The following is a 57,090-nucleotide window of genomic DNA, read 5'->3' as shown; positions in this document are numbered from 1 at the left end:
AAGAAGGGCGCGGAATTGAACATCGTCGGTGCCACCTCCGGCGACACCGGCAGCGCCGCTGAATACGCCATGCGCGGCAAGAAGGGCATCCGTGTCTTCATGCTGTCGCCGCACAAGAAGATGAGCGCCTTCCAGACCGCGCAGATGTTCAGCCTGCAGGACCCGAACATCTTCAACCTGGCCGTCGAAGGCGTCTTCGATGATTGCCAGGACATCGTCAAGGCCATCTCCAACGACCTGGAATACAAGGCCGCCAAGAAGATCGGTACCGTCAACTCGATCAACTGGGCGCGCGTGGTGGCGCAGGTGGTGTACTACTTCCGTGGCTATCTGGCAGCCACGACCAGCAACGAGCAGAAGGTGTCCTTCACCGTGCCCTCGGGCAACTTCGGCAATATCTGCGCTGGCCACATCGCCCGCATGATGGGCCTGCCCATCGACAAGCTGGTGGTGGCCACCAACGAGAACGACGTGCTGGATGAATTCTTCCGCACCGGCCACTACCGTGTACGCAAGTCCGCCGAGACCTACCACACCAGCAGCCCCAGCATGGACATCAGCAAGGCCTCCAACTTCGAGCGCTTCGTCTACGACCTGCTGGGCCGTGACAGCGCACGGGTCAAGGCCCTGTTCCACAAGGTCGAGACCGCAGGCGGCTTCGACCTGAGCGGCCAGGCCGGCAGCGACGGCAATGAATTCGCCAGCGTGCTCCAGTATGGCTTCGCTTCCGGCAAGTCCACCCACAGCGACCGCCTGGAGACCATTCGTTTCGCCGAAAAGGCCTATGGCATCACCGTCGACACCCATACCGCCGATGGTATCAAGGTAGCGCGCGAGCATCTGACGCCGGGCGTGACCATGATCGTGCTGGAGACGGCCTTGCCGGCCAAGTTCAATGAAACCATCCGCGAAGCCCTGGGCCGCGACGCCGACCGTCCGGCGGGCTTCGAGAACATCGAGGCGCTGCCGCAGCGCTTTGAGGTGATGCCGGCCGATGCCGCCCGGGTGAAGGACTACGTGGCCCAACACACCGGCCTGTAAGCCGCGCCTTACCCTCTCTACGCCGTCCGCGCCATTGGCCCGGACGGCGTTTTTCATGGAGCGCGTGCGTGCGGCGATTGCATTAGAATGTCGGGTCGCTGTATCGACCCGAAAACAACGCTTTACCCTTGTCCCGAACTTCGATCTTCTCCGTCAGGCCTGCCATGTCCTCCACGCCCACTCCTTCTGCAGCCCCCTCATCCGACAAGCCGGCTCGCCCGCCCATGCAAAGCGTCAGCCAGGCGCTCGACACCTTGCTGTCGGCCGCCGTGCCGGTCGTGGAGAGCGAGACCGTCGATACGCTGGAGGCGTGTGGACGCGTGCTGGCAGCGCCCGTGACGGCCTCCATCGACGTGCCCGGCATGGACAATTCGCAGATGGATGGCTACGCCGTGCGTGCAGCCGATTGCGCCTCGGGCCAGGCCCGTCTGCGCGTGTCGCAGCGCATTCCGGCGGGCCATGTGGGCCAGCCGCTGGAAGCGGGTACGGCGGCGCGCATCTTCACCGGCGCGATGATGCCGCAGGGCGCGGACGCCGTGGTCATGCAGGAAGCCTGCGAGACCGAGGGCGAGTACGTGGTGATCCGCCATGTCCCCGAGAGCGGTGAATGGGTGCGCATGATCGGTGAAGACATCCGCCAGGGCAGCACCATCCTCCCGGCCGGCACCCGCCTGCGCCCGCAGGAACTGGGCTTGGCCGCCTCCATCGGTCAGGCGCAGCTGCAGGTGCTGCGGCCGGTGCGTGTGGCGGTGTTCTTCACTGGCGATGAACTGACCATGCCCGGGCAGCCATTGAAGCCGGGCGGCATCTACAACTCCAATCGCTTCCTGCTGCGCGGCCTGTTGCAAAAACTGGGCTGCCAGGTGAGCGACTTCGGCATCGTGCCTGACAGCCTTGAGGCGACCCGCCAGACCCTGCGCGAGGCTGCGCGCGAGCACGACCTCATCATCACCAGCGGCGGCGTCTCGGTGGGGGAAGAAGACCATGTGAAGCCTGCTGTCGAAGCTGAAGGCCGTATCAACATGTGGCAGATCGCCATGAAGCCTGGCAAGCCGCTGGCCTTCGGCCAGGTGCGCCGCGGGCAAGGGGAGGGAGAGCAGGGAAGTGAAGCTTTCTTCCTGGGGTTGCCGGGCAATCCGGTGTCTTCTTTCGTGACCTTCCTGCTTTTCGTACGGCCCTTCATCCTGCGCTTGCAAGGCTTGCCGCGTGAGGCCGTGCTGCCTCGGCCGGTGGCCATGCGCGCCGACTTCGACTGGCCGCGTGCCGACCGCCGCCAGGAATTCCTGCGCGTGCGCCGCAATGTCCAAGGCGGGCTGGATCTCTTCCCCAGCCAGGGTTCGGCGGTGCTGACCTCGACCGCCTGGGCCGACGGCCTGATCGACAATCCGCCAGGGCAGACCATCAAGGCCGGCGATACGGTGCAGTTCCTGGCCTTCGATCATTTACTGAACTGAATCACAAGGAATCCTTTTCCATGAAAATCGAACTCCGTTTCTTCGCCAGCGTGCGCGAAGCCCTGCAGACCTCGCAAGAAATCATCGAGCTGCCCGCCACCGTCAAGACCGTCGGCGACGTGCGTGCCTTCCTCATCGGGCGGGGTGGCATCTGGGCCGAGGTGCTCGGACCGGAAAAGAACCTGCGCATGGCCTACGACCATGAAATGACCGAGGCCGATACCGAGATCGTCGATGGCGGCGAAGTGGCCTTCTTCCCGCCCGTGACCGGAGGCTGAGGTGAGCTCCCGCCGCGATCCCGTAGCCGGCACCATTGCGCACTACAGCAGCAACGCCGAGAGCTTCCGCGAAGGGACCTGGGATCATGACGTCAGCCAGAACATGGCGGCCCTGCTCGATGCCTTGCACGCCAGGGAGGGAGAGGCGGGGCAGGGGCCGTTCACGATCCTCGATGTCGGCTGTGGCCCGGGACGCGACCTGATCGAATTCACCCGGCGCGGCCACGTTGCGGTGGGCCTGGACGGTACCGCCGAATTCGTCGAGATGGCGCGGGCGGCCAGTGGCTGCGAAGTCTTGCACCAGGACTTCCTGCAGCTGGATCTCCCGCTGGCGCGTTTTGACGGCATTTTCGCCAATGCCTCGCTGTTCCATGTGCCGGCGGCCCATTTGCCGCGCGTGCTGGGGCAACTGCACGCCAGCCTGAAACCGGGCGGCATCCTCTTCAGTTCCAATCCGCGCGGCAATGACCTGGAAGGCTGGAGCGGTCCGCGTTATGGCGTCTGGCATAGCCTGGAAGGTTGGCGCCGCTACCTGCAGCCTGCAGGTTTCGTTGAATTGCGGCATTATTACCGCCCTGACGGTCTGCCGCGCGAGCAGCAGCCGTGGCTGGCCAGCGTCTGGCAGAAGACGGAAGACCCGCAGCCAGCGGGCTGAGAACGGATATTCGGCATACCGGATTCTTTGGGAGGAGACCAGGCCTGCGCCAAACAGGTCTGCGGAGGGGGTGCAAAAGACATCGTTCAATGAAGCGATGCGCATTCATCCACACCTGTAGAAGGATCTATCTTGATTTCGACGCATCTGGCCGCCTGGGCGGCCCAGGACACGCAATTGCTGCTGGTGACGCTGGCCGCACTGGTCACCATCGTGGTGCTGATCAGTTTCTTGTCCATCGCTCCATTCCTGTCCATCCTCATCGGCACTTTCGTGGCCGGCATCGGTGCCGGCCTGCCGCTGGAAGACATCGCCAAAGCCTTCAGCAAAGGGGCCGGCAGCCTGCTCGGCGAAGCCGGCATCATCATCGCGCTGGGCGCCATGCTGGGCGCGCTCATGGCCGAATCGGGCGCAGCCGACCGCATCGTCAACACGCTGCTGCGCTATGCGCGCGGCAGCATCATCCCCTGGATGATGGCGCTGGTGGCGCTGGTGGTCGGCCTGCCGCTGTTCTTTGAAGTGGGGCTGGTGATGATGGCCCCGATCATCTTCGTCATGGCGCGTCGTTCCGAACTGCCAATCATGCGCGTGGCCATTCCCGCGCTGGCCGGCATGACCACCTTGCACGCGCTGTTGCCGCCGCACCCGGGCCCGCTGATCGCCGTGTCCGCGCTGCATGCCGACCTGGGCACGACCATGCTGCTGGGCTTCCTCGTGGCCATTCCGGCGGTGATCATTGCCGGTCCGCTGTACGGCAACTTCATCGCGCCGCGCCTGAACCTGGCCGAACCGGACCAGATCGGCAAACTCTTCAGCGCACGTGAAGGCCAGTCGCAGCCCAGCTTCCTGGTGGCGCTGGTGACCATCCTGCTGCCGGTGGTGCTGATGCTGGGCCGCACCGTGGCGCGCATCTGGGTCACGCCCAAGACCGAGCTGTTTGAAATGCTCAATTTCTTCGGTGAACCCATCATTGCGCTGACCGTGACGGTGCTCTTTGCCGTGGTGGTGCTGGGCTGGGGCCAGGGCAGCAGCCGCTTTGAAGTCGGCGCCACGCTGCGCCGCGCCTTGCCGCCCATCGCCGGTCTCCTGCTGACCATCGGCGCGGGTGGCGGACTGAAGCAGACCCTGCTGTCGGCCGGTATCAGCGACACCATCACCAAGATCGCCGATGGCACCCACATGCCGCTGATCCTGCTGGCCTGGATCATCGCCGTGGCGCTGCGCCAGGCCACCGGTTCGGCCACTGTCGCAACGACTGCTACGGCCGGTATCGTAGCGCCCTTGGTGGCTGGCCTCTCTGCCACCCACAATTCGCTCATGGCGCTGGCCATTGGTGCCGGCTCGGTGTTCTTCTGCCACGTCAATGACGCCGGCTTCTGGATGGTCAAGGAATACTTCGGCCTGAACCTGAAGCAGACCCTGGCCACCTGGTCGGTGATCCAGACGATCGTCTCGGTGATCGGGCTGGGCATGACGCTGCTGCTATGGGGACTGCTGGTCTGATCCTGCTGCACTCGCGGGCGGGCTGGCGCTGGTAGAATCGCAGCCTGCATTCATTTCCTGTTGAACCATGCCCGTCCGCGTCCAGACTGCCGATTTCGATCTCTCCACTGAAGTGGCGCAGTTGCGCCTGGCCAATCCGCGCGTCGGCGCAGTCGTCAGTTTCGTGGGCACCGTGCGCGATCTCAATGAAGGTGCCGCGGTCTCGGCGATGGAGCTGGAACACTATCCGGCCATGACCGAGCGTGCCCTGGAGCAGATCGTGGAACAAGCCAAGGCACGTTGGCCCATCTTCGATGCACTGGTGATCCATCGCGTCGGTCCCATGCAGCCGCGCGAGCAGATCGTGCTGGTGGCGGTGACGTCACCCCATCGCGGTGAAGCCTTTGCCGCCTGCGAATTCATCATGGATTACCTCAAGACCCAGGCCCCGTTCTGGAAGAAAGAACAGACGCCGGACGGCGCACGCTGGGTCGACGCCCGCGAGAGCGACGACACGGCGCTGGCCAAGTGGGCGCAATAAAGCAGCATCGCCCGGGACGCTGATCCCGGCGACGCCATCAACGGCACACAGGGGGATTTTCGTCTTGCCATTCACTTTCCGCTTTCCCCGCATCCCGGGTTTGCCCACGACAGCCACGGCACCGTTCTGTCCTTCCGAAGTCGCCGGTACCGTCAACGTGCCGCGCGGCGCTTCGGTCTGGCAGAAGCTGCGTATTTACGTCGGCCCCGGGCTGCTGGTCTCGATCGGCTACATGGATCCGGGCAACTGGGCTACGTCCATCCAGGCGGGTTCGCAGTTCGGTTATCAGCTGCTGTTCGTGGTGATGCTTTCCAGCCTCTCCGCCATCGTGCTGCAATGCCTGTGCGCGCGGCTGGGCATCGCTACCGGCAAGGACCTGGCAGTGCATTCGCGCGAGCACTATCCGCCGGCCGTGGGCAAGGGCATGTGGGTGCTGGCCGAACTTTCCATCATCGCCTGCGACCTGGCCGAGGTGCTGGGCTGCGCGCTGGCCTTCAACCTGCTGTTGGGGGTGTCGCTGCCGATGGGCGTGCTGCTGACAGCGCTGGACACGCTCATCGTGCTGGGGTTGAAGGGAAGGGGATTCCGCCAGGTGGAGGCCATCATCCTGGGCCTGGTCATCACCATCGCTGCCTGCCTGCTGGCGCAGCTGGCCTTCGTCAAGGCGGACTGGCATGAGGTGATGCAGGGCTTTGTCCCCTCGCTGCAGGCCATCTCCAGCCGCGAGCCGCTGTACCTGGCCATTGGCATCATCGGTGCCACGGTGATGCCGCACAACCTGTACCTGCATTCCTCCATCGTCCAGACCCGCAGCGTGCAGCGCGATCCGGCGTCGCTGCTGGAGGCGGTGCGCTACACGCGGGTCGATACCACGGTGTCGCTGCTGATCGCCATGGTGATCAACGCCACCATCCTGATCCTGGCGGCCTCGGCCTTTCACAAGAGCGGCAATACGCAGGTGGCCGAGCTGGATCAGGCCTACCACCTGCTGGATCCGATCACCGGGTCGGCCATGGCGGCCATTCTGTTTGGCGTGGGCTTGTTCGCTTCCGGACAGAGTTCGACCTTCACCGGCACCATTGCCGGACAGGTCATCATGGAAGGTTTCCTCAAGCTGAAGATTCCCTGCTGGCAGCGCCGCGTCATCACCCGCGCGCTGGCCCTGGTGCCCGCGTTGATCGGCGTGCTCACCCTGGGACCGCATTCGGTAGGCAAGCTGCTGGTCGCCAGCCAGGTCGTGCTGTCGCTTCAGCTGCCCTTTGCCATGTATCCGCTGATCCGCCTCACCAGCCGCCGCGACCTGATGGGCGACCTGGTCAATCGCTGGTGGGTGAGCGCGTTGGCCTGGCTGCTTTTCGTGACCATTTCGGCAGCCAATGTGTGGTTGGTGTGGCAAGTGTTTGCGGAGTAGCAAAAAGCCATTTCCACATCAAACTATCACTATTAGCCAATTTTTTACGGCTAATAGTGATATTAAAGTGTGGAAATGAAGTTTTTTCGCTCAATTTCAATTGAGGCTGTCTTGCAGAATTCCCCCGCGCGGATTGACTGGGCTGCCATCAACCCGAAAGCGCTCTGAATGGACAAACGCTTCAAACCCCTGAGCGCCATCGAGCAGATGGAAGAGCGCCGCGCACTCTTCGATGACTTGGCCGCCGATCCCACCTTGCCGGTACCGGCCGTGGTTCGCAAGATTCGCACCACCTTGCGCCTGACCATCGCCGAATATGCCAAGGTGTGCGGCGTATCGGCCCGTACCCTGCAGGACATTGAACGCGGTCAATCCAGTCCCACCCTGGCCACGGCCGACAAGCTGCTCAAGCCGGTCGGCATGTGCGTCGGGGCCGTGATGCGCAAGCGCCCATGAAAAAAGGCGACCCGTCGCCAGGTCGCCTCATCGTTTCATCTCACTGCAACGTCATCAATTCTTCGCTACCGCCTGCTGCTTGCCGCTGCCCGGCTCCAGCACCACCGTGCAGGTCAGTCCCGAGGCCAGCAAGACGTTTTCCGGCACCTTGTCCAGGTGGATGCGTACCGGGATGCGCTGGGCCAGGCGGACCCAGTTGAAGGTCGGGTTGACGTCGGCCGTCAGTTCGCGGCTCTGCGGGTTGTCGCGGTCATAGATGCCGCGGGCGATGCTGTCCACATGACCTTCCATGGAAGCGCCGTTGATCAGCTGGATCTTGGCGCGGTCGCCGATGGACAAGAGCGGCAGCTTGGTCTCTTCGAAGTAGGCATAGACCCAGAAAGAGTGGCTGTCGATCACCGCGATCTTGGCTGCACCGGCCGCTGCATAATCGCCCCGGCGCACGCTCAGGTTGGTGATGTAGCCATCCACGGGCGAGTAGACCTTGGTGCGTTCCAGGTTCAGCTTGGCCGTATCCCGCTGCGACAACGCTGCCTGGTACTGCGCCTGCGCCCCTTGGAATTGGGCCTGCGCAGCTTCCAGCTGGGCTTGCGAGGCGGTGACCTGGCTGCCGGCATCTTCGCGTGCTTCCCGCGAAACCACCAGCGCATCCACGTCGGCACGGCGGCGGGCTTGCGCACGGCGCATGTTCAGGTCGGCGCGACGGGCTTCCACTTCGGACTTGCGCACATCCAGGTCGGCCTTGCGGGCCGTGACGGCAGCTTCTGCCTGCTGCAGCGCCAGGGTGTAGCGGGCCGGGTCGATTTCCATCAGCAGGTCGCCTTTCTTGACCAGCTGGTTGTCGCGCACCGGCAAGGCCACCACCTGGCCCGACACATCGGGGGCGATATTGACCACGTCGGCGCGTACGCGGCCGTCACGGGTCCAGGGGGAATGCATGTAGTGCTGCCACAGGCTCCAGGCCAGCAGGATGGCCAGCAAGAAAATGGCCGTGGTGATGAGAACGCGGAAGATCGATTTGACCGGCATGATGAACTACTCCTGATTGTTTCTTTATCTTTTCGAAAGGGATGGGCGCGCAAGGCAGTGTGCCGGGCTAGCGATACACCGCCAGCCCCAGCAAGGCCGCCAGGCAGACGAACAGGCTGACCCGGAACAAGGCGGGGTGCCAGGTCAGCTCGTAGAAGCCGAAGCGTACCAGCACGCGGTCGGCCAACATGGCCAGCACGGCGGCCACCACGGCCAGCAGCAGGACGGTCGGAATATAGGCGTCGAAGAAGGAAATCTCACGTGGCATGGCGGGCTCCCGTTGTGTTGTTCTGGCCCCCGGCGCGCATGGTGTGCAGCGGTGATTGCTCGTCCAGCAGGGCGGTACGGATGAAGTGCAGGTAACTCAAGGTGCGTTGCAGGCGATGGCGTTCGTTGCGCTCGCGGTAATGGGGGCCGATCGCGGTCTGGACCTCGGTGATGGTGGCATCGTTGGCCGCCAGCGCCGTGGCCAGGGTCTCAGGCGACGGCCGGGCAAAGAGCGCCGGGATGGCTTCGCGCAGCCGGTCCAGGGCGGCGTAGGCCGAGGGCGGCAAGAGATCCGGCGTTTCAGTACGGATGCCGTGCAATTCGCTGCGCAGTTCGATGATGGCGTGGCCCACCTCCAGCGTGGCAAACATCCAGCCCAGTGCCTTCTGGCGCAGCAGGGGACGGCTGCTGGTGAACATGGTGATCTGGTGCATCAGGTCGCGGGTGCCGCTCTCGAACTTCAAGGCCAGATGGGCCAGCTTGCCGAAGCAGGCATCGACCACCTGCTTGCGCAACTGCTTTTCGAGCACGCGCACGGTCCAGTCGGTGGTGGGCGGCAAGAGCAGCATGAAGGCGACCGCTGTCACGATGAGCGACACCACCAGCGCCACCGACTCGTTCAGGTAACCGGCCGCATTGAAGTGTGCAAAATTGTCCGGCACCGCCAGGAAGGGGAAGAAAATGCAGATCCCCAGGCCGTAACCTGCATAGGCGGGACGCGTGGTCAGGTAGACGGCCAGCATCAGCACCGGCATCAGCGCGCTGGCCAGCATCCAGTAGCCATCCAGGCGCGGCAGGATGTGGAAGGTGTAGACGTAGCCGGCGACCGCAGCAAAGAGCACGCCGATGGCCACCGTGCGGGTCGCCTTGGCCGGATCGGGCGCGGCCGAGGTGATGGCGCAGAAGGCGGCGGCATTGAGCACGGCCACGTCGCCGCTGGGCCAGCCGCTGACGATCCAGAAAGCGGCCAGGGCCAGCATCACGATGGCGGCGCGGGCACCGGCGATCAAGGCGGTGGTCATGCTGGTCTTGGGCGCATAGGAGTGCTCCCATTGCTCGCGCTCGTGATGGCGCTGGGTCAGCGAGGCATAGGTCAGCGTGTAGGCGTGCAGTTCCTCGATGACGCGATAAAGCAGTTCGGAGGCCGTATCGAAGTCCAGCATGGCGCTGTCGCTCTGGCACTGTTCGGACAGCGTATGGCGCGTGGCCCGCACGCGGCGCGGCAGCTCACGCTTGTAGGCATCCAGCTTCAGGGCGGCGTCGGCGGCGTCCAGCGCGCTCATGACCGGTTCGCCGCTGGCGCGGGTGAGCAAGGGTTGCACTTCGCGGTAGTAGGGGGAAATGGCCTCGATCACCACGCGGGCACTCGCGGCCGGGTTGGCATGCAGGCGGTTCATCAACTGGTGCAGCGCGTGCACGCGTGTCGACAAGGCCATGAACTCGCTGTTCATGCGCGAGAGGCGGCCACTGCGCAGGCGCACTTCGGGATCCTCGAAGATGGCCGAGCTGCGCATGGCTTCCAGGCCGATGATGTCGCCCACGAAGCGCGCATTGGTCGCTTCGAGCTGCTTGCGGTCGGCGGTGCCGCCCAGTGTCGCGCTGATCAGGTCGACGAAAGCGGTGAAGCGGCCGCGGATGATGCGCACCAGTCCGGGGGCGCTGGCCTGCGGGAACACCAATGCGCTGACCAGGCCCACGCAGACGATGCCAACCATGATCTCGCTGACCCGCGTCATCACCGAATCGAAGGTGACGGCAGGGTGCAGGGCCGAGGGCAGGCCGATCAGCGCCACCGTATAGCCCGAGAGCACGAAGCCATAGGAACGGAAGTTGCGGTTGTGGGCCGAGCCCACGGTACACAGCCCGATCCACAGGGCCGAGGCCAGCAGGAACAGTTCCGGGGTCTGGGCAAACAGGCCGACGAAGACCACCACGGCAGCCGAGCCAACCAGGGTACCGATGACCCGGTAAAAGCTCTTGGCCAGGATCATCCCGCTTTGTGGCTGCATGACGATGAACACCGTGATCAATGCCGAGCGTGGCGACTCCAGGTCCAGGCCATAACCGATGCCCAGCGCCAGCAAGCCGGCGAAGACCATCTTGAAGACATAGACCCAGGTCGGCGCATCGCTGCGCCACCAGTCGGTGGCAGCCTCGCGCAGCTGTGCCTTCAGGGAAAGGGCAGGGGTGTTCATTTTGCCGCCACCTTGGCCGGTGCTTCATCCTCGATGCCGCCGCCCAGTGCGGTCTGCAGGGCCGCAAAGGCGGCCAGGCGCTGTGCCTGCAATTGCTGCACGATCTGCTGCTGGCGCAGCCATTGGGTCTGCGCATGCAGGATGTTGAGATAGTCGGTCAGGCCACGCTGGTAGGCACGGGTGGCGATGTCGACGTTCTTCTGCGCAGCCTGCACCGATTCCTGCGCCTGCTTCTGCTGGCGTGCCACCGACTGCAGGGTCACAACCTGGTCGGCGATGCCTTTCAAGGCTTGCGAGAGCAGGGCATTGTAGTGCTCCACCTCGATGTCGTAGCCGGCACTGGCCGCACCCAGCTGGCCGCGCAGGCGTCCGCCCTCGAAGATGGGTAGCGAGATCGCCGGGCCGTAGGTGGTCTGCAGGTTGGGGGCAGAGAGGAACGAGAACAGCCCGCCACCGGCGGCGGCCGGGCCGATGCCGGCCAGCAGGTTGATGTTGGGGTAGAAGGCCGCCTTGGCCACCGAGATGCCCTTGGCGGCCGCCTCCACGCGCCAGCGGGCGGCGCTGATGTCAGGGCGGCGGCCCACCAGGTCGGCCGGCAGCGCGCTGGGCAGGCCCAGGGCGGTCTGCAATTGCATGGCCGGCCGCGTGATGCCGTCGGCGGCGCCGGGGCCGGCACCGAGCAGCGCGGCCAGCTGATTGCGGATCAGGGCAATGTTTTCCTGCAGGGCTTCAATCTGGCGGCGGGTCTCCGGCAAGGGAGATTCGGCCTGGGTGATTTCCAGCTGGGTACCGAGCCCGCCCTTGAAGCGGCGCTGCGCCAGGTCGAGGATTTTCTGTTCTTCCTTGAGCATGGCTTCGGTGTTGTCCAGCAGGCCGTACTGCAGCGCCAGCTGCACGTAGGTGCGTACCACATTGCCTTCCAGGTCGAGCTGGGCGGCGCGCGCGTCGGCGGCCACGGCATGCATTTCATCCTCGGCGCGCAGGGTGGCGTTCTTGTTGCGGTCCCACAGGTCGACGTTGTAGGAGAGACCCAGGGTCGCGGTGTTGTTCCAGGTCAGCTTGTCGCGGAAGGCCGCGCCGTAATAGACGTTGTCGGACCAGTCCTTGCGGCCCACCGACACATCCAGCTGGGCGCTGGGCAGTTCACCGGCATGGGCGACTACCGCCATCGACTGTGCCTGGCGCACGCGGGCAGCTGCCACGGCCATGCTGGGGTTGCCGGCCACGGCCCGGGTCACCAGCTGGTTCAGTTGCGCATCGCCATACGCTTGCCACCAGGCGCGCTGCGGCCAGCCGGCTTCGCTGGCGGCCTGGCGGATGGCCTGGCCGGCGTCGAGCACGGCCACGTCGCGCACCTGTGCCTGCGGCTGGATGCCGCCTTGGTCGGCGCAACCGGCCATTGTCAGCGAGAGCGCAACGACGGTCAGCGCGGGCAGCTTTGAAAAGGCGATACGTGTCATGGAATTACCCAAAAAATGTGCAAATATCAGAAGTAACGTATTCTATTTTGTAATTATTTCCAAAAAAATACGGTATTTCGCAAAGGTTTATATCAGATGTAGCAACAATCATTGCTTCGTTCTGGGTAACAATGCTGGCATGGCGCACTGCGCCTGTTGCAGGCGGTCCTGGTTGGTGGACGCCTGCACCTTGTTACAGAGATAGGAACAATAGGATGGATACCCTGCAAAACATGCGCGTCTTCGCGCGCGTCGTGGAAGCCGGCAGTTTCACCCAGGCAGCCCAGCAAATGAGCCTGACCACGGCGCACGTCTCGCGGGCCGTGGCTGATCTGGAGCGGCATCTGCGCACCCGGCTGATGAACCGTACCACGCGCCGCATCGCCCTGACCGAAGCGGGCGAGCGATATTTGCTGCGTTGCCAGCAGATCATGGCCTATGTCGATGAGGCCGAGGCCGAAGCCAGCGCCGCCTACGTCAAGCCCTCCGGCCGCCTGCGCATCCATGCCATGACCAGCCTGGGCCAGCGCTATGTCATCCCGTCCATTTCCGGCTACCACAAGCGCTATCCGGATGTGGCCGTCGAACTGACCCTGGCCCAGCGCATCCCGGACATGCTCGAAGAAGGCTATGACGTCTCCCTGGTGGTGGCGCGCGAGCTGCCGGACTCGGGCCTGATCTACCGCCAGCTCGGCAGTACCTTCAGCCTGCTGTGTGCCTCGCCGGCTTACCTGGACAAATACGGCGTGCCGCAGCAGCCCGCCGATCTGGACAATCACGCCTGCCTGCAACTGGTCAGTCCCATTTCACCGCTGGTGGAGTGGGTGTTGGAAGGGCCTGACGGCGAGGCGGTCGTCGCCGTCAGGAGCAATTTCCAGGTCAACGTGGCCGAGGCCATGCTCACCGCCATCCGCGAGGGCATGGGCATCGGCGTGCTGCCCATCTATTCGGCCGTGGATGCCTTGCGCGCCGGTACCATCGTGCGGGTGCTGCCGCAGCATCGCTTGCAGACCATGGGGGTCTATGCGCTGTATCCTTCGCGGCAGTACCTGGATGCCAAGATCAGCACCTGGGTGGACTGGATGCACGAAACAGTGGACCGGACCTTGCAGGAAGACCATCAGGCGCTGGCACGCCTGGGCAGCCTGCGTGAAGAAATGCAGGGCCTGGCCGCGCGCAGCGGGCCGCTGGCCTGATCAATCGGGGGGAACGTGATGGGATGGCTGGCGGTCGGGATGGGAGCAGCACTGGGTGCCTGGTTGCGCTGGCGCATCTCCGTGGTGTGGAATGTGGACGGGCACTTCGTACCGCTGGGTACCCTGGCGGCCAACTGGATCGGCGCCTATGTGATCGGCTTCATGGTGGCCTATTTCGAGCAGCATCCTGCGCTGGCACCGGAATGGCGGCTGTTTGCCGTGACTGGCGTGCTGGGCGGGCTGACCACCTTCTCGACCTTCTCCGCCGAGTCCATGATCCTGCTGCAACGGGGCGATTACCTGTGGGCCATCGGGCATTCGGGGCTGCATCTGCTGGGCTCCATCGTGCTCTGCGTTGCCGGGTTTGCAAGCTATCGTGCCTTGGCGGGATGACTATTTTTGCCGACATGATGCAGATCAAAACAGACGGCACGATCATTGCTTGAAAATCGTAGGCGCTGGCCCAACTTTCATCTCATTGAAAAATTGGAGCGAACCATGCGTCTCGACAAACTCACCACCAAATTGCAGGAAGCCCTGGCTGACGCGCAATCCCAAGCCGTCGGCCACGACAATCAATATATCGAACCCGTTCACCTCATCCTGGCCCTGCTGAACCAGGACGACGGCGGTGCGCGCTCGCTGCTGCAGCGCGCCGGCGTGAATGTGAACGGTCTTTCCACCGCCTTGCAGGCCGCCGTCAAGCGCCTGCCGCAGGTCTCCGGCAACGGCGGCGAGGTGCAGGTTGGCCGCGAGCTGGTGGCGCTGCTCAACCTGGCCGACAAGGAAGCACAAAAGCATGGCGACCAGTTCGTCGCCAGTGAAATGGTGCTGCTGGGCCTGGCCGACGACAAGTCCGATGCCGGTCGCGCCGCCCGTGAAAACGGACTCACCCGCAAGTCGCTGGAAGCAGCCATCAAAGCCGTGCGCGGCGGTGCTTCCGTGTCTTCCCAACAGGACGAAGGCCAGCGTGAAGCCCTCAAAAAGTACACCTTGGACCTGACCGAGCGCGCCCGCGCCGGCAAGCTCGATCCGGTGATCGGCCGCGACGATGAAATTCGCCGCGCCATCCAGGTGTTGCAACGGCGCAGCAAGAACAATCCGGTGCTCATCGGCGAACCCGGCGTGGGCAAGACCGCCATCGTGGAAGGCCTGGCCCAGCGCATCGTCAATGGTGAAGTGCCGGACAGCCTCAAGTCCAAGCGCGTGCTGTCGCTGGATATGGCGGCACTGCTGGCCGGTGCCAAGTATCGCGGGGAATTCGAGGAGCGGCTGAAGGCGGTCCTCAAGGAAATCGCCCAGGACGAAGGTCAGACCATCGTCTTCATCGATGAGCTGCACACCATGGTCGGTGCCGGCAAGGCCGAAGGCGCCATGGATGCCGGCAACATGTTGAAGCCGGCCCTGGCCCGCGGCGAACTGCACTGCGTGGGCGCCACCACCCTGGATGAATACCGCCAGTACATCGAAAAGGATGCGGCCCTTGAGCGCCGCTTCCAGAAGATCCTGGTCGACGAGCCCAGCGTGGAAGCCACCATCGCCATCCTGCGTGGTTTGCAGGAAAAATATGAAGTGCACCATGGCGTGGACATCACCGACCCGGCCATCGTGGCCGCTGCCGAGCTGTCGCACCGCTACATCACCGATCGCTTCCTGCCGGACAAGGCCATCGACCTGATCGACGAAGCCGCTTCCAAGATCAAGATCGAAATCGACTCCAAGCCGGAAGTCATGGACAAGCTCGACCGCCGCCTGATCCAGCTCAAGATCGAACGCGAAGCTGTCAAGCGCGAGAAGGACGAAGCCTCGCAGAAGCGCCTGCAGCTGATCGAGGAAGAAATCGAGAAGCTCGAGCGGGAATACGCCGACCTCGAAGAAATCTGGAAAGCCGAGAAATCGACTGCCCAGGGCGGCCAGCAGTTGAAGGAAGAAATCGAGAAGGTGCGCCTGCAGATGGAAGAGGCCACCCGCAAGAGCGACTGGCAGAAGGTGTCCGAGCTGAAGTACGGCAAGCTGGCCGAACTTGAAGCGGCACTGGAGGTGCAGAACAAGAAGGATGCCGCCGGCGTCAAGAGCGAGAAGCCCAAGCTGGTCCGCACCCAGGTAGGTGCCGAGGAAATTGCCGAGATCGTCGCGCGCGCCACCGGTATCCCGGTCTCGCGCATGATGCAGGGCGAGCGCGAAAAACTGCTGCACATGGAAGACGTGCTGCATGAACGCGTGGTCGGCCAGGACGAAGCCATCGTGGCGGTGTCCGACGCCATCCGCCGTTCGCGCGCCGGTCTGGGCGACCCCAGCAAGCCGTATGGCTCCTTCATGTTCCTGGGCCCCACGGGCGTGGGCAAGACCGAGCTGTGCAAGGCGCTGGCCTCCTACCTCTTCGATACCGAAGAAGCCATGATCCGCATCGACATGAGCGAGTTCATGGAGAAGCATTCGGTGGCCCGCCTGATCGGCGCCCCGCCGGGCTATGTCGGCTACGAAGAAGGTGGTTACCTGACCGAAGCCGTCCGGCGCAAGCCTTACAGCGTGATCCTGCTCGATGAAATCGAGAAGGCGCACCCGGATGTCTTCAACGTGCTGCTGCAGGTGCTGGACGATGGCCGCATGACCGATGGCCAGGGCCGTACCGTGGACTTCAAGAATACCGTGATCGTGATGACCTCCAACCTGGGTTCGCACAAGATCCAGAGCATGGAAGACAGCGATCCGGCACTGGTGAAGCTGGCGGTGATGGCCGAGGTGCGCACGCATTTCCGCCCGGAATTCATCAACCGGGTGGATGAAATCGTGGTCTTCCACGCGCTGGACGCCAAGAACATCGGCGCCATCGCCAAGATCCAGCTGCGTATCCTGGAACAACGCCTGGCCAAGCTCGATATCGGCCTGAACATCAGCGAAGCCGGCTTGCAGAAGATCGCCGAGGCTGGTTTCGATCCGGTCTATGGCGCTCGTCCTTTGAAGCGTGCCATCCAGCAGGAGATCGAAAATCCGCTCTCCAAGCAGATCCTGGCAGGCAAGTTCGGCCCCAAGGATGTGGTGCAGGTCGACGTGCAGAACGGGCAACTGGCCTTCAGCAAGGCCTGATCGGCCGGGCAGGTGAAGCGGCGGAACATGTGTTCATGTTCCGCCGCTTTTTTACGTCGTTTGTGGAAAGGAAGTGCAGGCCACGGCCCGTGTTGCGTTCATGCGTTCGCAAAAGTTGCAATATTATTAAAATAATTGACGAATTTTCACTAAACTGCGCCCGGCGTGGAGCCCGGTTCGTTTGGCGGCTGCGCTTTCTTTCGCCGCATTGCAAAAAACCTCCCCAAGAGAAGGGGAATGTGATATTTACTTCACCCAAGGGGGACGCGCCACAACCATAAAAGATCGGTGCGCCATCGACAAGGGGCGCAAGCCCGGCCAGCAATCGCCAGGTGGTACCGGATTGCCTGGCAGCAAGGGATTCATGGTTCATTCGGCGATAAAGGGTCAGGGTGTGACGCAAAGAAGCAGGGGTTCATGGCACGGCAGGGGGCGATTCTGAAGCAATCGTCCTTGCAACGGCTATTCATCTTGCCGTTCATTTTCCTGATGGTCTGTCTGGTGCTGACCATCGGCTGGTTTCTCTATCGGGCAGGCGATGACGCCACCGAGGTACTGGCGCGCAATGCCCTGACCGAAGTGATGGGGCGCGTGAGCCAGGCCATCACCCGGCAGACCATGGGCGCGCGCGAAACCTTGAATGTGGTGGCGCCACAGTCGGTGCCGCCGGCCGAGGCGGGCCAGGCACCGGCCAACCTGCCTTTCCCCAAGAGCCGCAAGGAACTCGAAGAGCGGCTGTGGCTGGCCAATTCGCTCTTCGATGAGCCCAGCTACGTCTACTTCGGCGGTGCCGACGGCAGCTTCCTGGGCATCAAGCAGGAGCAGCCCAGCGTCTTCATGTACAGCGTGCGTGAGCCGGGGCAGAAGAACTTCGTCTATTACCTGCGCGGGCCCGGTACCGAAATGAAACTGGTCGCCGAGCAGGACTACGAGCCGCGCAAGCGCCCCTGGTACGTGCAGGCGGTGCAGCAGGGCCGCGAGACCTGGTCGCCGGTGTATATCGATTACCGGGTCAAGAACATCGTCGGCATCAATCTCTCCAAGCCCATCTTCGATGCCGACGGCGCCCTGCTGGGCGTGGCCAACAGCAGTATCGGGCTGCAGCAGCTCACGACCTTGCTGCACCAGGTACCGCTGTCGGCCAACGGGGTGGCCTTCGTCACCGAGATGAAGGGCGACATGGTGGCCACTTCCCTGGATGAACCCATCTACCAGGCCGGCGAGCAGGGCGGCGAACCGCTACGGCTCAATGCCAGCCAGAGCAGGTCGCCTCTGGTGCAGCAGGCGTACGACGAAGTGCGGCGCTATCTCGGCGCGCACAGCCCCGAGCCCGACAAGCTGGTCCTGCTCGGTTCGCGCAGCCAGGGCAGCAAGATCGAAGTGGCGTTCCGCCTGCATCGCGATCCGGCCGGACTCGAATGGCTGGCCATCAGCACGGCGCCGCGCTCGGACTTCCTGGGCTCGGTCACCAGCGGCGTCTACCAGACGCTCATTTTGGGCTTGCTGGCGGTGTGCCTGACCTTCGTGATCGGTTTCCTGCTGCTGCGCTGGGTGCTGCGCGATATCCGCAAGCTGACCCTGGCGGCCAAGAGCATCGGCAACGGCAGTCCGTTCCCGACACTCAATATCGATCGCAACGATGAAATCGGCCAGCTGGCGCAAAGTTTCGTGGAAATGGAGCGCAACCTGCGCACCGACCGCCTCACCAATGTCCTGAACCGTGATTCGCTGATCGCGCAGATCGATTTCCGCCGCCGCAACAGTTCGCAGGCCGTACCGCTGCATTTCGCCTTGCTCTTCATCGACCTGGATCGCTTCAAGGCGGTCAATGACGAATACGGCCATGACGAGGGCGACAAGGTTCTGGTCGCCATTGCCGAGCGTTTGCAGCACAGCCTGCGCCACGACGATTCGGTGGCGCGCTTTGGTGGGGACGAATTCGTGGTCTACCTGCACGGTGTGACCGAGATGGAAGTGGCCCGCAGCATCGCCGACAAGATCCGCCATGCGGTCAACAAGCCCATCGAAGGGCGGGATGGCCAGCAGTACACGGTCGATGCCTCGGTGGGGGTGTCGCTCTATCCGGACGACGGGCTGGACGTGGAAACCTTGCTGCGGGTGGCCGATTCACGTATGTTCGACCAGAAGCGCCTGCATCGCATCCTGTCGGTGTGATTTGCCTTCAGCTGCCCCACCCACCATCGAACGCCCGGAGAACCCCATGACCCTTGCCAGCTTTGCCACCTGCGACCTGTGCGACGCCAATGAAGACAAGCTGGCCGCCGGCACGCTGCACGTGCTGCCGCCCATCTTCGCGTCCTTCGGCCGCAAGCAGGCCTTCGCCGGTCCGGCGCGCACGCTCAAGGTCTTCGAAGACAACGTGCTGGTGCGCAAAACCCTGGAAACGCCTGGCAATGGCGACGTACTGGTGGTCGATGGCGGCGGCAGCCTGCGCTGCGCCCTGGTCGGCGGCAACCTGGCACAACTGGCCCAGGACAACGGCTGGGCCGGCATCCTGGTCAATGGCTGCGTACGCGATGCAGCTGAACTCAATGCCTGCGAGGTCGGCATCCGGGCGCTGGCGACCCATCCCCAGCGCAGCTTCCGCAAGGGCGCGGGGGATGCGGATATCAAGGTCGGCATTGCCGGCGTGGCCGTGCATCCGGGCGACTGGATCTATGCCGACGTGGATGGGGTGCTGGTCTCGCGCACCGCGCTTTGAGCGTTTTCCTTCACCTTCGAGAGCAAGCTCCCAAGCCCGCCGCGTGCGGGCTTTTGTTTGGGCATCGAGAGCCGCTCAGTCTGCGGGCTTGCGCAGCACCCGGTCGATGGCCTCGGTCTGGCTGACAATTTCCTTCAAATCCTGGTTCAGCAGGCTGGTACGGCGGCGCAGGTTGTCCCAGCCGGACCAGGCGCTGGCCTCGGCCGGCACTGGTTCCGGCGTGACCGGGCCGATCAGTTCGATCTTGCCTGACAGGGCCTTGTCCTCAGCCGCCTCGGGCGACACCACCACGGCACCGCCCCGTTTTCTCGGCTTGGGTGCCAGCAGGCGCTGGGCTTCTGCCAGGTGCTGGCTGGCTTCCAGGTAGGTCTCCTCGATCAGCCTGGCCACCGCGCTTTGGGGCATGTTTTCCTGATGCCGCCGCAGCATCAGGCGCAAGGCGGCGATATGGGCGGCCACCAGGTAGTTCTGCACGATGAAGCGGTTCAGCTCACGGACCGCGCGCTGCTTGGTGGCTGGTTCATCCATCATGCGCACCAGCGCCGAGATGAGCGCGGCCAGGCTGTCCATGAAGCCCTTGCGGCAGACCCGGTAGAAGAAGTCATCCTTGACCTTGCCCTCCAGCAGGTCGCGGCTGGCGGTGAGATAGCGCTGGCTGGACTTGAGCACGTTGCGCAGCAGCTTGGGCAGGTCGCGGTACTCCCAGGCCGGCAGCACGTAGCTGAACACGGTGGCGATCACGACGCCGATGAGGGTATCGATGAGCCGCTCGCCGATCACGCCCTGGTGGCCGGCCGGTACCAGCAGGTTGAGCAGCATCAGGATCTGCACCGAGGCGGCAATGGCGGTGTAGCGGTACTTGATGTAGGTAAAGGCGGGGGCTGCCACGCTGGCCGCAAACAGCACCGCCAGCTGGCCCAGCGGGTTGTGCACGAAGCGCAGGATCAGCATGGTGATCAGGCAGCCGATCACGGTGCCGATCAGGCGGTCTGCCATGCGCTGCTTGGTGGCGCTGAAATTGGGCTTCAGGATGATGACGATGGTCAGCACGATCCAGTAGCCGTGCGCCATGTAGGGCAGCAGCCCGGCAATCCACAGGCCCGTGGTCACCGCCAGCGCCACCCGGATGGCAAAGCGGAAGATCGGCGACTGCCAGCGCAGGTTCACCAGCAGCATGTTGAACTTGAATTTCTGCTGGGTCAGGAAGGGCGTCATGTCCGAACCCGGCAGGATGGGCAGCGGATCGACCGGATTTTGCGTGGCCTGGTGCACCTGGCCGATGAACTCGATGATGTCGCGGATCTTGTTGTAGGTCACGCGCAGCAGGGTGAGCGCTTCCTGCGAGGCCTGGCGCGGACCGGGCTGGGCCAGTTCCTGCATCTCGAACTGCACCGCGCGCAGCTCGGCCTTGTAGTTCACGCTGGGTTCGGAAGCCTTCTTGCGGGTGATCGCGTAGGCGATCGATTCGATATCCTGTGCTGCCTTGGTGGCCAGGTCGCGCAGGAAGATCATCACGTCGGTCTCGCCGAAGTGCTGGCGCAGGAAGGCGTAATCGGCGTGGGTGGAGAGCACCTGTTCATACAGCTCCAGCATCGACAGGTGCACCTGCACCAGCAGGCCATCCTGCTTGGTATGCAGGTCTCGCAGGATCAGGTCGCGCGAGGCCTGCTGCTTGTCGGCCACCACGATCTGCTGGCGCACCAATTGGTTGAACTGGCTGGCCAGGTCATGCTTGACGTCATAGAAATCAGCCTTGATGCGCAGGTAGCGCGCCAGCTCGAAGAGCGCTTCGGCCAGCACCTGCTGCTTGATGCGGCGGCGCAGGAACCACGATACCGCCATCGAATAAGCCAGGTAGCCCAGCCCGCCGCCTAGGAACAGGCCGGCATGCAGGAAGGCATCGGCGATGGGGACCTGGTTTTCCATCGACAGCGTCATCACCATGAGTGCCGCGAACTGCAGCGGCATGGTCTTCTTGCCATAGACCACCATCATGCTGGCGAAGAAACTCACCACCACCATCATCGCGCTGACCAGCCACGGCACCGGCGCACAGAGGCTGATGACCAGCATGACCACCGTGCAGAGCAGCACCCCCGCCAGCATCTCGTTGAACTTGTGGCGCAGCGGGCTGGGCAGGTCCATCAGGCTGGTACAGAGCGCACCGAGGAAGACCGTCATCGTGGTCGGCATGTCAGCCACGTTGAACACCAGGAGGGTCAGGCCGACCACCCCGATCGCGATTCGCACACCCGTATAGAAATAATGACTGAAGAGGAAGGTGCGAATGTCCAGGGCGTAATGCATGTAGACGGGACGGCGTTGCATCGCCGCTTTGGAATGAGTTAGGCGCTTATTCTCTGCCTTCTTTTGCATTTAGACAACCGGACCGCATTACGAAGATAAAGGCAGTTCTGGCGGCAGAAAGATGACGGGAAAAGCGTGCTTCAGGGACTTCGGCGGGGCAGCTGCTGCTGTAGATGCCTTCACCAAAGATCGCTTTCTTATGAACGAAGTGCGTGCAAGAGGTTTCATTTCTTCGATTTTTTACGATACGAAATCGTCGTTTCGTATTGTGAAAAACGCCGGTGCGCTGCATCAAAAATCTTTTTCATTGTCCGGATTTTCGTTTCGTATCGCAAAATCATGAATGTAAGTGTCTGTTTTTATTGATATAAAAATTTTACAGATATCTTATATAAGACATTGTTGCTCTGCTTCGCCAGGCCTACTATGAAGTCATGGAATCAACGATTTCATCCGGTTTCAAGCCACTTCATATTGACCAACAAGGAGATCCACATGAGCACACGTGAACAGCAAATCCAGGCCCTGGAACGCGACTGGGCAGAGAACCCGCGCTGGAAGGGCATCAAGCGCAACTACAGCGCTGCCGACGTGGTCCGCCTGCGCGGCTCGCTGCAAATCGAGCACACCCTGGCCAAGCGCGGTGCCGACAAGCTCTGGAACCTGGTCCACAACGAACCCTTCGTCAACGCCCTGGGCGCACTGACCGGCAACCAGGCCATGCAGCAGGTGAAGGCCGGCCTGAAGGCCATCTACCTGTCCGGCTGGCAAGTGGCTGGCGATGCCAACCTGGCCGGTGAAATGTATCCCGACCAGTCGCTGTACCCGGCCAACTCGGTGCCGATGGTGGTCAAGCGTATCAACAACACCTTCGCCCGTGCCGACCAGATCCAGTGGTCCGAAGGCCGTGACGACATCGACTTCTTCGCGCCCATCGTGGCCGATGCCGAAGCCGGTTTCGGTGGTGTCCTGAATGCCTTCGAACTGATGAAGTCGATGATCGAAGCCGGTGCCGCCGGCGTGCACTTCGAAGACCAGCTGGCCTCGGTCAAGAAGTGCGGCCACATGGGTGGCAAGGTGCTGGTGCCGACCCGCGAAGCCTGTGAAAAGCTCAACGCCGCCCGGCTGGCTGCCGACGTCATGGGCACCAAGACCCTGGTGATCGCCCGTACCGATGCCGAAGCCGCCGACCTGCTGACTTCCGACGTGGATGCCAACGACAAGCCCTTCCTGTCGGGCGAGCGTACCGTGGAAGGCTTCTTCAAGACCCATCCGGGCATCGACCAGGCGATCTCGCGTGGCCTGGCCTATGCCGAGTATGCGGACATGGTCTGGTGCGAAACCGGCAAGCCGGACCTGGCTTTCGCCAAGACCTTCGCCGAAGCCATCCACGCCAAGTTCCCTGGCAAGCTGCTGGCCTACAACTGCTCGCCGTCCTTCAACTGGAAGAAGAACCTGGACGATGCCACCATCGCCAAGTTCCAGCGCGAACTGGGTGCCATGGGCTACAAGTTCCAGTTCATCACGCTGGCTGGTTTCCATGCGCTGAACTACTCGATGTTCAACCTGGCGCACGGCTATGCCCGCAACCAGATGTCGGCCTTCGTGGAGTTGCAGGAAGCCGAATTCGCCGCCGCCTCCAAGGGCTTCACGGCGGTCAAGCACCAGCGCGAAGTCGGCACCGGCTACTTCGACGCCGTGACCCAGGCCATCCAGCAAGGCCAGTCGTCGACCACGGCCCTGCACGGTTCGACCGAAGATGAACAATTCTTCGATGACAAGGCCAAGAAGGCCGCCTGACCCGAGGTGATGCCGAAGTTTGAGTGAATGTGTGTGATGTAACGCCGGCCCGCATCCTTGCGCGGGCCGGCGGGGAGATCCCCGAACTTGATGCCGCACTCCACAAGAGTGCGGTTTTTTTTCGTCCGCCGCCCTGAAATCAGGTGTCCAGGATCAGGGACGATGCAGGCGGCCGTCGCGCAGTTCGAATACCGTCTGCCCCAGCGCTTCCACATCGGCCGGGTCATGGGTAATGAGCAGCATCGGCACCTGAAGGCGCGTCTGCAGCTCGGCCAGCTCGGCGCGCATGCGCTGGCGCAGGGACAGGTCCAGTGCCGAGAAGGGTTCGTCCAGCAAGAGCATGTCGGGTTCGGCCACCAGTGCGCGCGCCAGCGCCACCCGCTGCCGCTGGCCGCCGGAAATCTGCGACGGGCGGCTGTGGGCGATGGTGTCCAGTTCAAAGGCTTGCAACCACTGGCGCACCGCCGGGTGCTCGGCCGGCCGGCGCAGGTTGACGCTGCCGCGTGCCAGGCCGAAGGCGATGTTCTGCGCCACCGTCAGATGCGGGAAGAGGGCGTAGTCCTGGAACAGGTAGGCGACGTTGCGCTCCTGCACGCGCACATCGATGCCTTGCGTGCTGTCGAAGAGCGTGCGGCCCTGGATGCGGATGTGGCCGCTGTCAGGGCGCATCAAACCGGCGATGGCCTTGAGGGTCAGGCTCTTGCCCGAACCCGAAGGGCCGTATAGCACGATGCGCTGGCTGTTTGAGGCCAGGGTGATGTCGAGCGAAAAGACGCGATCGGCGGCGCGCAGCTCTTTCTGAAGGTGGAGGTCGACGCTCACGTAATGGTTCAGGTGTCAGGTAGCAGGAGGGAAGGTGAAGCAATCTTACCGGAGCGGCAGCTGGGTGCGGTCCGGCATCAGGCGCCCGGCCACCATCAACAGCACGATGCAGGTGATCGAGGTCACCACCACCAGGAACGTGGCAGCTGCGTCGTCGCCCGCCTGCACGGCTTCGTAGATAGCCACCGACAGGGTTTGCGTGCGTCCCGGCAGGTTGCCGGCCACCATCAGGGTGGCGCCGAATTCCCCCAGGGCGCGCGCGAAGGCCAGCAGCACGCCCGCCATGATGCCGCGCGTGGCCAGGGGCAGGCTGACCCGGAAGAATACCCCGGCTTCGGACACGCCCAGCACGCGGGCGGCGTCTTCGAGCTGATGATCGACGCTCTCGAAGGCTGCGCGCGCGGCCTTGAGCACCAGCGGAAAGGCCACCACGGTAGAAGCCAGCACCGCTCCCTGCCAGGTGAAGACCAGCTGGATACCCATGCCCTCCAGCCAAGCCCCGAAGGTGCCGCGTCGGCCGAACAGCACCAGCAGGTAGTAGCCCAGCACGGTCGGCGGCAGTACCAGCGGCAGGGTCAGGATGGAATCGATGAAATCCCGCAGCGGCGAGCGCCAGCGCGAGAGCCCATATGCAGCGGTCACGCCCAGCACCAGGTTGAGCAAAGTCGCCAGTCCAGCGACCTTCAGCGAGAGCAGCAGGGGTGTCCAGACCGGATGCATCAGGCGCGCCGCGGCAAGTGATCAGGGCTTCTGGAAGCCATGGCGAGCCAGCACCGCCTGGCCGCCGGCCGAGAGTACGTGCGCCACGAACTGCGCGGCCAGTACCGGCTGCCTGGTACCGGCGGTCACCGCGATGGGATAGGTGGCCGGGGTGGTGGAGGGGATGCGCAGGGCCACCTTGACCTTCTCCGGCATGACCGCCGCATCGGTGGCAAAGACGAAGCCGGCGTCGACTTCGCCCCGCGCCACGTAATCCAGGCTGGTGCGTACGTTCTCTGCCATCACGCCCTTGGCTTGCACTTGCGTCCACAGTCCGGCCTGCTCCAGTGCGGCCTTGGTGTAGCGGCCGAAGGGGACGGAGGCCGGATTGCCCAGGGCGATGCGCTGGTAGCCATTGCCGGCAAGGTCCGCCAGCGTCGCCGGTTGCGCTTTGGCGTCATGCAGCACGATGACCACGATCTGGTTGGCGGCGAAATTCTTGCGGGTGGCCGGATCCACGGCTTTTGCGGCGGCGGCCTTGTCCATGGCGGTCTGGTCAGCCGAGGCGAAGACGTCGGCCGGGGCACCGCGCACGATCTGCTGCATGAGGATGTCAGAGGCACCAAAGTTGGTAATGACCTTCACTCCCGGATGCTGCTGTTCGAAACTTTGTGCCAGTTCCTTGAAGGCATTGGTGAGGCTGGCCGCAGCCGATACTACCAGGTCGGTGGCCTGTGCGGCAGAACTGGCCAACAGCAGCGCAGCGGCGCCAGCGGCACCCAGGGCGGCTTTGAGGCGGGAGGTCTTTAGCATCGTGCAGTCCTTGGTCGCAATAAATGAAGAAATGGGCAAAAAAGGTAAGCCGGGCAGGCCGCCGAAATATACGCAAGGATATAACGAACGTCAAATGCGTGCAGCCGCCTGGCCGCAGTGGACTGCCCGCTAGTACAATCACGCGCATGAATGATTCCAAGACCCTACGAGTGCGCGTGATGCAAGGCGAGACCATCGCCTTCGGCCCGGGGAAGGCCGACCTGCTGCAGGCGATTGCACAGACCGGATCGATTTCCGGGGCGGCGCGCGAGATGGAGATGTCCTATCGCCGCGCCTGGCTGCTGGTGGAGGAAATGAACCGCTGCTTCACCAGCCCGCTGGTGGCGACTGCCACGGGTGGCGCACGCGGGGGCGGGGCGGCAGTCACTGAGCTGGGCCAGGAAGTGCTGGCGCGCTATCGCCGCATGCAGAAGAAGGCGGCGGCCAGCATCGCCGCCGACCTCAGGCATCTGCAGGGCTTGATGAGCACCGCCCATCCGGAGGGCGACGACGACCATGCATGAGCTGTGGATCAAGTACCGGCTGCGGGTACTCAATGCCTGCCGCGTTTCCGAAAACCATTCCATGCTGCTGTGGGGCGCGCTGGCCGGCTTTGTCGGTGCGCTGGCCACCATCGCCTTCCGTGAATGCATCGCCCTGCTGCAGATCTGGCTGACCGGGCATGATGGCAGCTTCGTCGATATTGCCAAGGGGCTGTCCTGGCCGGTGCGGGTGCTGCTGCCCACCTGCGGCGGTGTGATCGCCGGCTTGTTCCTGGTGTGGGCCAAGCGCACCCCGGCCGGCAATGGCGGCGACTACATGGAAGCGGTGGCCATCGGCGATGGCGCCATTCCGGTGCGCAATACGCTGTTGCGCAGCATTTCCTCGCTGGCCTCGATTGCCTCCGGCGGTTCCATCGGCCGTGAGGGGCCGATGGTGCAGCTCTCGGCACTGTGCGCCTCGCTGGTGGGCAAGTTTTCGCACTTTCCTTCATCCCGCCTGCGGCTGCTGGTGGCCTGCGGGGCTGCAGCAGGCATTACCTCGGCCTACAACGCGCCGATTGCGGGCGCTTTCTTCATTACGGAGATTGTGCTCGGCTCGCTGGTGATGGAAAGTTTCGGCCCGGTGGTGGTGGCCTCGGTGGTGGCCAACATCACCATGCGCGAGCTGCCCGGTTATCGCGCCGCCTACGAGATGCCGTATTTCCCCGAGATCGGCGGCTGGGAAGTGCTGCTGTTCGTGGTGCTGGGCGTGCTGGCCGGGATCCTGGCGCCACGATTCCTGCGGGTGCTGGAACTGGGCAAGCAGGGCTTCGGCAAGCTGAAGTTGCCGCTGCCGGTGCGGCTGGGTGTGGGCGGGCTGCTGGTCGGGCTGATTTCCATCGAAGTGCCGGAGGTCTGGGGCAATGGCTACAGCCTGGTCAATTCGTTGCTGCATACCACCTGGCTGTGGCAGGCGGTGTTGATGGTGCTGGTCGTCAAGGTACTGGCCACGGCCATCACGGTCGGTTCGGGCGCGGTCGGCGGTATTTTCACGCCGACGCTCTTCGTGGGGGCGGCGGTGGGCTACCTGTTCGGGGATGCGGCGCAGGCCTTGCTGCCTTTCCACATGTCGCAGCCCTTCGCCTATGCCATGGTGGGCATGGGTGCCTTCCTGGCGGCCGCCTCCTATGCGCCGCTGATGGCGATCCTGATGATCTTCGAAATGACCCTGAGCTACCAGGTGGTGCTGCCGCTGATGCTCTCCTGCGTGGTGGCCTATGTGGTGGCGCGCAGCACGGACGGGCGCTCGATGTACGAGATCACCCTCAAACGCCACCGCGACAACGAAGAACGGCTGCGCCTGCGCGGTACCCACATGAGCGAACTGATCCGCCCGGCCGAAACGGTGCTGGCCGAGACGGCCAGCCTGGAGGAGGTCAGCGCGCTGTTCCTGAAATACCCGGTCAAGTACGTCTACATCGTCGATGCCCATGAGCGCTACCAGGGCGTGGTGGCCTTGCAGGACATCACTTCCTGGCTGCTGGACAAGAAGGAACCGGCAGGCCGGGTCGCACGGGACTTCCTGCGCCCGCATTTCCTGCATGAAGTCACGCCGGACATGTCGTTGGGCGAGGCACTGCAGCTGTTCCTGGATCACCAGGGGGAGCGTTTGCCCGTCATCGCCAGCGCTGAAGACCCGCGCCTTTTGGGGGTGGTCTTCAAGACCTCGCTGCTGGACGCCTATTTCCGCCTGGATCGCGCCGGCAACTGAGGGCAGGGGAGAGCCTGCTGACTCCTGCGTTGCAGCTGCTGGCACCGCCGTTGTTTGTAACAATGGCGGAGGTGTCCGACAACTGCTCACTTATCCTTGATAAAATGCGAAACATTCCACCTCAACGGTGGTCGTGGCGCAAGGCGCAAGCAAGCGGCGCTGCCACCCGATTTCAACCCCCCATCCTAGAAGTGAATTTTCCATGCTGAGTTATCGCCACGCTTTCCACGCCGGCAACCACGCCGATGTCCTGAAGCACATGGTGATCATCCAGTTGATGCGCTATCTCGGGCAGAAAGACCCTGCCTACATGGTCATCGACACCCATGCCGGCGCAGGCGTCTATGCGCTGGATGGAGATTACGCCAGCAAGAACGCCGAATATGAAACCGGCATCGCCAAACTGTGGGACCGCAAGGACCTGCCGGCGATGGTGAAGGAATATGTCGATCTGGTCAGGTCGCTCAATCCCAGCGGCAAGATGCGTTATTACCCCGGTTCGCCCTACTGCGCCGAGAAGACCATGCGCGAGCAGGATCGGCTGCGCCTGTTCGAAATGCACCCCAGCGAAGTGAAGGTGCTGGAAGACAACTTCCGCAAGCTCGAAGCCCACGCCGCCGCCCAGGGCCAGCGCCCGGCCGCGCGCGGCAAACGGGTGATGGTGTACCGCGGCGATGGTTTCCAGGGCCTCAAGGCCTTGCTGCCGCCGCCGTCACGTCGCGGCCTGGTGCTCATCGATCCGCCCTATGAAGACAAACGCGACTACAGCCATGTGGCCCAGGTGCTGGCCGATGCGCTCACGCGCTTCCCGACCGGCACCTATGCGGTGTGGTATCCGGTCCTGCAGCGCAACGAGTCGCGCCAGTTGCCCGAGCGCTTGAAGCGCCTGGGCGCCAAGAGCTGGCTCAATGTCACGCTGGCCATCCATGGCCCGGCACCGGATGGATTTGGCCTGCACAACAGCGGCATGTTCATCCTCAACCCGCCGTGGACGCTGGAAGCCCAGTTGAAGGAAGTGATGCCCTGGCTGATCGAGGCGCTGGGGGTGGATGACACTGCCGAGTATGTGCTGGAGTCCGGCGAAAACTGACGCAATAAACAGCAGATTTGTGAATATCTGTGAGTTTTTTCGCTTTGAGTAGTCTGGATGTCGCTGAAACCATGCCAAATCGGCATACAATAAGCGGATTGCTTCACGTCAAGATTGATCGCAACGCCAGGGGCCCCTGAAAAACCAACCATGTCAGACCAGTCAGCCGATCCAACCGTTTCGCCCCTTCCTGCGCACCAGGCCCTGGATTTCTTCCTGGCGCGCCAGCCCATCCTGAGCCGCGACCAAGACCTGATCGGCTATGAACTGCTGTTTCGCAGTGCTGCCTTCGGTCCGGCCAATGTGAAGGATGACGTCACGGCCACGGCGGCCGTGATCGCCCATGCATCCGAGCTGGGCTTGTCCAACGTGATCGGCAACCTGCACGGCTTCATCAATGTCGATGCGGCTGTGCTGATGAGCGACTTCATCTATTTCCTGCCGGCCGACAAGGTGGTGCTGGAGATCCTGGAGACCGTGCGCGTGACGCCCGAACTGGTGACGCGGGTGCGTGAACTGGTGGCCGCCGGCTACGTCTTTGCGCTGGACGACGTGGTGGCCGAGTCGCAGGAGATCGAAGAGCTGCTGCCGCTGGTGAAGATCATCAAGATCGACGTGATGGAAGTCGATCCCAGCAAGCTGCTCAAGCTGTCGGTGCATTTCAAGCGGGCGCAGAAGGAACTGCTGGCCGAGAAGGTCGAGAGCCTGCAGGTGTTCAATGACTGCATGACGTTCGGCTTCGATTATTTCCAGGGCTATTACTTCGCCAAGCCGATGATCCTCCAGGGCAAGAAGCTGGAAGCCTCGAAGATGATCATCATGCACCTGCTCACGCTGCTGGTGCGCAATGTCGACAACGCCGAGATCGTGCGCTACATCAAGCGCGATGTGGCCCTGTCGCTCACGCTGCTGCGGCTGGTCAACACGCCCGTCTATGGTTTCCAGAAATTCATCGACTCGCTGGGCCAGGCGCTGATCGTGCTGGGCCGCCGCCAGCTCAAGCGCTGGCTGCAGATCCTGCTGTTTGCCAATACCGACAAGGACCGCGCCCATTCCATGTCGCCGCTGATGATCCTGGCGGCCACGCGCGGCAAGATGCTGGAACTGATCACGGCCAAGATCCGTCCGGGGCGCCGCAAGATGTCGGAGATGGCGTTTACGGTCGGCATCATGTCGCTGGTGGATGCACTTTTCGGCATGAGCATGGAAACCGTGCTGCGCCAGATCACCGTCAGTACCGAGATCCGCGAAGCGCTGCTGCGCCGCACCGGTTTCTATGGCACCGTGCTGCGCCTGGTGGAGTGCACCGAACTGCGCGCGCCGGACCAGGCGGAGATGCAGCGCCTGCTGGACGAACTGCAACTGTCGGCCGATGATTTCTTCGCCGCCGAAAAGCAGGCCTTCGAATGGGGCAACAGCATCGCCAACAACAATATCGGGCAGCAGGCCAGCATGCAGATGTCGCCGCCGCCGGAGGGCTATATCGATGACGATGATGACGATGACTGAATGCGCCGCTGCACCGGGAGCGCACGTGTTGTCATGACGGGAGGGCTGCGTTTGCAGCCCTTTTCATTTTCAAGCGCGACAGGCTGAATCTACTTGCTCCGCATGCGGGCCACCAGCCGGCGCAGCAGCCGCAACAGGCGAGAGGACGGCGCGCCCGGGCGCATTGCCATGCGGGCGGCCAGCTTGCCCTTGAATTCCCCGATGGCGGACTTGACCGCCTTGATCAGGCGCTGCACCTGCTGCCAGCCCGCCGTGGCCTGCAACTGTGCGGTGAGCCTGGCTTTGAGCTCCAGCAGCCGGGTGTGATAGCGCTGGAACCAGTCCAGCGACAGCAGGCTGCGGCGGGTGAGCGCATAGATGCGCGCCACCAGCGCCGTACCCAGCACCTTGGCAGTGAGCACGATGATGAGGCCCAGGCTGGGGTGGCCATGCGCGATGGACATCAGCGCCAGGATCTTCACCGGCAAAAGCAGCAGGGTCGGTGCCAGGAAGATCAGCAGGGCGGCGTAGGGCGAAAGCCGTTCCACCCAGCGTTGCAGCCGGACCAGCCAGGGCCATTCAGGGATGCGCGCCAAGACCGCCTGGGTTGCGTCCCACAGCCATTCTTCCAGCATCAGCAGCAGGGCTGCGGTGTAGATCAGCGGTGCGAGCAGGCGCCGGCGCCAGCGGGGCGGCCGGCGCGGCGGCAGGGTCGGGTCAGTCATCCAGCAATCAGACGGCGCGCGCCTTGATGAGCGAGAGCCAGCGGTCGCCCCATTTCACGTCGCTCATGCAGGAGGCATAGCCGGTGACGGTGCGGGCGGCGCGCTCCAGCAGCTGGATGTCGGCCTCGTGCTGGCGTGCCACGTGCGGGTCTTCCAGGAACAGCACGCGGCGGCACTGGCGTTCCAGGATCAGTTCGGCGATCTGGGCATCCCCGCCCAAGGGGCCGGAGAGGAAGGGCTTGACCCAGTTGCGGCCAGCTTCGCCTTTCATCTTCACCGCCAGCTGGTTGAGCAGGCCGCCGGTGGTGCCGGTGGCACAGCGGAAGGCAAACTGGTCGAGTACCTCGAAATGCTTTTCGGCCAGCTCCAGCATGCGCGTTTTCATGGCGTCGTGGGCGATCAGGGCGATGCCTTCGTCCTTCAGATGGAAACGGTCGTCCAGGAAACTGTCGGGCGCGGCCCCGTTGGCCAGGGCTTCCAGCTCGAACCACTCCTGGGCACCGGCCAGGGTCGAGAGGAAGGGCTTGCCGTGGATCACGCACTGGCGCTTCAGGGCCACCGCTTCCGGGAAGGTGGAAGAAGGGTCGACCGGATCGATCAGGTAGATCACCGCATCGAGCGTGCGGGCGGGATCGGGATCGACCGTGCGCGACACCAGCTTCATGAGGCCACCGTGCCGGCCATAGGGAAAGCGCACCAGGTGCTCATAGCCGGGCAGAAGATTCATTTGGCCGATGGCGTCCAGCGTGCGGCCGACCACGATCAGTTCGGGTTGCAGGCTTTCGATGCGATGGCGCGATCCGGTCAGCAGCTGGACCAGGGCGGAATCCGAGGCGTCTTGATGGGCGCGGTTGGCGATGAGACCGATGCGATAGCGGGGAGCGATGGAAGACATGGGCGCAAGCAGGCGAGTTGGAGGACCTGGCATGGACGGCATGCGCAGGTGCGAGTGGAGATTATCGCCGAGTGCGCTCCAAAGGGCGAGTCCGGCAAATGCCCCGCGCATTAATCGCCGCAACTGTACCGTTGCAGGCGCTCGCATGCGGCTACAATAAGCGTCAACCTGCATACCAACCCCACTCCAGCATGAACAAGGCTTTTGTAAAAGAATCCGACGGTGCCGACGACGATGATGAAATCGCCTTGCCGGCCATTCCCGCCGGCAGCAAGAACTACATGACCCCGCAGGGGCATCAGCGCATCAAGGATGAGCTGCTGCACCTGATCGATGAAGAGCGTCCGGAAGTGGTGCGCGTGGTGTCCTGGGCCGCCTCCAACGGCGACCGTTCCGAAAACGGCGACTACCTCTACGGCAAGAAGCGCCTGCGCGAGATCGATCGCCGCATCCGCTTCCTCACCAAGCGGCTGGACAATGCCGAGGTGGTCGATCCTTCGGTGCATCACGGCAGCGACCAGATCTTCTTCGGCGCCACCGTCACTTACGAAAACCAGCGCGGCGAAGCGCATACCGTCACCATCGTGGGCATCGATGAACTCGATCCCTTGAAGGGGCTGATCAGCTGGATCTCGCCGGTGGCGCGGGCGCTCACAAAAGCCCGCGAGGGCGATGAAGTGGTGCTGCAGACACCGTCGGGGGTAGAGCAGCTGACCATCCTGGAAGTGACGTATCCGGCGCCGCAGTAGCGCTTGTCCTTTTCCCTTGTTGACGGCGGCCCGGCGTGCAAATTGCATGCGGGCAGGCTGTCGCCGCGTGCGCCACTTGCGGCGCCCGGCATACCGAATTTCAATCTTCCACGAGAACGTTTCATGTCCATCGTTTTTGCCAGCCTGAATCATCCGCAGCGCGTCGTCCTGGCTGCCGAGGTGCATTCGCGCCCCTTCTTGCAGCTCACCCGCTCGGAAACCCTGACGCACCTGGCCGTCTACGTGCGCGAAGACGGCAACAGCGGCCGTCACGCCAGCGCCCAGCATGCCCTGCTGGACGAACTGTGCGCGCACTTCGGCGTCGTCGCGCCGGGCGGCGAGGCCAAGCACTTCTATCATGACTTCGGCCGCTTCCGCCTGAAGTGGGAATGTCATACCGAGTTCGCCACCTACACCTTCGCCCAGGCGCATGAGGAAGAACTTGGTACGGACCAGGCCTTTGCCCGTGCGCCGCTGGCGCATATCCCGCAGCAGTGGCTGCTGGGACTGAAGGGCAAGCTCATGGTGGCCGCGCATGTGGTGGTCGAGCCGGGGGCCGACGATACGGCTGCGACGGCGCGCCAGATGCAGCGCATCTTCGAAGGCAAGCTGATGAGTTCCAGCAAGGTCTTGCAAGGGGGCGAGATCTGGACCGATTTCCAGATCCAGTCCGATGGTTTCTCGCGCTTCGTGGTGCGCGATATCGGACTGCGCGAATTGCAGGGCGGACGCCTGGCGCAGCGCATTCTTGAAATCGAGACCTATCGCATGATGGCGCTGCTGGGTTTGCCGCACGCGCAGCAGTCCGGCCCCTTGCTCAACGAGATCGAAGGCGACCTCGCTGCGCTGACCGCCGCCATGGTGCAGTCCGAGCAATCCACCAGCGGCACCCCGGAGGAGATGGCCGAGGATGAACGCATCCTGCGCAAGATCACCGGGCTGGCGGCGCGCATCGAGAAGCTGTCGTTGGAGAACAGCTATCGCTTCTCGGCCTCGCAAGCCTATTTCCGCCTGGTGCAGGCGCGTATCGAGGAATTGCGCGAGCAGCGCATCGAGGGAGTACCGACCATCGGCGAGTTCATGGAACGCCGCCTGGCGCCCGCCATGAATACCTGCCAGGCCATCGCCCGCCGCCAGGAAGCGCTGGCCGAGCGCATCGCCCATACCAACGACCTGTTGCGTACCCGCATCGGGATCGTGCAGGAGCGCCAGAACCGCCAGATCCTGGAATCCATGAATACCCGAGCCGCCCAGCAGCTGAAGCTGCAGCAGGCGGTGGAGGGCTTGTCGGTGGCGGCGATCTCGTACTACGTCATCGGTTTGCTGGGTTATGCCGGCAAGGCGGCCAAGGCGGCCGGCCTGCCGATCAATCCGGACCTGGCCACCGGGCTGGTCGTGCCGGTGGTGGCGGCCTGCGTCTGGCTGGGCTTGCGCCGCATGCACAAGGACCTTGGCAACCATTGACGATGTTCCAAAGCGAACGGGGCGCACCGCCTTGGCGATGCGCCCCGTTGCAGGGAGATGTTCAGGCGAGGATCAGACCGCAGCGTTGATCTTGGCTTGCGCATCGGCCACGGCGGCCTTGGCGGCTTCTTCGCCCATGGACACGCCTTCTGCGACCACCAGTTCCACATCGGTGATGCCGATGAAGCCCAGCGCGCTCTTGAGGTACTTGCCCTGGAAGTCCAGCGCTTCCATCGGGCCTTCGGAATACTTGCCGCCGCGCGAGAGGATGATGATGGCCTTCTTGCCGGTGACCAGGCCAACCGGGCCGGTCTCGGTGTACTTGAAGGTACGGCCGGCGCGGAAGACGTGATCGATCCAGGCCTTCAGGGTCGACGGCGGGGCGAAGTTGTACATCGGCACGCCGATGACGATGGTGTCGGCGGCCAGCAGTTCGTCCACCAAGGCGTCGGATTGCTTGATGACTTCGGCTTGCTCGGCGCTGCGGGCATCGGCCGGGGTGAAATAGGCACCCAGCAGCGATTCGCTCAGGTGCGGCAGGGCATTGGCCGCCAGGTCACGGTGGATGACTTTGCCGCCGGGGTTCTTGGCTTGCCATTGCTGGGCGAAGGAAGCGGTCAGCTCACGGGAGATGGAACCGCCGCTGCGGGCGCTGGAATCGATGTGCAGGAGAGTGCTCATGGTGTGTCCTTTCGTTGTTCGGTGGGCAAGGCCTTCGGTGAACGCCTTTGCATTGGGGTCAACGATACCCAGTTTTCATTTCTTCCAATAGATGCGAGAATCGCATTTCACTGATCCATTTTTGGTGGGAATCGATTATCGCCATGCTAGACCTCAACGACATCTGGCTCTTCGTCCACGTAGTGCGGGCCGGCAGTTTCGCCGCTGCCGGGCGCAAGCTGTCCATGCCGCCCAATACCATCAGCCGCCGCCTGCAGGCGCTGGAGGCGGCCATGGGGGTGCGGCTGCTGCAACGCTCCACGCGCCAGCTCAACATGACGGCAGCAGGGCGGGAGTTCTTCGAGCGCTGCGCTCCGGGCCTGGAAGACATCGAGCACGCCAGCGCCAGCCTCACCGAAAGCCAGGGCGAGCCCTCCGGCAGCCTGCGCGTAGCCGCGCCGGTGGACTTTTTCGACAATTTTTCCATCGAGTGGATGCATGAGTTCATGCATCTCTATCCCAAGGTGCAGCTGGAGTTCGTGCTCAATGACGGACGCGCAGACTTGATCGCCGAGGGCATCGACCTGGCTTTCCGTGGCGGGGTGCTGCCCGACTCCAGCCTGGTGGCGAGGAAGCTGGTGCAAAGCCATATGGCCCTCATCGCCAGTCCGCGCTACCTGGAGCGGGAAGGCACGCCCCAGGCGCTGGCCGACCTGGTGGGCCATGCCTGCCTGGCCACTTCGCAGGCGCCCCAGCATACGGTGTGGAAGCTGGAAGGGCCGCACGGTCCGGAGAGCGTGCGGGTGGTGCCGCGCCTGTGCATCAACACCGCACAAGGGCAGCTGCGTGCGGCGCGGGCAGGATTGGGCATTGCGCTGCTGCCGACCATGCTGGCCTCCGAAGACCTGCGCAATGGCAGCCTGGTCAATATCCTGCCGGACTACCAGCGCGACACCATGGGCTTCTATGCCGTCTACGTGCACCGGCGCCAATTGCCCAGTGCGGTCAGTGCGCTCATCGAATTCTTCGCCGACAAACTGGAGCGCGGCATTGCCGACAAGGGCGCGCAGGCCTGCCAGGAGCAACTGGAACGCGAGACTGCTGCGCTTTCCCTGACGCCGAGAGCGGCCTGAGCGCAGCTCAGAATTCCACGGCCTGCTCGCCCAGGGCGTAGCGGCGGCAATGTTCCAGATAGGCGCGCTCATGGTTGGCCACCAGGTCGACCACGCTGCGCCATAACCAGGACGGCACTTCCAGCGTCTTCGAGCGTTGCCGTGCCAGCTCCGTATGCCACGCGCGGCAAGTCGCTTCGTCCATCTGGCGGGCATGCGCCTGGCCTACTACGCGGGCCAGGTAGCGGGCCGCCCGCAGGGCTTCTTCCTGGCTGACGTGATCGATTTCCAGTTTCAGGTCCTGCGGCAGCAGTTCGCGGACGAAGACGGGACGCTCCAGCAAGCGTGTGGCCAGCATGCGTGAACCCAGGTGCGGCGCCAGGTGGCGGGCCCCCGTGACAACCCGCTCGGCATTGTCGCGCGGCATGCCGGCATCGCGGTAGCGGGGTGCAGCGGCGGTGACGGCTTCCTTGATATCGAAGAGACACAAGTCGCTGCTTTCGCTGGCCTGTTGGTTCACATCCAGCAGCACGGCAAAGCGCAGCAGGCCCAGGGAGCTGCATCCCTTCATCCAGTAGGCGGTATCGAGCATCTTGATGGCGGCATCGTCCTCGCGATGCCGCAAGGCGGTCAGCAGCGCGCGCGCCGGCGCCGATTCCACCAGCGCGGTGATCTCTTTTCTTTCCTGCCGCGAGGCCGGCCAGAAGCGTTTGCCCAGCGGGATATGCACGGTCTTGCCTTGCATGCGTTCATGCGCCAGTTCCTTCCAGGTGCGGCGATGGGCGGTCTTCAGGGCTACGCGTACGGACTGCGGTTTCTTGCCCAGGCGCAGGTCGTCGCCGGGCCGGAAGGCAGATTCATATCCCTCCACCAGCACTTCCATCATCTTGGCCGTGATCACGCCTGGCAGGTCCGAACTGCGCGCGGCCATGGCCAGCGACAGTGCCAGGCGGATCAGGTCGTGCGATGGGTTGCCGATGACGGTCTGGTCAAAGTCACGAATCTGGATGTCGATCTTGCCCTCGGCATTGGCCACCGGACCCAGGTTGCCGATGTGGCAGTCGCCGCAGATCCAGATGGCCGGGCCTTCGGGCAGGCTGCTGGCCCGGGTCTCGTTGAGCCAGTTGTAGAAGCGCAGGGTGCTGCCGCGCACGTAAGCGTGGGCGGAGCGGGCCATTTTGAGGTTCTGGGCGGTTTTCAGGATGTCCTGGCGTGCAGAGGGCCGAGGCGTCCTCGTGAGCAGTTTTTTTGGCATGGCGATTTATATTATTTATATGAATTTCTTCTGCGGGCGGATGAGGCCCAAGGTCGAGTTTCCTCGCCTCTTCGCCGACTGCCTATCAGAGAAGCGAGACTTGCCTTGTCAGACTCCCGGCCATGGCCTGCCCGCAAGAGGGCTCACGGAAAAGACAAACGCCCGCAACAGCGGGCGTTTGCAGAGGGAGCAGGGCAGGATCAGCCGCGTTCGCGCAGGATACGTGCGACGCTGTCGATCTTGCGGATGCCGCGCATCAGGCGCGCCAGGTGCACGCGATCCTCGACCTGGATGGTGAAGCGCAGATACTTCATGGACGCATTGCCGCCTTCGTCATCCATGGCCACCGAGACGATGTTGGCATCGGACTCGCCGATCTCGGCCGCGATGCGCGCCAGCGTGCCGCGCTCGTTGTGAATCAGGATGGTGATGCGGCAATCGAAGCGGCGATTGAGGTCGTGGCCCCAGACCAGGTCGATCCAGCGGTCCGGTTCCTTCTCGTGCAGGCGCTTGGCGGTTTCGCATTCCTGGGTATGCACGATCAGGGTCTGGTCCGGCTTGAGATAGCCGGTCAGGCGGTCGCCCGGGATCGGCATGCAGCAGGACGACAATTGCGCCGACGCCCCTTCGCTGCCGGTGATGACCACCGGGTCCGGCTTGTTGGGCAGCATGTGGCCTTCCGGATCCAGCTGCGGCACGCTTGCGCCGGTATCCATCATGGTCATGATGTGGCGTGCCACCAGCGGCGCCATGCGGGTACCGATGCCGATCTCGGCATACAGGTCGTCCATGGTCTTGGCGCTGGATTCGTTGAGCAGGCGCTCGACGATATGGGAAGGAAGTTCAGGTTCGATGCCCAGCGTATGAAGAGCGTTGCCCAACAAGCGGCGTCCGACGGCTTGCGACTCGACCTTGTTGGCCGTGCGCAGGCGGTGCCGGATGGCCGAACGGGCCTTGCCGGTGCGTACATAGCCCAGCCAGTTGGGGCTGGGGCGCGAGGTCGGCGAGGTGATGATCTCGACGATGTCACCGTTGTGCAGCTCCGAGCGCAGCGCAGCCGGTTCGTGGTTGATGATGGCCGAGGTGGTCTGGTCGCCGATGTCGGTGTGGATGCTGTAGGCGAAATCGAGCGCGGTGGCGCCACGGGGCAGGGCGATGATCTTCGATTTGGGCGTGAAGACGTAGACCGAATCGGGGAACAGGTCGACCTTGACGTGCTCCAGGAACTCGGCCGAATCGCCGGTCTGCTTCTGGATGTCCAGCAGCGACTGCAGCCAGGCATGGGTGCGCTGCTGCAGGTCGGTGAGGCTGCCTTCGTCGTCCTTGTAGAGCCAGTGCGCGGCCACGCCGGACTCGGCCACGCGGTGCATGTCGGTGGTGCGGATCTGGAACTCCACCGGCGTGCCGTAGGGGCCGATCAGGGTGGTGTGCAGCGACTGGTAGCCATTCAGCTTGGGAATGGCGATGTAATCCTTGAACTTGCCCGGCATCGGCTTGAACAGCGAGTGCAGGGTGCCCAGCGCCACGTAGCAATTGGCGAAGCTGTCCACGACCACGCGGAAGCCGTACACATCGAGCACCTGCGAGAAGCTCAGGTGCTTGTTGCGCATCTTGCGGTAGATGCCGTAGAGGGTCTTTTCGCGGCCATCGACCTGGGCCGGGATACCGGCGGCGATCAGGGTGCTGGTGACCGATTCCATGATCTTGGTCACCACTTCGCGGCGGTTGCCGCGCGCGGCCTTGACGGCCTTGAGCAGGGTACGGTGGCGCAGCGGATGCAGGTGCGCGAAGGACAGCTCCTGCAGCTCGCGGTAGATGTTGTTGAGGCCCAGGCGGTGCGCGATGGGCACGTAGACTTCCATGGTCTCGCGCGAGATGCGGCGTTTCTTCTCGGGCGGCATGGAGCCCAGCGTGCGCATGTTGTGCAGGCGGTCGGCCAGCTTGACCAGGATCACCCGCACATCGCGGGCCATGGCCAGGAGCATCTTGCGGAAGTTTTCCGCCTGCGCCTCGACCTGGCTCTGGAATTCGATCTTGTCCAGTTTGGACAGGCCATCCACCAGCGAGGCCACGGAGGCGCCGAAGCGCTCGATCAGCTCTTCCTTCTTGACGCCCTGGTCTTCCATGACGTCATGCAGGAAGGCCGCCATCATGGCCTGGGCGTCGAGCTTCCATTCGGCGCAGATCTCGGCCACTGCCAGCGGATGCGAGATGTAGGGCTCGCCGGACTTGCGCATCTGGCCCAGGTGCATCTCGTCGGCGAAGCGATAGGCTTCCTTGACCTTCTTCAGTTCGGAAGGGGTCAGGTACTCTTCGAGCTTGGGGATCAGATGCGCGAAAGTCGCCACGCCGCTGTGGGCGGCAGGGGCGACTTCGAGGGGAGTTGCGGTGCGGCCGGAACCGGCGGCACGTTTGGAGCTAGCAGCGGCTGATAAGGTGGAGTCGGTAGTGGTGAGGCTCATACTTGTCCGTTATCAGCTTCATGGACGGACCAGGATCAGGCCGGAACCTTCTTGAGCATCTCGATACCGACTTTGCCAGCGGCGATTTCGCGCAGGGCGGTCACGGTCGGCTTGTCCTTGGCTTCCACCTTCGGGGTGTGGCCTTGCAGCAGCTGGCGGGCACGGTAGGTGGCCGACAGGGTCAACTGGAAGCGGTTGGGGATCTGCTTGAGGCAATCTTCGATGGTAATGCGGGCCATGTGATACTCCTGAATGACGGTCTTGCTTGTGGATTGATGGGTCCGGCGCCGGGTTGCTGGTCTGGCTTGTGCAGTTTAGCTCGCGTGGATGCCCAGCTGGGTGAAGAGGTAGGCATTGCGGGCGGCTTGCTGCGGGAAGCGGCAGCGGGCGGCCTGGACGATTGCCGTCAGTTCGGACAAAGCGACGGCAAACTCTTGATTAATAATAACATATTCGAACTCCGGCGAGTGAGCGATTTCGCCGCCAGCGGCCAGGATGCGGCGTGTGATGACGTGCGGCTCGTCCTGTCCGCGCTTCTTCAGGCGCTCTTCCAGTGCGGCGATCGAGGGCGGCAGGATGAAGATCCCGATCGCATTGGTAAATTGTTTCTTTACCTGCTGGGCGCCTTGCCAGTCGATCTCCAGCAGCACGTCGGTGCCATTGGCGATCTGGTCGGCAATCATCAGGCGCGACGTACCGTAGTAGTTGCCATGCACTTCGGCCCATTCAAGGAATTCGCCTTCGGCCTGGCGCTTCAGGAAATCTTCCACGTCAGTGAAATAATATTCACGGCCATGTTCTTCGCCCGGACGCGGTGCGCGGGTGGTGTAGGAGATGGAGAGCTTGATGGCCGGCTCCTGCTTGAGCAGGGCGTTGACCAGGGTCGATTTGCCGGCGCCGGACGGGGCGACCACCATGAAGAGGCTACCGGAAGTGGGTTTTTGGACGGGCATGGGGTCCTCGCTGAAAAATGTCTTATTACTATTTAGCTATTTAACCATTTAACCGATCAATATCGGTCGGAATGGGGCCGTGCGGCTGGCGTCATTCCAGATTCTGCACCTGCTCGCGCATCTGGTCGATCAGCAGCTTCAGCTCCATGGAGGCATCGGCCAGTTCCTTGACGGCGGCCTTGGAGCCCACGGTGTTGGCTTCGCGGTTCAGTTCCTGCATCATGAAATCGAGGCGCTTGCCGACCTGGCCGCCCTTTTTGAGGATGTGGCGGGTTTCGCCCAGGTGGGCCGACAGGCGCGCCAGCTCTTCGGCGATGTCGATGCGGATGCCATAGAGGGTCACTTCCTGGCGGATGCGCTCCAGCGATTCCTCGCGGGTGGCCACGGGCGCAGCGCCATTCTGTGTCTGCAGGGCCAGGCCCAGGGCTTCGGTCATGCGTTCGGTCGCCTTCTGCTGGAATTGCTCGACCAGTTGCGGCACCAGCGGGGTGATGCGGGCCACGATGGCTTCCATCGCATCCACCCGGGCCAGGATCACGGCCTGCAGGGCCGCGCCTTCACGGGCGCGCGATTCGACGAAGGCGTCAAGGGTCTGCTGCAGGGTGGCCAGGATGTCGGCCTGCAGGGTGTCCTGGCTGATCTCGGCCTCTTCCATCACGCCGGGCCAGCGCAGCAGTTCATTGATCGACAGCGGGGCGGCGTCGGGGAATTGCGCGCGCAGCTGGTCTTGCAGGCTGGCCAGCTGGCCTACCAGGGTATGGTTCAGGGCCTGGCTGTTGCCGCTGGCGACCTTGCGGCCGAAGGACAGGCGGCATTCCACCTTGCCGCGCACCAGGCGGCCCATGATGGCTTCGCGCAGCATCGGTTCGACTGCACGCAGGTCATCGTTGATGCGGAACTGCAGGTCGAGGAAGCGCGAATTGACGCTCTTCATTTCCAGGGTGACCGTGCCGGCAGTGGTTTCACGGGTGGTGACGGCGTAGCCGGTCATGCTGTAGATGGTCAAGGTCGGGACTCCATAAAGCGGGCGGGCGGCGCAGCAGGGCGCGCCGGCGAAAAAGGGTTGCGGGCGGGGTGGGCAGGTTGGCCAGGCGAGGCAAATGGCCGATGCCGCGACGGCGGGCATCGTGTTCCTTTACAATGCCGGACTTGAACGTTCCGGCACCGCCTTGTGCGGCCTGCCCGGGTGCCACCCGGTCGGAGCCCGCATTTTAATGAAGTTTCGCGGCGCCGCGCTATCAAAAACATCAAACGGGCGGTTTTGGGTGCCGATTGGCCACCCGCCATCCGTCCAGCTTCGCCCAGACCAAGACAAGGATCACCATGACAGCTTCCCATCGCCCCAGCGGCCGCAGCGTTTCGCAATTGCGCGACGTGCGCCTGACCCGCCAGTACACCAAGCACGCCGAAGGCTCGGTGCTGGTCGAGTTCGGTGACACCCGCGTGCTCTGCACCGCCTCCATCGAGGAAAAGGTGCCCGGCTTCCTCAAGGGTAAAGGCCAGGGCTGGCTGACCGCCGAATACGGCATGCTGCCGCGCTCCACGCACACGCGCATGGACCGCGAAGCCGCCAAGGGCAAGCAATCCGGCCGCACCCAGGAAATCCAGCGCCTGATCGGCCGCGCACTGCGCGCCGCCTTCGACCTGGAAGCCTTCGGCGAACGTACCCTGCAACTGGACTGCGATGTCCTGCAGGCCGACGGCGGCACCCGCACCGCCGCCATTACCGGCGCCATGGTGGCCGCCTACGACGCCTTCAACGTACTGAAGTCCCGTGGCCTGATCGAGACCATTCCGGTCAAGCAGTTCGTGGCCGCGATCTCGGTGGGCGTTTACCAGGGCGTGCCGGTGTTGGACCTGGATTACCTCGAAGACTCGGATTGCGATACCGACATGAACGTGGTCATGACCGATGGCGGCCATTTCGTCGAAGTGCAGGGCACCGCCGAAGGCGCCGCCTTCGACCGCGCCACGCTCAACAGCCTGCTGGACCTGGCCCAGCAAGGCATCGCCACGCTCAACGGCCTGCAGAAGCAGGCCCTGGGCCTTTAATTCCCGGCCACGTCGCGGCGCAAATCGCCGTACAATGCCGCCAAGAAGCGATATGAACAAAAACGCCATGTGCTCCACCGACATGGCGTTTTTCATTGGGGCGCAGGGGCTGTCATGCCCATCCCGCGCGCCTCGTCAAGATCAGGACCAGACATGCAACCCAAGCAAAAGATCGTGATGGCGTCCAACAACGCCGGCAAACTGAAGGAATTCGCCAGTCTCCTGGGAGACATCGGACTGGACGTGCGCCCGCAAGGCGAATTCGACGTGCCCGAAGCCGAGGAACCCTTCGGCACCTTCGTCGAGAATGCCCTGACCAAGGCCCGCCACGCCGCCCGCCTGACCGGCCTGCCGGCGCTGGCCGATGATTCCGGGGTCTGCGTCAATGCCCTGGGCGGCGCGCCCGGCGTGTTTTCCGCGCGCTACGCCGGCGAGCCCAAGTCGGATGCCAACAACAACGCCAAGCTCATCGCCGATCTGGCTGCCCATGCCGACAAGTCCGCCTATTACTACTGCGTGCTGGTCTACGTGCGCCATGCGGACGACCCGCAGCCGGTGATCGCCGATGGTGTCTGGAAGGGCGAGATCATCGACCAGCCGCGCGGGCAGGGCGGCTTCGGCTACGACCCGTATTTCCTGCTGCCCTCCCTGGGCAAGACCGCCGCCGAACTGACGGCGGCCGAGAAGAACGCCGTCTCGCACCGTGGCCAGGCCTTGCGTGCCCTGGTCGAGAAGCTGGCATGATCCCCATCAAGCCGATCCCGGCCGACCTCCCAGCCGGCCAGGCGGGCAGTGGTCCGGCCCAGGCCGCGCTGGCCTTCCTGAAGCCCGGCAGCCTGCAATTGACGGCCTTGCCGCCGCTGTCGCTGTACGTGCATTTCCCGTGGTGCGTGCGCAAGTGCCCGTATTGCGACTTCAACTCCCATGAGGTCAAGGGCAGTTTCCCGGAAGAGGCCTATCTGGATGCGCTGCGCAGCGACCTGGAGCAGTCGCTGCCGCTGGTCTGGGGCCGCAAGATCCATACGATCTTCATCGGCGGTGGCACCCCCAGCTTGCTCTCGGCGGCCGGGCTGGACCGCCTGCTGTCGGACCTGCGCACCTTGCTGCCCTTCGATGGCGACATCGAGATCACCATGGAAGCCAATCCCGGCACTTTCGAAGCCGACAAGTTCCGGTCCTATCGGGACAGCGGCATCAGCCGCCTGTCCATCGGCATTCAGAGCTTCAACGGCCAGCACCTGCATGCCCTGGGCCGCATCCATGATGGCGACCAGGCGCGCAAGGCAGTGGAGATCGCCCAGGCCAACTTCGACAATTTCAACCTTGACCTGATGTATGCGCTGCCGCAGCAGACCCTGGCAGAGGCGCGGTCCGACATCGAAACGGCCATCGCCTTCGCGCCGCCGCACCTGTCGCTGTATCACCTGACGCTGGAGCCCAATACGCTCTTCGCCAAGTACCCGCCGCCGGTGCCCGATGACGATGCCAGCGCCGACATGCAGGACATGATCGCCGAACTGACCACCGCCGCCGGTTACGTCAACTACGAGGTCTCGGCCTACGCCCAGCCCAAGCGGCGCGCCCGCCACAACCTCAATTACTGGCAATTCGGCGACTACCTTGGCATCGGTGCCGGGGCGCATTCCAAACTTTCGTTCCCGCACCGCATCGTGCGCCAGATGCGTTACAAGCATCCGCAGTCCTATCTGGAGCACGCCAAGGCCGGGACGCCGGTGCAGGAAGAAGCCGAAATCGGCCGCGATGCCCTGGGCTTTGAATTCATGCTCAATGCCCTGCGCCTGACGGAGGGATTCTCACCGAATCTCTTTGCTGAACGCACCGGCATGAGCCTGAACCAGATCGAAAAATCACTGAATCTGGCAGAGCAAAAAGGCATGTTGTATCGCGATCACGCTTTGATCCGGCCGACCGATCTTGGCCGCCGTTTCCTCAATGATTTGCAGGAAATTTTCTTGTCAGAGTAAAGCCGTGTTGCAAGCCGCCTTTTATCGGGTATATTTAGAAAAAATTTAATTTTAATTAAGTATTCTGCTGGGAAACTTGTTAATATTTTTTTAACATTGCAGAGCGTCTCAGCAAATCAATGCGGCGCGCCACGATAAAAATATGGCTGTTCAGGATAAAAGCGTTCCATTCCCACTCGTGTTTTTGCAGCCCGTCGCGGACGTCCACCACGTCTGGACCGCGCTGTCGCTGCATATTTCACCGGCGGTCGAAGATGACAATGCCTTGTTGTCTCGCTTGTTCAACGAGTTTGACCTGCACGACGCGCTGGGTGGTCTGAGCTGCATCATTCCGGTGCGCGACCCGGCGATCTTCGCGCCTGAATTCCGGCATGAGATCCCGCAAGGCCAGCTCGCATTGCGGGTTCCGGTCGAACATTGCGTGGACCCCGGCAAGATCGATGCGCTGGACTGGCTCTACAGCCGGGGCTTTGCCATCATCGCCGACGGTTTGCCGGCGCAGGGCGCGAGCGTGTTTCCCTTTGTCGAATCGATGGCGCTGGATGCCGGCGTGGGCCACCTGCCTGAAACCGGACAATGGCTGCATCGCCTGCGGGGCCCGCACCTGGCCGAGAACGTCGGTGATGCCATTCAGTTTGACGCCTGCCGGGCTGAAGGTTTCCGTTGGTTCTCGGGTGACTATGCGCTGCATCCCGACAGCCGCCTGTCTCAAAAGAATTCGATTTCCCGTGCCCGCCTGCTGAAGCTGCTGGAACTGGTGGCGCGCGACGCCGATGCCAACGAACTGGAATCGCTGCTCAAGCAAGATCCGGCCTTGTCATACCAGCTCTTCAAACTGGTCAGCTCGGCGGCCTTCGGTTTCTCGGCGCACATCACCAATTTCACCCAGGCCATCAACCTGCTGGGCCGCCGCCAACTGCAGCGCTGGCTGCAACTGCTGCTGTATGCCCGCTTCCCCGGCGACGAGTCGGCCAATCCGCTGCTGCCGCGCGCGGCTGCCCGCGCCGCCATGATGGAAGCGATGGCGCAGAAGGTGGAGTGCACCCAGGAAGAGCTGGATCGTGCCTTCATCACCGGCATGTTTTCCCTGCTGGACATCCTCTTGGGCATGCCCTTGAACGACATCATCGAGCCGCTCAAGCTGCCGGTGGACATCGTCAATGCGCTGGTATACCGCACCGGCCGGCTGGGCAAGCTGCTCGATGTGGTGGAGCGCTCCGAAGACGGCCGCATTCCCCTGCGCCACGTCGACCTGGATGCCGCCGGCCTCGATGCCGAGGTGTATTGCCGTTGTCTCATCCAGGCCTTCAATTGGGCCACACGCGTCAGCACCGAGGCGTGATTACGATGATCTCCTCCGTGGGCACTGACGATCTGGCATGCTGTTCGGCACTGCTGGACGCCATGCAGAACCTGCAGGGCATGGCCTTGCACGCCGCGCTCGGAGGGATTGCATCCGGCTTGCTCAAGCGTCCGGGCGGACGCTTCGTGGTCAGCCTGCCCGCCGTGACACCCGATGGGCTGTGCCAGGTGGTTGAGCATGAGGATGCACAGTTCGGCTACTTCGTCTTCCCGGCCCTGACCCGTCCTTACACGGAACTGGAGCGTACGCGCCTGGCGATGCTGGCGGCCTTCCTGGGGCGCCTGATGCAGCGCCGTGCCGAGACCGACAAGCGCGCCCGTTCGCTGGACCAGATCGAAGCCAAGCTGGAGCAGCAGGCCCAGATCCTGAACCAGATGCACGAGTCGGTCATCACCATGGACCCGGCCGGTTTCATCACCAGCTGGAACCGCGGCGCCGAGCAGCTCTTCGGCTACAGCGCGCTGGAAGCCATCGGCCGCAATGTGCTCTTCCTCTACGAGAACGAAGAGGAAGAGGATTCGCTGCACGACCTGTTCCTGGAGCAGGGTGGCCGCGAGATGGAGGTGCGTCGCCGCAAGAAGTCCGGCGAGGTGTTCTGGGCCAGCCTGTCGTTGTCGGTCATGCGTGACCAGAGCGGCCATCCGATCGGCCTGATCGGCTATCTGAACGACATCACCGAACGCAAGAATGCGGAAAAGCTGATCCATCACCTGGCCTATTACGATGCCTTGACGGGCCTGCCCAACCGCACCTTGCTTACCCGCACCGTGGATCAGGCGCTGACCGAAGCCCGCCATGAAAGCATGCACGGCTGCGTGATGTTCATCGACCTGAATCGCTTCAAGCCCATCAACGATACGCTGGGTCATGTGGCCGGCGACATGCTGCTGGTGGAAGTGGCCCTGCGCTTGCGCCGCGCCTTGCGCGAGCAGGATGTGGTGGCGCGTCTGGGCGCCGACGAATTTGCGGTGGCCCTGTTCGATATCGACAAGGATTACCATCCCGGCTTCGTGGCCCAGAAACTGCTGGCCGTCTTCGATGATCCATTCTTCATCGATGGCCACGAGTTGCGCGTGGGCGCCAGCATTGGCGTGAGCATGTATCCGGAAGATGCCAGCGATACCGAAACCTTGCTGCGCCTGGCCGACATCGCCATGTACCGGGCCAAGCAGGGTGGCGACAACAATGAGAACGGCTACGTCTATTACAGCGAAGAGATGAATCGCAACACGCTGGACCTGTTGCGCATCGAAACCGGTTTGCTGCACGCCTTCGAATACAACGAATTGCTGCTGTACTACCAGCCCAAGGTGGATATGAACACCCTGGCCATCACCGGTGGCGAGGCCCTGGTGCGCTGGCAGCATCCGGAGCGCGGATTGCTGCTGCCGGGTGAATTCATCCCGATTGCTGAAGAAACCGGCCTGATCGTGCAGTTGAGCGATTGGGTGCTGGACGCCGTGTGCCGCCAGGCGCGCTCGTGGAAAGAAGCCGGCCTGGCACCGATCCGCATCGCCCTGAACGTGACGGCGCGCGAATTCACCCGCTCCCTGCCGGACCGTGTGCGGGCGGCCCTGAACCGGCATGCGCTCAGCGGCGACTGGCTGGAGCTGGAAATCACCGAGAGCATGCTGATGCACAGCACCGATCGCGTCATTTCCATCATGGAAAAGATCTGCAGCCTGGGCATCACGATTTCACTGGATGACTTCGGGACCGGCTATTCCAGCCTCTCGTACCTGAAGCGCTTCCCCATCAATACGCTCAAGATCGACCGCTCCTTCACCATGGGCATCCCTGACGATACCAATGACTGCGCCATTGCCAGCGCCATCATCGGCATCGCCAAGCAATTGCGCCACAAGGTCATCGCCGAAGGGGTGGAGACCGAAAAGCAATTCAACTTCCTGCGCGAAGCCGGTTGCAACGAATTGCAGGGCTTCCTCTTCTCGCGCCCCATTCCGGCGGCGGACTTCCATGCCATGCTGCTGGAGGGGCGCAAGCTCAACGTGATGCAGCAGGCGGCTTCGTCCGCCCTGCCTGCGGCAGGTCTGCCCGAGCAATGAGGCCACCGGCCGGTGAGCGCCTTCGCGCTGCCGGTCTCCTGCGTTTTCTCCCCGATTTCCGTGTTGTCCTGCGCTGGATGCGGCCCTATGCTGGAGCCCGCCTTGTGAGAAATCTGAGACTTTCGGGCATTCTCTCGAAGTATTTCGGTCCGACTGGAGAATGTTGTCCAGATTTCATCACGGATTTCACTGATTTTTGGCGGGCTGCCGTGTCAATGCATATTCTTCACCATACAACCAACGAAGGAGAACGATCATGAAACGACGTATTGCACAGCTGGCCCTGCTGGCCTGCACCTCTGCAGCATCGCTGGCCATGGCGGCGGAGGCGCCCATCAAGGTGCCGCTGAACCTGGTCAATGGCCAGGGAGTGGTGGCTGCGGCGGGCGAGGTGACCATCAGCGAGACGCCGTATGGACTGGTGTTCCAGCCGGCATTGACGGGCTTGCCCGCCGGTGTGCACGGCTTCCACGTACACCAGAACGCTTCCTGCGCGCCACTGGAGAAGGATGGGAAGATGGAGCCTGCCCTGGCAGCTGGCGGCCATTGGGATCCACAGAAGACGGGCAAGCATGAAGGACCCTACGGCGAGGGGCATCTGGGAGACCTGCCTGCCCTTTACGTGAGTGCGGATGGCAAGGCCGACTACCCGGTGCTGGCACCGCGCCTGAAGACGCTGGCTGAAGTGCGGGGACATGCGCTGATGGTGCACGTGGGCGGGGATAATCACTCGGATCATCCGGCTGCGCTGGGTGGCGGAGGCGTGCGGTTGGCGTGCGGGGTGATCCAGTAAGGATACTGTGCGGGTTTGCTCGGCCCGGCCAGAAGTTTGTTCACTGGCTGGAGGCGGGCAGACTCAGGCTTGCTTGCGGGTACGAATGTCGCGCAGGATCTTCTGCGGGGATTCTCCCAGCACCCTAGCAAAGGCCCGCCGCATCCGCTCGTCATCACCGAAACCGGTCTGCATGGCGATGCGGGAGGGCGTCGAATGGCCACTTTCCATCAGTGACTGCGCCGCCTGCACGCGCAGTTTTTCGATCGCCTTGGCGGGCGACAAGCCGGTTTCCGCCTGGAAAGTCCGGCTGAAATGGCGTGCGCTCCAGTTCACGTGGTCTGCCAATTGCTGAATGGTCAGTGGCTCCCGCAGATTTTCCCGGATGAAACTGAGTACGCGCTGGATACGCTCCTGCTTGGGGTCGATCTCGGCCAGGATGGAGAATTGGCTGGTGCCGCCCGGGCGGCGGTGACTCAGTACCATGGTCTTGCAGATGGCACGTGTGACCTCATGGCCCAGATCGGATTCCACCATGGCCAGCACCATATCTGTCCCGGCCGTCATCCCTGCCGAACTCCAGAACTTCCCATCGCGCACGTAGATCTGGTCTGGCCGGACTTGCAGCCGGGGAAAGCGCCTGGCCAGCGTTTCGGCGAAGCTCCAGTGGGTCGTGACGGCGCGGCCGTCGAGCAAACCGGCTTCTGCCAGCAGGAATGCTGCGGTACAGATCCCGGCGATGCGGCGGCAGTCTTCATTGGCGTGGCGCAAGTGCTCCAGCATGCCAGGGCAGGGGGTGGGCACACCGGGAGTGCTGGCCACGATCAGGGTATCGTAGCGGGAATCGTCTATGGCCCGTGTGCCGATGGGCACGCCCGATCTGCTGTCGACGTATCCTCCGCGCATGGAGACCAGATCCACGGCGTAGCTGCCCGGGGAGAAGTGATTGGCAATTCCAAGGATGGAAAGAACGGACAGATCCACGATGTGGAATCCGGGATAGACAAGCAATGCGACTCGGGCGACCAAGGGACCTCACAGAAGATAAAAACGGTCCCGCCAGCATACAAGTGCCAACTTTCCACTACAAGACCTCATCAATGGGCCGCGCACGGCGGCGCCTTTCTTTGGATCGCGCAAGCAGCAGAAAGTCATCCGCGCCGAGACCGCCTGCCGCCAGGAAGGACTGGGCCCAACGGAGCGGGACGCCGGAATATAGCATCGCCAGGCCGATAGGGAAGGACAGGAACCCTTGAGATTTCTGCCATCGACAAGGCCATTTCCACTGTGGGGACAAGCTCTGCGGGATGGCTGGATTTGCGTTTTTCCTGGCAGTTGCAGCCTGTTCGGCTCCGTATAATCTTGCTTGTCCGGAGCGCAAGCCAGCACCTCCTCGTGGTGCGCCTGCGTTGCCTGGACCGTCTTTCATCCGCCATTGGCAGCCGCTGCGGCCCCTCACCGCGCTGGTTGCCTGTGGACCTCCTTTCCACTTGCCTTGACGTGGCTTTCCCGTGATCGGGATGGCCGCAGCACGAACACGCCAGGACTCCCATGACTGACCGTCGACTTTTCCTCAAAACCCTGGCAGCCGGCAGCGGCGGCCTCATGCTGGGCGTGCTGTTGCCCCAGGCCGGCGCGCGCGAGCGTGCCGCACTGCCTGCGCACGCCGGCAGCACCAGCTGGGAACCCAGTGCAGTGCTGCGTATCGGCGCTGATGGTCGGATCACCATGACCATGCCTTACGTAGAGATGGGACAAGGTACTTACACCTCAGTGCCCATGCTGATCGCCGAAGAACTTGAAGTCGAACTGCATGACATCGTACTGGAGCACGCCGGTGCCGACGATAAACGCTATATGAATCCGGCGCTGGGTTTTCAGGTGACTGGAGGTTCCACCACCATGCGCGCGGCCTGGATGCCGATGCGCCAGGCCGGCGCGGCGGCCCGCATGTTGCTGGTCCAGGCGGCCGCCCAGCGCTGGCAGGTGGATCCGGCGGGCTGTCTGGCCCGCAGCGGGGTCGTCATGCATCCGGCAAGTGGCCGCAAGCTGGCATACGGTGCGCTGGTCGATGCTGCATCTGCCTTGCCCTTGCCGGCGCCGCAGTCCATCACGCTGAAGCAGCCGGCTGATTTTCGGCTGATCGGCAAGCCGGTGCGCCGCCTGGATACGGCTGCCAAGCTCGATGGCTCAGCGCGCTACGGCATCGATGTGCAATTGCCCGGGATGAAGGTGGCGGCACTGGCCATCACTCCCACGCTCGGCGGGCGCCTGGATGGCGTGGATGAAGCCGCCGCACTGCGCGTGCGCGGAGTGCGCCAGGTGGTGCAGCTCGACGACTGTGTGGCCGTCGTTGCCGACCACTACGGCGCGGCCCAGAAGGGTTTGCTGGCGGCCAGGCCGACCTGGCGCGCAGGACCGCACGCGGACCTGTCGACCGACGCCATCGTTGCCGACATGCGGCGTGCCAGCGACAAGGGCGCGACACGCGTGCGCAGCGAAGGCGATCCCGAGGTCCGCATTGGCGGCGCCGCCAAGGTACTGGAAGCCACCTATGAACTTCCCTTCCTGGCACACGCCGCCATGGAGCCGATGAACTGTACCGTGCATGTGACGCCTGGCCATTGCGAGGTGTGGACGGGAACACAGGTGATGACGCTGGCAAGGGCCGTGGCGGCCAAGGTCACCGGATTGTCCCAGCACCAGGTGACCGTGCATAACTTCCTGCTGGGCGGCGGCTTCGGACGCCGGCTCGAAATCGATGGCGTCGAACGTGCCGTGCGCATCGCCACCCAGGTCAAGCATCCGGTCAAGGTGATCTACAGCCGTCAGGACGATATCCGCCACGACATGTACCGGCCTTACTGGTTCGACCGCCTGCGCGCGGGTCTCGACGCCCAGGGCATGCCGGTAGCTTGGTTCCATCACCTGACGGGCTCTTCGGTGCTCGGCCGTTTCCTGCCGCCGGCCTTCAAGGATGGCTACGATGAGGAAACCCTGGATGGTGCCGAGCGACCACCGTATTCCTTTCCCGCCATCCGGGTCGATTACACCCGTCACGAACCGCCGCTGCCCACCGCTTTCTGGCGCGGCGTAGGTCCTACCCACAATGTGTTCGTGGTGGAGAGCTTCATCGACGAGCTTGCTTTTGCCGCTGGTATTGATCCCCTGCAATACCGCTTGTCCCTGCTCCAGGACAATCCGCGTGCGCGCAAGGTGCTGGAAGTGGCCGCGCGTGAAGCGCTCTGGCGTGGGCCGCGCGACGGCAAGACCGGGCGCGGCCTGTCGGTGCAGTTTGCCTTTGGCACCTACATGGCGATGGTGGTCGATGTGAAGGTCGAGCAAGGAGAGGTCAAGGTAGAACGGGTTGTCTGCGCATTGGACTGCGGCGTGGTGATCAATCCCGATACCGTCCAGGCCCAGGTTGAAGGCGCCGTGATCTTCGGTATTTCCGGCGCCCTGTGGGGTCAGATCACGCTGCGCAACGGTCGGGTGGAGCAGGGCAACTTCGACGATTACCGGGTCTTGCGCATGAATGAGACACCGCGCATCGAAACCCACATCGTTGCCAGCCAGGACGCCCCTGGCGGCATGGGTGAGCCGGGTACTTCCGGTGTCATGCCGGCGCTGGCCAATGCCGTGCATGCGGCCACCGGAATACGAATTCGCAAGTTGCCAATCGTGGCAGCCTTGCAGACAAGCTGACAGGAGCACACATGATTTCTCTGAACATCAACGGCAAGCTGGTCAAGGTGGAGGCCGAAGCGGATACCCCCCTGCTATGGGTCTTGCGCGACGAACTGGGCATGGCCGGCACCAAGTATGGCTGTGGTGCAGCGCTGTGCGGCGCTTGCACCATCCATGTCGACGGCCAGCCCACCCGGGCCTGCGTCATGCCGGTATCTGCGGCGGTGGGCAAGAAGATCGCTACCATCGAGGCAATCGGTGCCACGCCGGTGGGCCAGCGCGTGCAGAGTGCCTGGGCCGAGATCGACGTACCGCAGTGCGGCTACTGCCAGTCGGGCCAGATCATGGCGGCGGTGGCATTGCTGCGCGCCATCCCCAAGCCCAGCGACAAGGATATTGACCAGGCCATGTCCGGCAACCTCTGCCGCTGCGGCACCTATCCCCGCATTCGCGCGGCGATCCACAAAGCCGCGGGGCAATCATGATGCGCTCGCTCGTGGCAATGCTGTTGGTGTGCCTGTGTGCCGTGGCCCAGGCGCAGACTGCCGGCAACAAGGGGCGCGACGACGGTTCGCTGTTTGAACCCATCGCCAGCGTAGTGATGTCGCCACGCTGCCTGAACTGCCACCAGGCAGAAGCGCCGCACCAAAAGGATATGGGCGTGCTGCATGCCCAGCAGGTGGTGCGCGGCAAGGACGGGCATGGGTCGGCCGTGCTCAAATGCGCAGCCTGCCACCAGGCCAGCAATACCGCGCAGGGCAAAGTTCCAGGTGCGCCCAACTGGCATCTGGCGCCGCTGTCCATGCGTTGGCAGGGCTTGGACAAGAAGGGTGTGTGCGAACAGATGCGCGACCCGGCGCGCAACGGAAATCGCAGGACGGGAGCCCAGGTCATCGAGCACATGAAGACCGATCCGCTGGTGTTGTGGGCGTGGTCGCCCGGTGCGGATCGCACCATCCCGCCGATGTCGCACGCACAGTTCGTGCAGATGCTCGAAATGTGGGCCGCCGCTGGCATGCCTTGCCCCGGTTGAGTCTGGGCCAAGCATGGAGAGCATCGATCTGAAGGTCTTGCAGGCTTGCGTGCAATGGTTGCAGCAGGGGCTGTCCTGCGAGTACGTCACCGTCGTGCGGACCTGGGGCTCTAGTCCGCGACCGCCTGGCTCGACCATGGCCATCCGTGGAGATGGTGTCGTGGTAGGTTCGGTCTCGGGCGGCTGCATCGAAGATGACCTGATTGCGCACGCGCGCGCCGGCGGCCTGGTCCGCCGCTTGCCGCAACGGCTGGTCTACGGCATCTCCGCCGATGAGGCGCACCGCTTCGGCCTGCCGTGCGGCGGTACGGTTGAACTGCTGGTCGAACCGCTTGCCGCACACAGCCAGATGGCGGCGCTGCTGGCACGACTGCAGCGGCGCTGCTTGACTCGCCGCCGCCTGGATCTGGGTAGTGGCGAGGTCACCCTGGAAGATGCCAGGGAGGACGAACAGTTACGCCTGGACCAGCATGCGCTGACCACCATTCACGGCCCCCGTTTGCGCCTGCTGATCATCGGTGCAGGCCAGCTCTCGCAGTTCCTGGCCCAGATCGCCAGTGCCCTCGATTATCAAGTCACCGTCTGCGACCCGCGTGAAGAACACCGGCTTGCCTGGTCATTGCCGGGCGTATCGGTATTGCATGCCATGCCCGATGATCTGGTGCTGGAGATGCGGCTGGACCGGCGTAGCGCCGTAGTCGCGCTGACGCATGATCCCCGGCTGGACGATATGGCTTTGATGGAAGCATTGAAGACCGATGCCTTCTACATCGGCGCCATCGGCTCGCGTCTGAACCAGTCGCGGAGCCGCGAACGGCTGCTGCAGCTGGACCTCGATGCGCATCAGGTTGCCAAGCTGCATGGGCCGGTTGGTCTGGACATCGGCAGCCGCACTCCGCATGAGATCGCCATTTCCATCATGGCGGAGATGATCCAGGTGCGTAACAGTGGGGAAGGGAGGGGGCGCAGGTCCGGGTGATCGAATGCCCGGCCTCCGAATCGAACCGCATGTCTTTGATGGTGAGGATGGAAGAGCAGAAATGAAAAACGGGTCCATCAGGACCCGTTTTTCATGTGAAGCTTTGGCGGAGACGGAGGGATTCGAACCCTCGATACAGGTTTAAGCCCGTATGCTTCCTTAGCAGGGAAGTGCCTTCGACCACTCGGCCACGTCTCCACACTGAAGGCTGTTATCGCATTGCTGCGTTGCCTCAGCGAAGACCGAGATAATATCTTCTCATTTGCATCCGGTCAACAGTCGTCTTGCAAATAAACACTGTTTTTTCACCGGTGCGGTCTTCGCTTTGCGCCGTGCGTGATTTACTTGGCGCTGTCCAGGTCAAATGCCTTGTGCAGCGCGCGCACGGCCAGTTCCATGTACTTTTCGTCGATCAGCACCGAAATCTTGATTTCCGAGGTGGAGATCATCTGGATGTTCACGCCTTCTTCCGACAGCGTACGGAACATCTGCGAAGCGATACCCACGTGGCTGCGCATGCCCACGCCCACCACCGAAACCTTGGAGACCTTGGTGTCGCCATTGATGGCAGCCGCACCGATGTGCGCCTTGACGCTGTTGTTAAGCACTTCCACGGCCTTGGCGTATTCGCCGCGCGGCACCGTGAAGGTGAAGTCGGTCTTGCCTTCCACCGACTGGTTCTGGATGATCATGTCCACTTCGATGTTGGCGTCGGCCACCGGGCCCAGGATCTGGTAGGCGATGCCCGGACGATCGGGCACGCCCAGCACGGTGATCTTGGCTTCGTCGCGGCTGAAGGCGATACCGGTGATGGTTGCTTGTTCCATGTTCTTGTCTTCCTCAAACGAAATCAGGGTGCCGGAGGCGGCTTCTTCGGCCAGCGGCGTGAGCGGGTCGGTCAGCGACGACAGCACGCGGGTCGGCATCTTGTAGTTGCCGGCGAATTCCACGGAGCGGATCTGCAAGACCTTGGAACCCAGGGACGCCATTTCCAGCATCTCTTCGAAGGTCACGGTCTTGAGGCGGCGAGCATCGCTCACCACGCGCGGGTCCGTCGTGTAGACGCCATCGACGTCGGTGTAGATCAGGCACTCCGCCGCCTTGATGGCAGCGGCCACGGCCACGGCCGAGGTATCCGAGCCGCCACGGCCCAGGGTGGTGATGTTGCCGTCGGCGTCCACGCCCTGGAAACCGGTGATGATGACGACCTTGCCGGCGTTGAGGTCCTTGCGGACCTTGGCATCATCGATGGAGCGGATGCGCGCCTTGGTGAAGGCCGAGTCGGTCTTGATGGGGACTTGCCAGCCAGCGTAGGAGACGGCCTGCTTGCCCAGCGCCTGCAGGGCGATGGACAGGAGCGCCACCGAGACCTGTTCGCCGGTCGAGGCCAGCATGTCCAGCTCACGGCCGTCGGGCTGGGCCATGATTTCCTTGGCCATGCCCAGGAGACGGTTGGTTTCACCAGACATCGCCGAAGGCACGACAACGATCTGATGGCCGGCGTCGTGCCATTTGGCAACGCGCTTTGCGACATTCTGGATGCGCTCGATCGAGCCCATCGAGGTGCCGCCGTATTTGTGAACGTATAAAGCCATAGGGGATAAAAAAAGGTGGCCCGACTTTGACAAGAAAACCCTTAGCTAGGCCGGAGGGAACAAACCCTTGACTTTACATGCGGTGCGCCAAAATCTCAAGGGAAAGCGTGATCTGGCAAGCATTTGCGGGGATTTTTGCATGTCGCATCGCAGCAAAAAAGCGCGCTGACAGGGCAAGGCGCGCACGATTTGCCAGACTCGGGCGATGAGAATGCGTACTCCATGCATCAAAGGCAGGGCAGGTGAAGAAGTTGGGCGGGGATGGCGTGGAGGAGGGAAGTCAGGCGTGGTGCACCAGCTGTCATGCGCCCGTTTGTTGCTGGCGACATGGCAGATGGTGCTGCGGTACGTATTTGCGGTACTGCTGGTAAAGCTGCTACGGTCTTGCAGGATCCCGATGCGGTGGTTCAGACGCAGGTGGCAGGCACTCGTTCGCGTTCATGCTGTATAACGCGGGGGATGCGCCGGTGCGGAACGCTGCCGGGTTGGAATCGGTCCATCCGGGGACCGGATGCAGATCGGTTCCGATCAGGCGCCGGTGTAGAGGTTCTGTGCCGAGGTCTTGGCTTGTTGCACCTGGTTGGCGACATCCTGGCGGCTCAGCTGCGAGGGAGCCTGGTGGATGATCGGGTACTCGTTGCGCGAAGCGATTTCATGGTTGGCTTGGGCGCGTTGCAGTTCGGCCTTCACGTCAGCACGGGTCTGGGTCGACTGGAACGGGGTTTCCGGGGGATACG

General features: G+C 63.2%; 51 protein-coding genes and 1 tRNA gene (2 of these 52 cut by a window edge). 32 read left to right on the top strand and 20 right to left on the bottom strand.

The window, feature by feature from the left end:
• The 8 genes from thrC to FYB76_RS10070 form a co-directional block, all read left to right on the top strand.
• On the top strand, positions 1 to 1,041 hold the 3' portion of the coding sequence (gene thrC / locus FYB76_RS10105) for a threonine synthase (protein ID WP_154133564.1). The gene continues 420 nt to the left of window position 1, outside the view; only the last 1,041 of its 1,461 coding nucleotides appear in the window; the start codon falls outside the window, past its left edge; it ends in the stop codon at positions 1,039 to 1,041.
• A 224-nt stretch (positions 1,042 to 1,265) separates the two neighbouring features.
• A complete protein-coding gene (gene glp, locus FYB76_RS10100; RefSeq protein WP_370516339.1) occupies positions 1,266 to 2,495 on the top strand; it encodes a gephyrin-like molybdotransferase Glp in 1,230 nt (409 codons plus the stop codon).
• Between the two features lie 20 nt (positions 2,496 to 2,515).
• Positions 2,516 to 2,773 carry a molybdopterin converting factor subunit 1 gene (moaD, locus tag FYB76_RS10095; RefSeq protein WP_088753789.1) on the top strand — a complete coding sequence of 86 codons (258 nt, stop codon included), beginning with the start codon at positions 2,516 to 2,518 and terminating at the stop codon, positions 2,771 to 2,773.
• A gap of 1 nt (position 2,774) precedes the next feature.
• A complete protein-coding gene (locus FYB76_RS10090; RefSeq protein WP_370516338.1) occupies positions 2,775 to 3,428 on the top strand; it encodes a class I SAM-dependent methyltransferase in 654 nt (217 codons plus the stop codon).
• Positions 3,429 to 3,560: 132 nt separating this feature from the next.
• Positions 3,561 to 4,931 carry a gluconate:H+ symporter gene (locus FYB76_RS10085; protein ID WP_154133562.1) on the top strand — a complete coding sequence of 457 codons (1,371 nt, stop codon included), beginning with the start codon at positions 3,561 to 3,563 and terminating at the stop codon, positions 4,929 to 4,931.
• 67 nt (positions 4,932 to 4,998) lie between these two features.
• Positions 4,999 to 5,451, top strand: coding sequence for a molybdopterin synthase catalytic subunit MoaE (gene moaE / locus FYB76_RS10080; RefSeq protein ID WP_088753792.1), 453 nt, complete (start codon positions 4,999 to 5,001; stop codon positions 5,449 to 5,451).
• Between the two features lie 64 nt (positions 5,452 to 5,515).
• Positions 5,516 to 6,862 (top strand): Nramp family divalent metal transporter, encoded by a 1,347-nt coding sequence (locus FYB76_RS10075; RefSeq protein WP_154133561.1) that lies wholly within the window; start codon positions 5,516 to 5,518, stop codon positions 6,860 to 6,862.
• 168 nt (positions 6,863 to 7,030) lie between these two features.
• Entirely contained in the window at positions 7,031 to 7,318 is a 288-nt protein-coding gene (locus FYB76_RS10070) for a helix-turn-helix transcriptional regulator (protein WP_154133560.1), read from the top strand.
• Between the two features lie 54 nt (positions 7,319 to 7,372).
• Here the strand turns inward: FYB76_RS10070 and FYB76_RS10065 are convergent, their stop codons facing one another.
• The 4 genes from FYB76_RS10065 to FYB76_RS10050 form a co-directional block, all read right to left on the bottom strand.
• Complete coding sequence (locus FYB76_RS10065) at positions 7,373 to 8,347, bottom strand: HlyD family secretion protein (RefSeq protein WP_154133559.1); 975 nt, start codon at positions 8,345 to 8,347, stop codon at positions 7,373 to 7,375.
• Between the two features lie 67 nt (positions 8,348 to 8,414).
• Entirely contained in the window at positions 8,415 to 8,615 is a 201-nt protein-coding gene (locus tag FYB76_RS10060) for a DUF1656 domain-containing protein (protein WP_088753796.1), read from the bottom strand.
• Entirely contained in the window at positions 8,605 to 10,809 is a 2,205-nt protein-coding gene (locus tag FYB76_RS10055) for an FUSC family protein (protein ID WP_088753797.1), read from the bottom strand. Before FYB76_RS10055 ends, FYB76_RS10060 begins: the two co-directional genes overlap by 11 nt.
• Complete coding sequence (locus FYB76_RS10050) at positions 10,806 to 12,269, bottom strand: efflux transporter outer membrane subunit (protein ID WP_154133558.1); 1,464 nt, start codon at positions 12,267 to 12,269, stop codon at positions 10,806 to 10,808. Before FYB76_RS10050 ends, FYB76_RS10055 begins: the two co-directional genes overlap by 4 nt.
• 215 nt (positions 12,270 to 12,484) lie before the next feature.
• Here FYB76_RS10050 and FYB76_RS10045 point away from each other — a divergent pair, with 215 nt between their 5' ends.
• The 5 genes from FYB76_RS10045 (at position 12,485) to rraA (ending at position 19,274) form a co-directional block, all read left to right on the top strand.
• Positions 12,485 to 13,465, top strand: a complete 981-nt coding sequence (locus FYB76_RS10045; protein WP_154133557.1) for a LysR family transcriptional regulator — start codon at positions 12,485 to 12,487, stop codon at positions 13,463 to 13,465.
• Positions 13,466 to 13,483: 18 nt separating this feature from the next.
• Positions 13,484 to 13,858, top strand: a complete 375-nt coding sequence (gene crcB, locus FYB76_RS10040) for a fluoride efflux transporter CrcB (RefSeq protein ID WP_088753799.1) — start codon at positions 13,484 to 13,486, stop codon at positions 13,856 to 13,858.
• Between the two features lie 105 nt (positions 13,859 to 13,963).
• Complete coding sequence (gene clpB, locus FYB76_RS10035) at positions 13,964 to 16,552, top strand: ATP-dependent chaperone ClpB (RefSeq protein WP_154133556.1); 2,589 nt, start codon at positions 13,964 to 13,966, stop codon at positions 16,550 to 16,552.
• Positions 16,553 to 17,041: 489 nt separating this feature from the next.
• Complete coding sequence (locus FYB76_RS10030; protein WP_195724612.1) at positions 17,042 to 18,727, top strand: diguanylate cyclase; 1,686 nt, start codon at positions 17,042 to 17,044, stop codon at positions 18,725 to 18,727.
• A gap of 46 nt (positions 18,728 to 18,773) precedes the next feature.
• Positions 18,774 to 19,274, top strand: a complete 501-nt coding sequence (gene rraA, locus FYB76_RS10025; protein WP_088753801.1) for a ribonuclease E activity regulator RraA — start codon at positions 18,774 to 18,776, stop codon at positions 19,272 to 19,274.
• A gap of 75 nt (positions 19,275 to 19,349) precedes the next feature.
• On the opposite strand, the gene FYB76_RS10020 is transcribed toward rraA, so the two are convergent.
• Positions 19,350 to 21,581, bottom strand: a complete 2,232-nt coding sequence (locus tag FYB76_RS10020) for an FUSC family membrane protein (RefSeq protein WP_088754027.1) — start codon at positions 21,579 to 21,581, stop codon at positions 19,350 to 19,352.
• A gap of 121 nt (positions 21,582 to 21,702) precedes the next feature.
• On the opposite strand from FYB76_RS10020, the gene FYB76_RS10015 reads away from it, so the two are divergent.
• Positions 21,703 to 21,924: a hypothetical protein gene (locus tag FYB76_RS10015; RefSeq protein ID WP_154133554.1), complete on the top strand. Its 222-nt coding sequence runs from the start codon at positions 21,703 to 21,705 to the stop codon at positions 21,922 to 21,924.
• A 152-nt stretch (positions 21,925 to 22,076) separates the two neighbouring features.
• Entirely contained in the window at positions 22,077 to 23,381 is a 1,305-nt protein-coding gene (gene aceA, locus FYB76_RS10010) for an isocitrate lyase (RefSeq protein ID WP_034333643.1), read from the top strand.
• Between the two features lie 153 nt (positions 23,382 to 23,534).
• Here the strand turns inward: aceA and FYB76_RS10005 are convergent, their stop codons facing one another.
• From FYB76_RS10005 to modA, 3 genes are read right to left on the bottom strand one after another with little or no spacing between them, the layout of a single operon-like run.
• On the bottom strand, positions 23,535 to 24,203 hold the full coding sequence (locus FYB76_RS10005; protein WP_370516337.1) for a sulfate/molybdate ABC transporter ATP-binding protein: 669 nt from the start codon (positions 24,201 to 24,203) through the stop codon (positions 23,535 to 23,537).
• A gap of 45 nt (positions 24,204 to 24,248) precedes the next feature.
• Entirely contained in the window at positions 24,249 to 24,923 is a 675-nt protein-coding gene (gene modB / locus FYB76_RS10000; protein WP_154133552.1) for a molybdate ABC transporter permease subunit, read from the bottom strand.
• 21 nt (positions 24,924 to 24,944) lie between these two features.
• Complete coding sequence (modA, locus tag FYB76_RS09995; protein ID WP_154133551.1) at positions 24,945 to 25,715, bottom strand: molybdate ABC transporter substrate-binding protein; 771 nt, start codon at positions 25,713 to 25,715, stop codon at positions 24,945 to 24,947.
• Between the two features lie 146 nt (positions 25,716 to 25,861).
• Here modA and FYB76_RS09990 point away from each other — a divergent pair, with 146 nt between their 5' ends.
• From FYB76_RS09990 to FYB76_RS09975, 4 genes are all read left to right on the top strand, one after another.
• Positions 25,862 to 26,239 carry a winged helix-turn-helix domain-containing protein gene (locus FYB76_RS09990; RefSeq protein ID WP_088753806.1) on the top strand — a complete coding sequence of 126 codons (378 nt, stop codon included), beginning with the start codon at positions 25,862 to 25,864 and terminating at the stop codon, positions 26,237 to 26,239.
• Positions 26,232 to 27,968, top strand: a complete 1,737-nt coding sequence (locus tag FYB76_RS09985) for a ClcB-like voltage-gated chloride channel protein (protein ID WP_154133550.1) — start codon at positions 26,232 to 26,234, stop codon at positions 27,966 to 27,968. The genes FYB76_RS09990 and FYB76_RS09985 overlap by 8 nt, the downstream gene beginning before the upstream one ends.
• A gap of 202 nt (positions 27,969 to 28,170) precedes the next feature.
• Positions 28,171 to 29,058 carry a 23S rRNA (adenine(2030)-N(6))-methyltransferase RlmJ gene (locus tag FYB76_RS09980; protein ID WP_154133549.1) on the top strand — a complete coding sequence of 296 codons (888 nt, stop codon included), beginning with the start codon at positions 28,171 to 28,173 and terminating at the stop codon, positions 29,056 to 29,058.
• Positions 29,059 to 29,208: 150 nt separating this feature from the next.
• Positions 29,209 to 30,567, top strand: a complete 1,359-nt coding sequence (locus FYB76_RS09975; protein ID WP_154133548.1) for an EAL and HDOD domain-containing protein — start codon at positions 29,209 to 29,211, stop codon at positions 30,565 to 30,567.
• 89 nt (positions 30,568 to 30,656) lie between these two features.
• Here FYB76_RS09975 and FYB76_RS09970 read toward each other — a convergent pair whose 3' ends face one another.
• Positions 30,657 to 31,271, bottom strand: coding sequence for a hypothetical protein (locus FYB76_RS09970; protein ID WP_088753810.1), 615 nt, complete (start codon positions 31,269 to 31,271; stop codon positions 30,657 to 30,659).
• Between the two features lie 7 nt (positions 31,272 to 31,278).
• Positions 31,279 to 32,166 (bottom strand): methylglyoxal synthase, encoded by an 888-nt coding sequence (locus FYB76_RS09965; protein WP_121039877.1) that lies wholly within the window; start codon positions 32,164 to 32,166, stop codon positions 31,279 to 31,281.
• 191 nt (positions 32,167 to 32,357) lie between these two features.
• On the opposite strand from FYB76_RS09965, the gene greB reads away from it, so the two are divergent.
• Both greB and FYB76_RS09955 read left to right on the top strand, forming a co-directional pair.
• Positions 32,358 to 32,915: a transcription elongation factor GreB gene (gene greB, locus FYB76_RS09960; protein WP_088753812.1), complete on the top strand. Its 558-nt coding sequence runs from the start codon at positions 32,358 to 32,360 to the stop codon at positions 32,913 to 32,915.
• 123 nt (positions 32,916 to 33,038) lie between these two features.
• The gene (locus FYB76_RS09955; protein ID WP_088753813.1) at positions 33,039 to 34,379 is read left to right on the top strand and encodes a DUF3422 family protein; all 1,341 of its coding nucleotides are present in this window, start codon (positions 33,039 to 33,041) and stop codon (positions 34,377 to 34,379) included.
• A 72-nt stretch (positions 34,380 to 34,451) separates the two neighbouring features.
• On the opposite strand, the gene FYB76_RS09950 is transcribed toward FYB76_RS09955, so the two are convergent.
• Entirely contained in the window at positions 34,452 to 35,060 is a 609-nt protein-coding gene (locus FYB76_RS09950) for an FMN-dependent NADH-azoreductase (protein ID WP_154133547.1), read from the bottom strand.
• A 143-nt stretch (positions 35,061 to 35,203) separates the two neighbouring features.
• Between FYB76_RS09950 and FYB76_RS09945 the strand changes: the two genes are divergently transcribed.
• A complete protein-coding gene (locus FYB76_RS09945; protein ID WP_154133546.1) occupies positions 35,204 to 36,172 on the top strand; it encodes a LysR family transcriptional regulator in 969 nt (322 codons plus the stop codon).
• A 7-nt stretch (positions 36,173 to 36,179) separates the two neighbouring features.
• Here the strand turns inward: FYB76_RS09945 and FYB76_RS09940 are convergent, their stop codons facing one another.
• The 5 genes from FYB76_RS09940 to FYB76_RS09920 all read right to left on the bottom strand — a co-directional run bounded on the left by FYB76_RS09940 (position 36,180) and on the right by FYB76_RS09920 (position 41,827).
• Positions 36,180 to 37,406: a DUF2252 family protein gene (locus FYB76_RS09940; protein ID WP_154133545.1), complete on the bottom strand. Its 1,227-nt coding sequence runs from the start codon at positions 37,404 to 37,406 to the stop codon at positions 36,180 to 36,182.
• 200 nt (positions 37,407 to 37,606) lie between these two features.
• Complete coding sequence (locus tag FYB76_RS09935; protein WP_088753817.1) at positions 37,607 to 39,868, bottom strand: bifunctional (p)ppGpp synthetase/guanosine-3',5'-bis(diphosphate) 3'-pyrophosphohydrolase; 2,262 nt, start codon at positions 39,866 to 39,868, stop codon at positions 37,607 to 37,609.
• 35 nt (positions 39,869 to 39,903) lie between these two features.
• Positions 39,904 to 40,107, bottom strand: a complete 204-nt coding sequence (rpoZ, locus tag FYB76_RS09930) for a DNA-directed RNA polymerase subunit omega (protein WP_008328299.1) — start codon at positions 40,105 to 40,107, stop codon at positions 39,904 to 39,906.
• A 75-nt stretch (positions 40,108 to 40,182) separates the two neighbouring features.
• Positions 40,183 to 40,821, bottom strand: coding sequence for a guanylate kinase (gene gmk, locus FYB76_RS09925; protein WP_039788345.1), 639 nt, complete (start codon positions 40,819 to 40,821; stop codon positions 40,183 to 40,185).
• Between the two features lie 91 nt (positions 40,822 to 40,912).
• On the bottom strand, positions 40,913 to 41,827 hold the full coding sequence (locus tag FYB76_RS09920) for a YicC/YloC family endoribonuclease (protein ID WP_154133544.1): 915 nt from the start codon (positions 41,825 to 41,827) through the stop codon (positions 40,913 to 40,915).
• A 317-nt stretch (positions 41,828 to 42,144) separates the two neighbouring features.
• Between FYB76_RS09920 and rph the strand changes: the two genes are divergently transcribed.
• The 6 genes from rph (at position 42,145) to sodC (ending at position 49,080) form a co-directional block, all read left to right on the top strand.
• Positions 42,145 to 42,873 carry a ribonuclease PH gene (gene rph / locus FYB76_RS09915; RefSeq protein ID WP_034335535.1) on the top strand — a complete coding sequence of 243 codons (729 nt, stop codon included), beginning with the start codon at positions 42,145 to 42,147 and terminating at the stop codon, positions 42,871 to 42,873.
• Between the two features lie 153 nt (positions 42,874 to 43,026).
• Positions 43,027 to 43,617 carry an RdgB/HAM1 family non-canonical purine NTP pyrophosphatase gene (gene rdgB, locus FYB76_RS09910; RefSeq protein WP_088753819.1) on the top strand — a complete coding sequence of 197 codons (591 nt, stop codon included), beginning with the start codon at positions 43,027 to 43,029 and terminating at the stop codon, positions 43,615 to 43,617.
• A complete protein-coding gene (hemW, locus tag FYB76_RS09905) occupies positions 43,614 to 44,858 on the top strand; it encodes a radical SAM family heme chaperone HemW (RefSeq protein ID WP_154133543.1) in 1,245 nt (414 codons plus the stop codon). Before rdgB ends, hemW begins: the two co-directional genes overlap by 4 nt.
• Positions 44,859 to 45,000: 142 nt before the next feature.
• Positions 45,001 to 46,200 carry an EAL and HDOD domain-containing protein gene (locus FYB76_RS09900; RefSeq protein WP_154133542.1) on the top strand — a complete coding sequence of 400 codons (1,200 nt, stop codon included), beginning with the start codon at positions 45,001 to 45,003 and terminating at the stop codon, positions 46,198 to 46,200.
• Positions 46,201 to 46,205: 5 nt separating this feature from the next.
• Positions 46,206 to 48,287, top strand: coding sequence for a bifunctional diguanylate cyclase/phosphodiesterase (locus FYB76_RS09895; RefSeq protein ID WP_154133541.1), 2,082 nt, complete (start codon positions 46,206 to 46,208; stop codon positions 48,285 to 48,287).
• Positions 48,288 to 48,543: 256 nt separating this feature from the next.
• Positions 48,544 to 49,080: a superoxide dismutase family protein gene (gene sodC / locus FYB76_RS09890; RefSeq protein ID WP_154133540.1), complete on the top strand. Its 537-nt coding sequence runs from the start codon at positions 48,544 to 48,546 to the stop codon at positions 49,078 to 49,080.
• A gap of 63 nt (positions 49,081 to 49,143) precedes the next feature.
• Here the strand turns inward: sodC and FYB76_RS09885 are convergent, their stop codons facing one another.
• A complete protein-coding gene (locus tag FYB76_RS09885; protein WP_229296937.1) occupies positions 49,144 to 50,088 on the bottom strand; it encodes a GlxA family transcriptional regulator in 945 nt (314 codons plus the stop codon).
• 522 nt (positions 50,089 to 50,610) lie between these two features.
• Between FYB76_RS09885 and FYB76_RS09880 the strand changes: the two genes are divergently transcribed.
• Genes FYB76_RS09880 through FYB76_RS09865 form a run of 4 tightly spaced genes read left to right on the top strand, consistent with a single transcriptional unit; the run spans position 50,611 to position 54,758 of the window.
• On the top strand, positions 50,611 to 52,764 hold the full coding sequence (locus FYB76_RS09880; RefSeq protein ID WP_154133539.1) for a molybdopterin cofactor-binding domain-containing protein: 2,154 nt from the start codon (positions 50,611 to 50,613) through the stop codon (positions 52,762 to 52,764).
• 11 nt (positions 52,765 to 52,775) lie between these two features.
• Positions 52,776 to 53,231, top strand: a complete 456-nt coding sequence (locus FYB76_RS09875) for a (2Fe-2S)-binding protein (RefSeq protein WP_154133538.1) — start codon at positions 52,776 to 52,778, stop codon at positions 53,229 to 53,231.
• Positions 53,228 to 53,779, top strand: a complete 552-nt coding sequence (locus FYB76_RS09870) for a hypothetical protein (RefSeq protein ID WP_154133537.1) — start codon at positions 53,228 to 53,230, stop codon at positions 53,777 to 53,779. Before FYB76_RS09875 ends, FYB76_RS09870 begins: the two co-directional genes overlap by 4 nt.
• A 13-nt stretch (positions 53,780 to 53,792) precedes the next feature.
• A complete protein-coding gene (locus tag FYB76_RS09865) occupies positions 53,793 to 54,758 on the top strand; it encodes an XdhC family protein (protein WP_154133536.1) in 966 nt (321 codons plus the stop codon).
• Positions 54,759 to 54,862: 104 nt separating this feature from the next.
• Here the strand turns inward: FYB76_RS09865 and FYB76_RS09860 are convergent.
• The 3 genes from FYB76_RS09860 to FYB76_RS09850 form a co-directional block, all read right to left on the bottom strand.
• Positions 54,863 to 54,956, bottom strand: a tRNA-Ser gene (locus FYB76_RS09860).
• A gap of 143 nt (positions 54,957 to 55,099) precedes the next feature.
• On the bottom strand, positions 55,100 to 56,353 hold the full coding sequence (locus tag FYB76_RS09855) for an aspartate kinase (RefSeq protein WP_154133535.1): 1,254 nt from the start codon (positions 56,351 to 56,353) through the stop codon (positions 55,100 to 55,102).
• Positions 56,354 to 56,881: 528 nt separating this feature from the next.
• Positions 56,882 to 57,090 carry the 3' portion of a DUF4148 domain-containing protein gene (locus FYB76_RS09850; RefSeq protein WP_088753825.1) on the bottom strand. Its footprint extends 70 nt past the window's final position, so the window shows 209 of its 279 coding nt (coding positions 71-279); its start codon lies beyond the right edge, outside the window; it ends in the stop codon at positions 56,882 to 56,884.

It is taken from the genome of Herbaspirillum sp. CAH-3 (assembly GCF_009668275.1).
In the GTDB taxonomy this organism is placed as follows: domain Bacteria; phylum Pseudomonadota; class Gammaproteobacteria; order Burkholderiales; family Burkholderiaceae_D; genus Herbaspirillum; species Herbaspirillum aquaticum.
This window is presented reverse-complemented; position numbering and strand designations above follow the sequence as displayed.

Coding starts and splice junctions, on each gene's coding strand:
- glp (WP_370516339.1), top strand. CDS start 1,266: ATGCAAAGCGTCAGCCAGGCGCTCGACACCTTGCTGTCGGCCGCCGTG.
- moaD (WP_088753789.1), top strand. CDS start 2,516: ATGAAAATCGAACTCCGTTTCTTCGCCAGCGTGCGCGAAGCCCTGCAG.
- moaE (WP_088753792.1), top strand. CDS start 4,999: ATGCCCGTCCGCGTCCAGACTGCCGATTTCGATCTCTCCACTGAAGTG.
- FYB76_RS10070 (WP_154133560.1), top strand. CDS start 7,031: ATGGACAAACGCTTCAAACCCCTGAGCGCCATCGAGCAGATGGAAGAG.
- FYB76_RS10065 (WP_154133559.1), bottom strand. CDS start 8,347: ATGCCGGTCAAATCGATCTTCCGCGTTCTCATCACCACGGCCATTTTC.
- FYB76_RS10060 (WP_088753796.1), bottom strand. CDS start 8,615: ATGCCACGTGAGATTTCCTTCTTCGACGCCTATATTCCGACCGTCCTG.
- FYB76_RS10055 (WP_088753797.1), bottom strand. CDS start 10,809: ATGAACACCCCTGCCCTTTCCCTGAAGGCACAGCTGCGCGAGGCTGCC.
- FYB76_RS10050 (WP_154133558.1), bottom strand. CDS start 12,269: ATGACACGTATCGCCTTTTCAAAGCTGCCCGCGCTGACCGTCGTTGCG.
- FYB76_RS10045 (WP_154133557.1), top strand. CDS start 12,485: ATGGATACCCTGCAAAACATGCGCGTCTTCGCGCGCGTCGTGGAAGCC.
- crcB (WP_088753799.1), top strand. CDS start 13,484: ATGGGATGGCTGGCGGTCGGGATGGGAGCAGCACTGGGTGCCTGGTTG.
- clpB (WP_154133556.1), top strand. CDS start 13,964: ATGCGTCTCGACAAACTCACCACCAAATTGCAGGAAGCCCTGGCTGAC.
- FYB76_RS10030 (WP_195724612.1), top strand. CDS start 17,042: ATGGTCTGTCTGGTGCTGACCATCGGCTGGTTTCTCTATCGGGCAGGC.
- rraA (WP_088753801.1), top strand. CDS start 18,774: ATGACCCTTGCCAGCTTTGCCACCTGCGACCTGTGCGACGCCAATGAA.
- FYB76_RS10020 (WP_088754027.1), bottom strand. CDS start 21,581: ATGCATTACGCCCTGGACATTCGCACCTTCCTCTTCAGTCATTATTTC.
- FYB76_RS10015 (WP_154133554.1), top strand. CDS start 21,703: ATGACGGGAAAAGCGTGCTTCAGGGACTTCGGCGGGGCAGCTGCTGCT.
- aceA (WP_034333643.1), top strand. CDS start 22,077: ATGAGCACACGTGAACAGCAAATCCAGGCCCTGGAACGCGACTGGGCA.
- modB (WP_154133552.1), bottom strand. CDS start 24,923: ATGCATCCGGTCTGGACACCCCTGCTGCTCTCGCTGAAGGTCGCTGGA.
- modA (WP_154133551.1), bottom strand. CDS start 25,715: ATGCTAAAGACCTCCCGCCTCAAAGCCGCCCTGGGTGCCGCTGGCGCC.
- FYB76_RS09990 (WP_088753806.1), top strand. CDS start 25,862: ATGAATGATTCCAAGACCCTACGAGTGCGCGTGATGCAAGGCGAGACC.
- FYB76_RS09985 (WP_154133550.1), top strand. CDS start 26,232: ATGCATGAGCTGTGGATCAAGTACCGGCTGCGGGTACTCAATGCCTGC.
- FYB76_RS09980 (WP_154133549.1), top strand. CDS start 28,171: ATGCTGAGTTATCGCCACGCTTTCCACGCCGGCAACCACGCCGATGTC.
- FYB76_RS09975 (WP_154133548.1), top strand. CDS start 29,209: ATGTCAGACCAGTCAGCCGATCCAACCGTTTCGCCCCTTCCTGCGCAC.
- FYB76_RS09970 (WP_088753810.1), bottom strand. CDS start 31,271: ATGACTGACCCGACCCTGCCGCCGCGCCGGCCGCCCCGCTGGCGCCGG.
- FYB76_RS09965 (WP_121039877.1), bottom strand. CDS start 32,166: ATGTCTTCCATCGCTCCCCGCTATCGCATCGGTCTCATCGCCAACCGC.
- greB (WP_088753812.1), top strand. CDS start 32,358: ATGAACAAGGCTTTTGTAAAAGAATCCGACGGTGCCGACGACGATGAT.
- FYB76_RS09955 (WP_088753813.1), top strand. CDS start 33,039: ATGTCCATCGTTTTTGCCAGCCTGAATCATCCGCAGCGCGTCGTCCTG.
- FYB76_RS09950 (WP_154133547.1), bottom strand. CDS start 35,060: ATGAGCACTCTCCTGCACATCGATTCCAGCGCCCGCAGCGGCGGTTCC.
- FYB76_RS09945 (WP_154133546.1), top strand. CDS start 35,204: ATGCTAGACCTCAACGACATCTGGCTCTTCGTCCACGTAGTGCGGGCC.
- FYB76_RS09940 (WP_154133545.1), bottom strand. CDS start 37,406: ATGCCAAAAAAACTGCTCACGAGGACGCCTCGGCCCTCTGCACGCCAG.
- FYB76_RS09935 (WP_088753817.1), bottom strand. CDS start 39,868: ATGAGCCTCACCACTACCGACTCCACCTTATCAGCCGCTGCTAGCTCC.
- rpoZ (WP_008328299.1), bottom strand. CDS start 40,107: ATGGCCCGCATTACCATCGAAGATTGCCTCAAGCAGATCCCCAACCGC.
- gmk (WP_039788345.1), bottom strand. CDS start 40,821: ATGCCCGTCCAAAAACCCACTTCCGGTAGCCTCTTCATGGTGGTCGCC.
- rph (WP_034335535.1), top strand. CDS start 42,145: ATGACAGCTTCCCATCGCCCCAGCGGCCGCAGCGTTTCGCAATTGCGC.
- rdgB (WP_088753819.1), top strand. CDS start 43,027: ATGCAACCCAAGCAAAAGATCGTGATGGCGTCCAACAACGCCGGCAAA.
- hemW (WP_154133543.1), top strand. CDS start 43,614: ATGATCCCCATCAAGCCGATCCCGGCCGACCTCCCAGCCGGCCAGGCG.
- FYB76_RS09900 (WP_154133542.1), top strand. CDS start 45,001: ATGGCTGTTCAGGATAAAAGCGTTCCATTCCCACTCGTGTTTTTGCAG.
- FYB76_RS09895 (WP_154133541.1), top strand. CDS start 46,206: ATGATCTCCTCCGTGGGCACTGACGATCTGGCATGCTGTTCGGCACTG.
- sodC (WP_154133540.1), top strand. CDS start 48,544: ATGAAACGACGTATTGCACAGCTGGCCCTGCTGGCCTGCACCTCTGCA.
- FYB76_RS09880 (WP_154133539.1), top strand. CDS start 50,611: ATGACTGACCGTCGACTTTTCCTCAAAACCCTGGCAGCCGGCAGCGGC.
- FYB76_RS09875 (WP_154133538.1), top strand. CDS start 52,776: ATGATTTCTCTGAACATCAACGGCAAGCTGGTCAAGGTGGAGGCCGAA.
- FYB76_RS09870 (WP_154133537.1), top strand. CDS start 53,228: ATGATGCGCTCGCTCGTGGCAATGCTGTTGGTGTGCCTGTGTGCCGTG.
- FYB76_RS09865 (WP_154133536.1), top strand. CDS start 53,793: ATGGAGAGCATCGATCTGAAGGTCTTGCAGGCTTGCGTGCAATGGTTG.
- FYB76_RS09855 (WP_154133535.1), bottom strand. CDS start 56,353: ATGGCTTTATACGTTCACAAATACGGCGGCACCTCGATGGGCTCGATC.